Source organism: Shewanella sp. 125m-1, from assembly GCF_052977065.1.
The window spans coordinates 1-51,427 of record NZ_JBRILT010000035.1; the positions used below are offsets into that span (position 1 = coordinate 1).

Below are 51,427 nucleotides of genomic sequence, written 5' to 3' on the forward strand. Positions count from 1 at the left end.
CACCAAATGCCATGAATGTTCCTCATATTTTTGCCTATCTCATTATTTCTGTTTATCTTTTTGTGGGGATTCGTCAGACTCTGACCCCACATATCTGCCACATATCTGCCACATATCTGCCACATATCTATGTGCAAAAATCGATTTAGATCATAGACATGGTGATAATTATAAACTAATTTAATCCGCACGTTAGAAGCGTTTAATCGTGCTTTAACGAAAACTCTGAACATTGGTGGGAATACCGCTTAGGTTCGTCATATTTTGAGGTTGTGACAATGAATAAAATAATTATAAAAAAAGCGTTTAAACCTTCTTTATTAACTTTGGCTTTAGTTTTATCACTTTCTGCTAATGCTGGACTGGTTGAACATGGTGATTCTTGTAAAATCGCTGTTGATGATGTTCGTAGCGTTAAGCCTTCGCTAATGTTTAAGTCAGTGCCAAAAGTTGGTGGCCAGTTCGAGCATTGTTCAAATGATTGGACTTGTTATGTAGGGGCGGGAACCAGTGACGATCCATATCTGGTTACGTTCGGTATGTTTGTGTCTCCTGAGTCTTTATCTGAATTTGGTGCAAGAGAGATTGAGGCGCTAGTGCAGAAAGGCGTTGATGAATTTAATCAATCGGTTGCTAATTTTCCTGAACTTGGGTTGCCGCATGTAAAAGGCGTAATGTCAGGTTTTGTTAATGTCCCTGAATCGGTATTTAAGTTCGGTGTTGGGACAATGGACGATGATTATTATGACTTTTGGAATGATGCCTATTCATATATTGCTTCGCAACGCTTCGATGTAGTTACTCAGTTCCATTCGTATCCTGATGATTCTGGGACTTATGGCGTTGCAGGTGGTCACATTAGTATTAATCTTGCGGGGCATCATCCTTTTCTAAGTGGTACTTTTGTGCATGAAGCGGGGCATGTGTTCGGGGCAGGGCATCATAAAGGCGCGTCTACCAGTGGCGCTATGTTCCCCTATTCTAATGCGGTAGTGTGTGAACTTGAGGACGGTACAAGGGTATCGAGTGTCGTGTCAGCGTGGGAACATTCATCTAGGTTGTTACGTTTCTCTGATCCGTCTATGGCCTGTGGAGTCCATGGCGAAACTGAGAATGCGCGCACTGTTGCAGAGCGCTTACCTGAAATCGCTAAAATGAATGAACTTCGTCAAGTGGCGGGATCGGTTTCTTTTTCGGTTGATACTCAGTCTGTCAATGAAGGTCAGCCTGTAACTGTAACTGTTGTTCGTGATGGTGATACGACTAAAAATGCCTTTGTTGGCTTGTGGTCTGAGGGCTTAACACCACTGCAAATGTCAGGCAGCTTATATCATTATGTGGAGTTTCCAGCGGGTGGAAATAGCGTTGATTTAGTGTTGGCAACTCAGGCCGATGGTATTTATATCGATGGTTCTAGCTTGCTTTCTCTTAGCTTAGATTATCCAATCGCATTGAGTATTGCGGATAGTTCGGCACAAGAAATTGAAGTTATCAATGTCGATGAACCTCAAGCGGGTGAAGTGTCATTTAAGCTTGATAAAATGTCTGTTAGCGAAGGGAACTCTGTTGATATTGAATTGGTTCGTACAGATGGATCAGATGGTGAGCTAAGTATTAATTTAGCTACGGTACTCGGAACAGCGACTGCTGCTAACGTTAATCTTATCAATGAGTCGGTAACGTTTGTTGATGGTGAAGCCAGTAAAACCATTTCGTTAAAAACCATACGTGATAACGTCTATTCAGACGCTAAAACGCTTACTCTTAATTTGTCGGGAGCGGTTGCAGGTAATACGAGTTTAGCTATCTCAATCACTAACCTTGATGCTAAACCGCCAGTTGAAAGTGGTGGTTCTAGTGGCGGCTCAATGGGGTTCAGTGTGCTGTTGTTAGGTTTGGTTGCTGCTGTACGCCGTATGACTAGAAAGTAAGTTGATAGCAAAAATCGCTTACAACTTACTTTAATTTGATGGAGCAGTTTTAGCTCTGAGAAGTGGTCTTTACCTCTCTGAGCTGACTCAGGTAACAAGCTAACCCCTTCTTTACCAAGGAAAGGTTATAGAGAATACAAAATCAGATAGTTCGCATTAGCTAAGGTATTGATAATCCATTATAGAAGCATGACGAACAGAGCTAACACTAACTCACAGGAAACACCAACTCCCTATCGGAGTTGCCGAGGGAATTGAAGAACTCTTGTAGACAGAAAATCGTGAGCGAGTCATGGATGACGAGGTAGCTTTAGTAGAGCCATGGTCTTTCTCGTGCATCCATGCACTTCAAGACATTCAGGCTTCCTGCCTATCAGTGGCGATTCTGAAGCGATAGCGATTTTCGAAAATGGCTGAGGGTTAACAACTTCGTCGGGGCGGCTGGGACTCTTTATAAATGAAATGGTCAAGAGGGTAGCTGTTGACTCTTTTTCCCCTCTTGGCCGTGTGTGAGCTGGAAGCTCACGACTTTAGTTGTTAGACGCAGTCTAACTTTAAGCTCAAGCGCAACTTGGTATCGTTCAGACGAGTTTGAGCATGAAACTCAACCCAAACCAAAAATCAAAAAAGCCGAAACACCTTAATGTTTCGGCTTTTGCATCCAAAAGACCTATCTAACCTTGGTCAATAAGGTCGAAGATTAATTAACAATTTCCATCTCTTCTAACAGGTTATCTGCATTATCTAGATACTTCATCACCCAAAGCATATAACGGCTATCCACCTGGATAGAACGGTTAGTCTGTGGATCGTAACCCCAATCACCGATAATACTCTCGTATACACCGTCAAACAGTAGACCCACTAGCTCAGCACGGCCATTTAAGGTCGGTGAACCTGAGTTACCACCTGTGGTATCAAGCGTCGATAGGAAGTTAACTGGTACTGAGTCTAGTGATTTTACATAGTAATCACCGTACTGCTTGTTAGCGATAAGCTCTAACTGCTTAGCTGGTGCGTTAAATGGCTCTACACCTGTGTCTTTGGCCAAGATACCTTCAAGGCGAGTAAACGGCACCGCTTTAAGCCCATCTTCTGGTGAGTACCCTTTCACATGACCAACAGTAACACGTAGGCTTGAGTTGGCATCGGCGTAAACCGGCAACCCTTGCTCAAGGTTATAGGCGATGATGGCGTCCATATACATAGGGCGCACCTTCATTAGCTCACCTGCTAACTGCTTCTTGTCATTTTCACGCTGCATACGCTCATCGAACGTGGCTACTGCGTACTGAATGAACGGGTCATTTGATTGCTTGAAATCAGCAACTGATTTGTCCATCCACTCTAAACGAGTGTCTTTGTCTGAAAGCTGGGTATCGGCATACATCTTATCCAGCGTCTTATTTAGCTCGGCCGCGTTAAAGTTGTTAGTAATACCAAACGCTTTATCAAATGCTGGTAGGTGCTGATCTTGTGGCAGCGCTGCGTAACGGGTTATGAGATCCGCTAGCATGGCTTTATCAACACTGGCTGCATAGCGGCGCTCAATGCGCTCCATGCCAGAGGTAAAACGGGTCATATCGCGGTCTTGGAAACCTGGCTCACGTTGCATATCTGGCAATGTTTTTTCATTCGCTAGACGATACAAACGGTTAGCTGTACTCAGCATGGTGCTGTAACCCATGTAGCTCAGCAGTAAATCACGTTCTTGGCCTTGTTGGCTCTTAGCGATTAACTTATCAAGCTCAGCCAGTACTTTGCCGTATTGCTGCTCACGCTTCTTGTCCGCTTTAATCCAGTTAGCTAACTCTTGCTCTAAGCCTTTACGGTCGTCAAGCATGGGCGATTTGCCGTAGAACTCGATCATCGAGGTAAAGTTTTTAGCATAATTTGCTAGGCCTGCAATTGAGCTTTCATACTTAATGCGCTCATCACTGCCTTCTGGCGCAGTTTCTTTGATGATTGCAATTAAGCGTTCACGTAAGACTTTACCTTCTGGATATGCCCACTCAAATTGATTTTCAACTTCGTTGGCGGTGCGGTAACGGTTGGTACGCCCTGGGTAGCCCGCGACCATCACAAAATCACCTTCGCTCACGCCTTTAGCCGACACTTTCAAGAAGCTCTTTGGCTCGTATGGCACGTTGTCTTTGCTGAAATCTGCAGGCTTGCCGTCTTTAGAGACATACGCGCGGTAGAATGAGTAATCACCGGTGTGCCGTGGCCACATCCAGTTATCAACGTCGCCGCCGTACTTACCAACGCTAGCGGCCGGGTTATACACTAAACGCACATCGCGAATTTCTAGCTGCTTAACGAGGTAATACTCAAGGCCGCCGTGAAAGCTATAAACTTTACAGCGGTAGCCGTCTTCTTTTTCACACTCGGCGACTAAGCCTTTTTCTTTCTGCTCAATGCCTTTGTAAAATGCATTACCGGTTTCGCCCTCAAGGCCTTTTTTCACCTTGTCGGTCACGTTAGTAACACTTTCAGTCACGAAAATGCGTGAGCCCGGTGTTGCAGCTAGCTCTTCGCCAAACGACTTAGCTAAAAAGCCATCGCGTAGCAGGTTATTTTCGGGCGTTGAATTGTACTGGATTGAGCCGTAAGCACAGTGGTGGTTAGTCACCACTAGGCCTTTTGGTGATACAAATGATGCCGTACAGCCACCTAGGCTGATCACGGCATTCATAGGAAATTCGGTCAATTTTGAAATCGAATTAACGTCGATTTCTAATCCCTTCGCTTTCAGTTCATCTGCCATGGCAGGAAGTTGATGAGGCTGCCACATACCTTCGTCAGCTACGGCACCAAAAGAGGTGGCGATAGCTGCTGTCAAAAGCCATTTTTTCATTTTATAAGTCCATTTTTATATTATTTTTAAAAGCATTTATTATGAGTATTTTTAAGATTTTTTGTTGATTGCTTGTGCTTCGATAGTCAATTTTGTTGGGCCCGAAAAACAAAAAAGCCGAGCCATTATTTTCATAATCGAGCTCGACTTTATCATAAGATGCTATGTTGATAACAGATTCAGAATTAATCTCTTACAAAGCTGTTACCTAATCTAATTGATATACTTATTTGTCTATAAGTAGATTAATCTTGGCAAATTATAGCGCCACCCATAGCTGGGCTAGAATAATGGTTGCCCCTGCAACCCCAGCTAAAGCAAGTGCCGTGTTACCGCCACACACCTGATAACCGCCTAGGTTCTGCTTACGCTGACGTAGTGCCATCGCTATCGGTAGGAAGATAATCATCACCACTAACGGAATCGCAGCGTAACCAAGCACCTTGTAGAAACCATCTGGATAATAAAGTGCACACAATAGCGGTGGCACAAAGGTCAGCAGCCAGGTTTGTGCGCGGCCAGCTAGGCCTTCTTTAGCGCGAGTGAGTTCGGCAATATAGTCAAACAAGCTCATGGTTACGCCAAGGAATGAGGTCACCAATGCCAGGTTAGCGAATAGGTCGATGAACTGCTGCAAAATTGATGATTCCGCCACACCTTGCAGTGCGCTAACCAACATAGGTAGTGAGCCGCTAAATTCATACACGGTTTTGCCACCTAAGGTGCCAAGCGTCACTAGCAACCACAGGATATAACACACCAATGGAATGGTTGAGCCGATAATCAATACCTTACGCAATGACATCGCGTCACCATCTAAGTAGCGCACAATCGTGGCAATACACACATGGAAACCAAATGAGGTGAATACAATTGGAATAGCCGCTAGCCACAGGTTGGTTAAGTCGCCACTACTGACCATACCTTCAGTCGAGTTGCGCATCAGTAGGCTCATATCCACTTCTGGTAGCAAGTAAGCGACCACAATCACAAGTAATGCGATCATTGAGGTAAACAGTACCCGTGAAACTTTATCAATCCAGCGCACACCAACCGCAATCAAACCACCGAAAATAGCGGTAAATATCAATACAGCAAGCTGGTTGTCCATCTTCATACCAACCAAGTCCATCTTAGACTCAAGCAGCGATGAGCCGCCCATCAGATACACCATGGTTAAGGCGAATAATAAACTTAAGAATGACGCTCCCTGAAAAATCTGCCCCACTCGGCCTAATGTTTTGCCGGTAATAGAGTGCATATTAAGACCCACACCCGTGCGCAGGTTAATTTCAAGCATCAATAGAGAGGTATAGATTGATACGCCCCAGATGGCGATGAGTAAAAGCAGTGCGGGAAGTGTACCAAGTGAAGCGGTTGCCAGAGGCAGGGCTAACATGCCGCCACCGATTGCCGTTCCGGCGACAATGGCAACTGAGCCAAGTATTTTTGAGTTCACAAAATTGTCCTGTTAAATTTTATAATTTATTTTTGTAGGTCAGATTTAGAACGACTTTGAGGGAGAGGATTTTGCAAGTTAACAATAACATTAACAGCCCCCAATCGAATCTGGTCATCATCGACCTTGCGATTCCAATTGGCCCCAACGGCTAGTTAAATAATACGTGTATTCACCTTATCAACATAGCCACTGAGGCTGGATAAATCGTGGAAAATACAGTGTGAATTGCTTCATTACGGCTCTACTCTAAAATTGACTGAGTTGACATTACCAGCTGCGTCCCTTGCTAGCAAGCCATCTAAGCCACTAAAAACCAACTTGGCACGAGTTATTAACTTGCACACAAAACTTAAGCAACACTAGGCTGACCCGCTGCTAATTTTCACAAAAATATAGGCTATTTCCACGCCAACGGCGTTGAAAAATACAACGCAATCGCTATAATGCCGCCTCCGCTTCAGGGGAGTAGCTATCAGTAGAATGACTCACAATGATTTAAGTCTTCTACTGAGTATGTATCAACATAATTGGCCAGATGCCATGGTACATACAGCTGCTCAATGTGCACTAGCCGTTGAGTTTGCCCAGCAAGACCTGAGCACCGCACCTCTTAATTTGGGGAAGAGTTGCAGTGCTTAGAATTGCTATCCCCATATAGGAATACCTCTTGGAAGCACTGCTCGCATCAACATTCACTGTTGCTATTGCTGAAATCGGCGATAAGACGCAACTACTCGCGCTAATTTTAGCCGCACGCTTTAAAAACAAAACTGCCATTATTCTGGGTATTTTTCTATCGACGCTGGTCAATCATTTTGCTGCAGCTTGGCTCGGTCAATGGGCCATATCCTGGATAAGCCCTGAAGTAGGACGCTATCTTGTTGCCGCATCCTTTTTTGCTATCGCCCTGTGGGTACTCATTCCCGATAAAGTCGATGCCGAAGAGAGCCGCTTTTATGCGATGGGGCCGTTCCTCGCCACCTTTGTGCTGTTTTTCATTGCCGAAATGGGCGATAAAACCCAAATCGCCACCGTTGTGTTATCGGCTAAGTATGACGCCTTAGCCATGGTTGTGATGGGAACCACTTTGGGCATGCTGATTGCCAATGTGCCCGTTGTCATCGCTGGGCACTTCAGCGCAGAGAAATTACCGTTAAATTGGATCCACCGCGGCTGCGCCGTCTTGTTTGCGTTACTTGGTGTCGTGACCTTAGTATTTTAGGAAGTTAAAGCTAAGACGGTTCTAGGTTCTAGGTCATAGGTCATAGGTCCTATGACCTAGGTTCAAGGTCCTAGGTTCAAGGAAAAGCTATAGCAAATCATCATTTTAGGTCGGCATTTATGCCGTCAAATTTATTGGCTTGATTAAGGCTATATACTGATGGGCTAAAGCCCAACCTACATCAAAGATATTTGATGTTTGATATTTGATGTTTGATGTTTGATGTTTGATGTTTGATGTTAGCAAAACAGAGCTGACTGAGGAAAAACCAATTGTAGGTCAGCATTTATGCCGTCAAATTTATTGGCTTGATTAAGGCTATATAAACTCATGGGCTAAAGCCCAACCTACATCAAAGATGTTTGATGTTTGATGTTTGATGTTTGATGTTAGTAAAACAGAGCTGACTGAGGAAAAACCAATTGTAGGTCGGCATTTATGCCGTCAAATTTATTAGCATGATTAAGGCTATATAAACTGATGGGCTAAAGCCCAACCTACGTTGAGAAACGCAATGCCATCTTTTGATGGTATAGCAGGGCGAAGTCCGCTCTCGCCGCAAAGCGACCTAACAACGAGCTTGCGAGTGCTCTAGGCTTTTTAGCTTCTATCAAAACAAAAAAGGCAAAACAGTATCTGCTGTCTTGCCTTTAACTTTATGCTTGTTCAGTCCTTAGGATCTTTCTTAGCTTTTCCTAGAACCTAGGGCCTGCTTTTTCCTAGAACCTTTTCAGCTTTACCCTACTTTCAACGCCGCTTTGACTCGCTGGCCGTAATCGCTATCGGCAGCGCTAAAGTGCTCAACCATCTTAGCTTGCGTTGCTTCATTCACTACACTCAAGCTGCCGACGATGTTAGCAATCAATCGCGCTTTTTCATCTTCAGGTAGAAGACGGTATAAGTCGCCCGCTTGGCTAAAGTCATCTTGGTCATAACGGCTATAGCGGTCTGCTTCACCGTCTAAACGCAGTGGTGGCTCGGCAAATTGTGCTTGGTCTTGCAGACCGTTATTGCTATTTGGACCATAGTTGCTGCTCGCATCACCACCAGTCTGACCACCAGAGAATGGGCATTGTGTGCCGGCCATTGCGCCAGCGCGTTGGTGATGGTTTGCCGTCGTTGCATGTGGGCAGTTAACCGGTAGCTGGTTATAGTTAGCGCCTATGCGGTAACGCTGGGCATCAGCATAAGCAAACAAACGTGCTTGTAACATCTTATCTGGTGAGGCGCCCACACCTGGGACTAAGTTACTTGGTGCTAGCGCCACTTGCTCAACTTCAGCAAAGTAGTTTTGCGGCATACGGTTAAGCTCAAGCTCACCAATTTCAATCAGTGGATAATCGGTATGCGACCATACTTTAGTCAAATCGAACGGGTTGATCTTATAAGTATTCGCCTCAGCTTCTGGCATGATCTGTACTTTTACCGCCCACTTAGGGAAGTTACCATCATTAATTGCAGCAAGCATATCGCGCTGCGATGAATCAGGATCGATACCTTTAAGAATATCTGCCTGCTCCGCCGTTAAGTTCGCGATGCCCTGCTTAGTCTTAAAGTGGAATTTAACCCAGAAACGCTCACCCGCTGCATTCCAAAAAGAGAATGTATGCGAACCATAGCCGTGCATTTGACGGTAGTTAGCTGGAATTCCACGGTCTGACATTAAGACTGTCACCTGATGCATAGCTTCAGGGTTTAGCGCCCAGAAGTCCCACATCGCATGGGGATCTTTAAGGTTTGTTTGTGGGTTACGCTTTTGAGTATGGATAAAATCTGGGAACTTAATACCATCACGCAAGAAGAACGTTGGCGTGTTATTACCTACGATATCGTGATTACCACGCTCGGTATAAAAACGTAAACCAAAGCCGCGAGGATCACGTTCTGCATCAGCAGAGCCCATCTCACCACCTACCGTTGAAAAACGTACAAAGGTTTCAGTCTGCTTGCCCACACCATTGAAGTGGTCTGCTAGAGTAAATTCACTCATGTCTCGAGTCAGCGTAAATGTACCATAAACCCCAGTCCCTTTTGCATGCACGATACGCTCTGGAATACGCTCACGGTTGAAGTGTGCAAGCTTCTCAATTAGATGCCAATCTTGAAGTAGCAGCGGACCACGCTCTCCTGCTGATAGTGAGTTTTGGTCATCACTAATAGGTGCGCCGTTTTGTGCAGTAAGAACTCGATTTTGCTGACTCATAAAGTATTCCTTAATCTTGGCTGGACTCGAGCCAAGTTTCAATTAAATCAAATAGTGTGGCCATGGTTTATCCCCAATGTGCAATGTGCGATACGCTATGGCGATATGGCGATATGGCATAGATGCCGTATGTCGATGAACAGATAATAGGCTCACAACCAAAAACATTAAAACGATTAAAACAGATAACCTTAAATCAAATAACAGATTAAGAATGGGTAGCTAAAACAATATAAATGGAAAAATTAAGACAGGAGTAAACTGCAACTGAATTAAGGCGTTGCAGAGTAATGTTGAAAATGAATAACAACATTGATACTAATCAATAAATGAAATGTTTGAATTTAATCACTACCGGGTAGCAAAGATGTAAGCGTTAAATGCTACCAATGGCGATTTAAGCTGATGAAAAACAGTAGAAGTGGTTTAAATTAAGCGTTTTAACGTGATTTACATTTGTAAAAATGGAGGAAAACAGCTTATTTCCTCCTCAATGAACTGTGTATTAGTGTATCAAAGCTATTTTAAAGCTCTGTAAATTAGAGTTTGTAGACTATAGCTCAGTAGAGTCTTTTATATGTGAATCAGCTTTGTACAACTTCACCAAATAATAGGCGTCGATAAGCACAATAAAGAAGTTAACCAATGCCACCGGAATCGCATCAATAGCTAAACCATAGGCTACAAATAACGCCGCTCCGATAAGGTTCCACCAACGAAGCTTTTTGATGTTTGACATCATTAGCGATATCGCGACGACAACCGACGCTAGATAGCCGACCCATTCCCATATTGTTGCGTTATCCATGCGCTATCCTCATTGGTTTTTGTCGAACCAAGTTATGCAGCAAACATAACTTGAATGTGCAATAAGTATGCGCAAAAATCAGCCATTAAAACAGCCCCTAGCCGAATAAAAGTTTAGCGATTAACCACAGCTGCAGTCATGCGAGTGATCTTGCAATAAGGCATCACTCACTGGCACGGCGTTGAAACAACACCTTTTATAGCGACGACTAAGCTGTAGTTTAAAGCCTCTGTCCGTTTAGTCTTTAGCGCTTAACCACAGCTGCAGTCATGCGAGTGATCTTGCAATAAAGCATCGCTCACTGGCACGGCGTTGAAACAACACCTTTTATAGCGACGACTAAGCCGTAGTTTAAAGCCTCTGTCCGTTTAGTCTTTAGTCTTTAGTCTTTAGTCTTTAGTCTTTAGTCTTTAGTCTTTAGTCTTTAGTCTTTAGTCTTTAGTCTTTAGCGTTTCACTACAGCTGCAGTCATGCGAGAGATACAGCATAACTCACCGGCACTGTTATGGATTAGCACTTCCCACACTGAGCTACGTTTGCCTAAGTGGATCGCTTTTGCGGTGGCGGTAAGAATGCCATTACGCGAAGCTTTTAAGTGATTGGCGTTAATCTCTTGGCCAACGCAATAATAGTTTTCAAAGTCGACCGCGAAGTTAGCTGCATAACTGGCTACCGTTTCCGCTAGGGCCACGTTCGCCCCACCATGAACTATACCAAGTGGGTTATGTACTGCTGGGGTTGCCGGCATAGTGGCCTTCATATAGTCATCACCGATTTCAGAAATAGTGATCCCCATTGTTTGCATTAGCGTGCCTTTTCCATGCATCCCCGCATCCATTTTCGCGCATACTTCCAAACTGACAGGCTTAAACCAAATCGACATATTGTGCTTCCACTGTTGTTATTAGTTGTTGTTAGCTGTTGTTATTAGCTGTTGTTTATACTTATTACTGGGCACAGTCTACTTTGTCAGGCAGGATCTTTAAACCTGTAAGATGAGTGGTTTAAACAGGCATAGAAAGTATTGTCGAGCAGGATGTGTATTTACGATCGTTTGATATGATGTTGGCTTACAGAGTAAGAGTGAAGAGTTAAAGTTGGCCCGCGAGAATACTTAATATTTTTTGTCGATTACGCTAGAAACGTCCAACTTAGTGTGCATAATCGCGGGCCAGAGGGTAAAGAGATAAGCTGTTCTATGTTTCTTTGCTTGTTAGTGATCGCGCAGCCTATCTTGCTAAACTTAATTCTTTATTAAAGAAGATCTTCCACTGCATCTAACGTGAGCTTGATCATATCGTTTAGTGTTTGCTGGCGCTCTTCTGCCGTTAGGTGCAACCCCTGGCGCAGGTGATCAGTTACCGTCATCATAGCCAATGCGTTAGCACCAAATTCAGTGGCAACACCATAAAGACCAGCGGCTTCCATTTCGACACCTAAAATGCCGTACTTTTCCATCAAGTCGTAACGGTTCTCATCACTGCTGTAGAACAGATCAGAAGAGTACAGGTTACCCACGTGGTAGTTAGCACCTAACTTTTCTGCTGAGTCAGCAGCACGCTTTAGCAAGTTAAAATCGGCAATCATAGCAAAATCGGTGTCTGCAAAACGGGTTCTGTTAACCGCAGAGTCAGTACTCGCGCCCATCGCCATCACTACATCCATCAACTTGATTTTGTTACTTACTGCGCCACATGAACCGATACGGATAATGTTTTGAACGCTATATTCGGTGATCAACTCTTTGGCATAGATTGAAATTGATGGAATACCCATACCAGAACCCATTACAGAGATCTTCTTACCTTTGTATTCACCGGTATAACCCAACATATTACGAACGTCAGTCACGAGCACTGCATTGTCTAAAAAGTTGTCAGCAATGTATTTAGCTCGTAGTGGGTCGCCAGGCATTAATACGGTTTTAGCAAATGCGCCATCAGCGGCATTGATATGTGGAGTCATGATACTTTCCTTACTCAAAATTAAATGCTTGCTTGCGCTATTAAACAAGCATTTCTCATTAAAAAACTAACTAAAAAATAGGTTGTTTACCCAGCGGATCAACTCGCTAAACTATAAAGTAAACCTGCAATAGTACCGCTCATTAGGTTAGCTAAAGCCGCCGCAATAAGCGCCTTCATACCTAATGCACTTAAGTCGTGACGACGTTCAGGGCAAAGTGCAGCTAGGCCGCCAATCACCATGGCTAGAGAGCCTATATTGGCAAAACCACACAATGCGAAACTGATAATGATTTGCGTCTTTTCTGATAGCTGATCAGCCACTTTTAAGAAATCGATGTAAGCGACGAACTCGTTAATCACCATCTTTTGGCCGATAAATGATGCCGCTTGTGTTGCTTCGCTCCAAGGCACGCCCATCACCCATGCTAGTGGGGCAAGTATGTAACCTAAGATAGCTTGCATGGTTAGGTCTTCGATACCGAACCAGCCGCCGATACCGCCTAGCATGCCATTGACCATGGCGATAAGTGCGACAAACGATAATAGCAGTGCAGATACCGACAGTACTTGCTGCATACCCATTGCCGCACCATTAGCTGCGGCATCAAGCACGTTAGCTGGCTTGTCAGTCATATCGTCCATCACTTTCTTGATGTCGTTTAGCGGGGTTTCCGTCTCTGGCCACATCAATTTGGCAAACAGTAGACCAGCAGGCGCCGTCATAAACGCGGCAGTCAGTACGTATTTAACGTCAACACCCATCTGGATATAACCAATCATGGTGCCGCCAGCCACAGACGCTAAGCCCCCCGTCATTACCGCAAACAACTCTGAACGAGTCATATGCTTAACGAAAGGTCGCACCATAGATGGCGCTTCGATTGGGCCTACAAATATATTGGCTGTTGCTGACAATGATTCTGCGCGGCTAGAACCCAGTAGCTTAGATAAACCGCCACCGATAAGGCCAATAACCCATTGCATAATGCCGAGGTAATAAAGTACGGCAATTAACGAGCTAATAAATACCACCACAAATAGCACGTTAATCACGAAGATAAAGCCAACACCAAACTTAGCAAGGTCGCCAAATAAAAAACCTAAGCCTTCATTCGCATAGCCGATAACGTGCATCACACCATTTGATGCACCATCAAGCACCGCCTGCCCCATAGGAACATACATAACGAATGCACCAAAGGCGACTTGAAACGCCAATGCGCCGAGTACAGTTCTAAGATTAATTGCTTTTCTATTTTCAGATAGCGCTACCGCTAATCCTATAAGACAGAACATGCCGAACAAACTGATGAAAACTTCCATACATTTATTACCATTTAAATCTTGATATGACGGCAGTGTATACAGGCAGTATTTTGCTGCAAGGAAATTGGCTGAGATTGACGAAGATAAATTGAGTTTTTATCGGTTAGAGCAGCTAATTGAATCGAAACGGTAGAAAAGCATATAAATAGAAATAACCTTAAAACATAAATAATACGCAAACCCAACAGGAATGGCACACGTGGCCAGTTAAAGCAACAACAAAGCCAAAGGTTTCACTCGCAAGAACAAAGCTTAATTAGTCACAAAATGACTAATTTCAGATCCAAAAAATACAAAACTGAAAGTTTATAACTTTACTAATGACTAAAAATTATCATATTTGATGGCTAACTTAGTGTTTAACGCAAACTCTTACTTACGCACCTATTAAAAATGCTAGATATTAAGCGGAGATTAAATCTTAGCGTGTTTTTAGCAAACGTATTTAAGGTGAATGGATGATGTAATGCTTGTTCGCTTGTAAGGTCACTGAGTGCAGAAGTCGGACGCCAAAACACGCCTAAAAGGTGAGCTTTAGCGCTTCCGATACAGTGTTAACGAGCTTAAATTAAGCCTGACCATGCTCAGAGCTATGTTAAAATTAACTATACCACTACAGTTCAAAGCGATGTTCAGAGTAACGTTAGTCGTGTGAGTTTATGCTCAATACTGATAAATTCATTAGTTCAATGCATATAGATTAAGTTGGCTCTGGAATGATTGTGCCCAGCGCAGCAGTTCTACACGATTTCTCGCTTGAGTTTTTCTAAATATAGAAGAGATATGTGCCTTAACCGTATGCTCGCTAATACTCAGCTTACCTGCGATCTCTTTATTGCGTGCGCCACTCGATACCAATTGAATAATGGTTTTCTCACGATTAGTTAGCACCTCAAGTGATTCCGACTCTTCACTGGTCAAGGCTTCAGGTACATCCATTTTGCTGACTAATTGACGCAATACACTGCTCATCAACGGCCTATCGAACCATAACTCATCGGCTAACATCTTACGTAAGCCAGTTAGCAGCAGGTCCATACGTTCATTCAAAAACAGTAGACCACGGATCCCTTGCAGCAATGCAGCTTCTGCAGCAATACCTTCTCGTTCGACATGATAAAGCGCTACAGGAACATGCTTGACCAATTGAGTCGCCACCAACGGAATCCCATTAATATCGAGCGCTGCACCTTGTTGAGAAACCAGATAAAAGCAGTTATCACTACTATTGGCTTCAAGCTGTTCTACATTAGAGATAACCCGAGTTTTTAATCCGATTGACTCTGCAAGTATTGCCAAATGACAAGGGGACGCCATTTGATGCAGAAAGACGACTTCGTCAATTTTTCTCATCACTTTCCTCCCTGAAAAGTTTTGCCTGTCCGTTAAATAGAACAAACTAAAATCTAGATCCTGAAGTCATTCCCAGAACAGATTAACGCTTGTTAGCTTTAGAACGAAAGCACGATTTTAAATATTGGCCCGAGCCACATCATGTAACTCGTTATAAGCAGCAGAAGTATACAGAGTTTACCTAGTCTATGCCTAGGTAAACTGGTATAGCCAGCAAGCCTACTATGATTTTTACTGACTATGATTTTTACTGACTATGATTTTTACTGACTAAGTTTTGTGCTCAACTGCTTATCATGCAAACGGCTAAGCAACAGAATGGCTGATATTGCCCCCACTAGCGCCATTGCCATATCAGACTGCGTGTCCCATACGTACCCTTGGGTGCCTAAAAACGCTTCGGCATCTTCACCGGTCAGCTCCGCAACCCACCACTCTATAAGTTCATAGAAAGCAGAGAATGCTAAAGCAAAACAGATAGCTAGAAAGTTACACCAAGCACCTAACTTAACAACACTGAGACGTATAAATACCTCGCGGGCCAAAATAGTCGGAATAAAACCTTGAGCAAAATGGCCGACTTTGTCGTAGTTATTACGCTGAGCGCCCGTCCAGTCGCTAATCCAATCAAATAGCGGCACTTCAGCATAGGTATAATGTCCACCCACCATCAAAATGATGCAGTGAATCAAAATCAAGCCATAAGCTAAACTCGTTAAAGCAAAACTATTGCGGGTATAGATCAGAATAGGTAATGCAATTAAGGCCGGTGCAACCTCTAAAAACCAGGTAAATTGATCTTTAGGATTAATACCTGACCAGATTAATACTGCGAAGAATATCACTAGCCACACAGCGCTTTTATTCAAAATATCGCCCTCATATACCATATTGTTCTAAATTAAGAATAAACACTTTAGCCATCTAGCCCTCCACAGTCAGTAAAAAAAGTGATACTTTGTTACCTCTGTTACGCTTTCGAAGTAAATATCAGTTGTGAAGGCTTTGCAGTCCTTAGTACATTGACAGTCTATACCCAAACCACTCCTACAACGTAGAGTTTAGTCGTCTCTGCGGTGGCACTAAGTATACATAATACATATAAACTAAAAGGGTACATAAATCATGGCGAAACATTCGCTGGACAAGGATAAAATTAAGATCCTGCTGTTGGAAGGCGTCCACCAATCTGCGGTAGATGTATTTGAACGTGCGGGTTACACCAACATTGAATATCACAAAGCATCACTCGCTGGAGACGAATTAGCCTCAGCGACTAAAGATGCCCACTTTATTGGTATCCGCTCCCGTACCCAATTGACTGAAGACGTATTATCCCAAGCCGACAAACTCGTTGGCATTGGTTGTTTCTGTATTGGTACTAACCAAGTCAGTCTCGCTGCAGCTGAAAAACTGGGGATCCCTGTATTTAACGCACCATTCTCAAATACGCGTAGCGTAGCTGAACTCGTACTCGGTGAGATCATCATGTTATTTCGTGGGATCCCACAGCGTAATGCGCTAGCTCACCGTGGCGGCTGGCTAAAAAGCGCTTCAGGAAGCTATGAGGCTCGCGGTAAAACCTTAGGGGTTATCGGTTACGGCCATATTGGCACTCAGCTAGGTATTCTTGCTGAAACCTTGGGTATGCGCGTTGTCTTCTTTGATATTGAAGATAAACTGCCGCTGGGTAATGCACAGCAAGTGCACTCACTACAGCAACTGCTATCGATTGCCGATGTGGTGAGCCTACACGTACCTGAAACACCACAGACAAAAGAGATGATTAGCTATGAAGAGCTAGCTTCTATGCGTAAAGGCAGCATTTTAATTAATGCCTCTCGCGGCACAGTGGTTGATATCGATGCGTTAGCGGCATCACTAAAAGAGCAACACCTTGCTGGCGCCGCCATCGACGTGTTTCCTGTTGAGCCTAAATCTAATGACGATGAGTTTGTCAGCCCACTACGCGGCCTAGACAATGTCATACTCACTCCACATGTGGGCGGCAGTACGGCAGAGGCTCAAGAAAACATCGGTATCGAAGTCGCTGGCAAACTAGCTAAATACTCAGATAATGGTTCAACCATGACAGCGGTGAACTTCCCTGAAGTGTCACTGGCTCAACACTCTGGTACTTCGCGCTTACTGCATATTCACCGTAACCGTCCGGGGATCTTGATCCAGATTAACTCCGCGTTTGCAGAAAAAGGCATTAACATTGCTGCTCAGTATCTACAAACCACGGCTGAAATTGGTTACGTGGTGATGGAAGTCGATTCTGATAAGGCTGACGAAGCGCTAATAGAGATGCAAGCTATTGAAGGCACGATTAGAACTCGATTGCTTCACTAATAAAGTTCATTAAAGGTCAAGAACGTCTAATTCACTAACTGAAGTTGAACGTCTAGTCCTTTAGCAAGCTGCACTGAATAAGGCCGTATAATCACATTATACGGCCTTTGTTTTGTCTTGATGATAGCAATGAGTTTGAACTGCTGCGCTTGCGCAGTAAGATTTTAGCGGTACAATCATTGTCCTTATTGGTTTAATTCTTGGATCCTCTTATGACGCTGTCAACTTCTCAGCCAACTTGGCCTCTTAATGGACAACAGCCTGAACTGCTTTTTTCTGAATTAACACACTTAGGCTTAATCTCTGTCACTGGAGAGCAAGGCCGCAGCTTCATTCACGGCCAAGTGACCACCGATATCAGCTCGCTTGAAAGCGACCAATGGCGCTGGGGCGCTCATTGTGATCCTAAAGGTAAGATGCTGGCCAGCTTTAGAACCTTCGCTAAAGGTGACACCCTTTTCTTAATGATGCCAAAAGACACCTTGGCACTGGATCTACCGCAACTGCAAAAATACGCAGTATTTAGTAAGGCTGAGCTAAGCGACGTCACTGATGCATGGTTATTGCTAGGCGTGGCAGGAGAGCAAGCTCAGGCTTGGTTAACTGCGCAATTTGGTGAGCTAAATAATGAGCTAACTCAGATCGATAACGGCATGATTATCCATGACTCAGGTCGCTATATCGTGGCGATTGAGCAAAGCCAAGCGTCGTCATTACTTAATCATATTGAGCAGCCAATTTTCGATGCTAGCGCATGGCAAGCCCTTGAAATCACTGCTGGATACCCTAATTTAGGCGCTAATCATCAAGGTCAATTTGTACCGCAGATGTGTAATTTACAGGCGGTCAATGGCATCAGCTTTAACAAGGGCTGCTACATGGGCCAAGAAACCATTGCTCGAATGAAGTATCGCGGTGGTAACAAACGCGCACTTTATATTGTTAGCGGTACCGTAACAGCGCCATTAACCAATGAAAGCCAACTTGAGATTGCACTAGAAGATGATGAAGGCTTCCGCCGTGCGGGGACTATCATCGAATCTGTACAGCGTGGCGAGCAAGTGTTGTTAACTGCAGTATTAGCCAACGATACCCAGCTCGATGCTAAGTTAAGAGTTGCTGCCGATGCTGGCTCTGAACTGAGCTTAATTGCACTGCCTTACTCGCTAGAAGAGCAAGACTCATAGTAATCACTATCAGTTCTGCAGTCGCTTTTTATCAGTGTAGGCAGTAACAAATAGACCGAAAAAAGGCGCGTTATGCGCCTTTTATATTTAATGCTCAGCAATCTTTACCATAGGCTCAATGCTACTCACTTTCGTTGTGGGCATCACGGATCTTAATTGCCTCATCAATTATCTGTTTAAAGTGTTCCACCAACTCAGGATCAAACTGTTTACCCGCCTCGCTCTCAATGAGTGCAACCGTTTCTTCCACACTCCATGCTTTTTTATAGGGGCGGATAGAAGTTAATGCATCAAACACATCCGCGATTGCTACAATGCGACCTTCTATCGGGATCTCTTCTCCCACTAATCCATTAGGATAACCGCTACCATCCCACTTTTCGTGATGCGTTAATGCTATTCGACGGGCCATTTCTAGCAGGGGGTCATTGTGATCACCAATGATTTCAGCTCCAATTTCGGCGTGGCGCTGCATCTCAATCCATTCATCCTCATCCAGTTTTCCAGGCTTTTTTAGAATAGAATCAGGCGTGCCTATTTTACCGATATCATGCATAGGTGCTGCGTTATAAATAAGTTCGCAATACTTATCGGGCAGGTCAGACTCTATCGCCAACAATCGAGCATAATGACTCATTCTTATAACATGCAGGCCAGTTTCATTATCTTTATATTCTGCAGCCCGGCCAAGGCGACGAATGATTTCAAAACGAGTCTCTTCTAACTCTTTTGTACGCACTTTCACTTCTTGTTCGAGCAGACGTTTTTGATCATACAAGGTTAAATGAGTTTTTACCCTCGCTTTCACAACGGGTGCACTAACAGGTTTAGTGATGTAATCAACTGCGCCTAGCTCAAACCCTTGAGTTTCGTCGGAAACATCGGCGAGAGCGGTCACAAATATCACTGGGATATGGCAGGTTAATGGATCTTGCTTAAGCCGTTTACACACCTCATAGCCATTCATTCCCGGCATCATCACATCAAGAAGAATAAGATCCGGTGTGGTTTTAGCCGCTAAAGCCAACGCTTTAGGGCCATCAATGGCCACCTTCACTTTATAATCTCCGCCTAGGATCCCCACCAAAATATCAATATTCTCAGGGGTATCATCCACTACTAAAATGGTGGCTTTATCCATTAAACCCGTTCTCCTTTTAGTGCTCATTGAAGAGGCGTATTTATCAATCTATTTGCTAAACTGTTACCCCGTCAAAGGGCATTATTGAGTGCTAAACGGTTATCCCGTCAAAGAAGCATTATTCAGTGCTAAACAGTGCTTCAATAAGCTCCGCGGCCTCATCAAATTGGTAACTGTTGACCATGTTTACCGCTGGGCTCATTTTTTGCCACACCGGCTCCGAAACCTGCTCGCGAATATCAGTCATTTTATCCACGGCGTCTGAATCCGCCTCTTCTAGCATAGTTAATAACTCACGCACTGCAGTTGCCAACTCTGCTTCAGACAATAAGGTCTTACTCTTTTCTGGCAGCTTTACATCATCTTGCTCAAGGCGTGATAACCATTTTGCAATGGCGTTACAAATCGAGTCGATAAGTTCGCCAAGTTCTACTAATTCAGCGTTAATATCTGCAGTCGTTGAGTCGAGTAACTTGGATTCTATTTGCTTAGCAAGCTCTACAAGTTGGGGCGAACACAAATTACCAGCAACCCCTTTTAACGTATGCGCATATCGAATCGCATCATTGCTTTTTCCCTGGCTTAAGGCGAGATCTATTTGTTCAGCCGTATGGATTTGACCATGATAAAAGCGCTCAAAAATCCTGCGATATAAGCGCACCGAATTCTGCACCAGCTGGAGGCCTTTATCGATATCTAATGCTTGATGCTGTGGCCAAAACAGCACCGCGTCGCCTACAACTCTTGCTGTAAAATCGGCAGGGGTAAATTCACTGTTACCCTCGCCCAAATATTCAAGCAAAGTGGTGTAAAGCAGCGACACCTCAATCGGTTTGGCAATATGATCATTCATACCGGCGCGCAGGCACATCTCACGATCCCCAGCCATTGCATTTGCGGTCATGGCAATCACAGGTAAGTTGGCAAGTTGTGGGATTTTTCTGAGTTCTTGAGTGGCTTGATAACCATCCATGACTGGCATTTGGCAATCCATCAACACCAAATCAAAGGTATGTAGAGCGAGTTTGTCTAGGGCAACTTGACCATTTTCTGCAATCGATAACACCACTCCGACTTGCTCAAGAAACTCTGTTGCCACCTCCTGATTCATCTCATTATCTTCAACCAATAAGATGCGCTTACCCTGCAATTGTGCCAGCAACTGCTGATTAACATCACAGCCCTTGCGCCTAACTGGCATGGCGCCATTCTTGCCTAGCGATAGCATGATACCGTCGAGCAAACGCGAAGCACTGATAGGCTTAGTGATATAACCTGCAATATCACTTTGCTCTATCTGCTCGATGAACGCCTCATTAGCGTGGGCAGAAACCAGTAACACTTTAGGCGGATTACTGTTTTCAGATATGATTTTAGTCGCCGCCTCTACACCGTTCATCTCTGGCATTAACCAGTCGATTAATGCCACCGGGTAGTCTTGATTCTTGCAGCGCTCTACCGCTTCAAAACCACTTCTAACCGTGTCGACTTCAAAGCCCATGCTCTCTAAGGTTGAGCGTAAAATATCTCGCGCAGTTGCATTATCATCAGCAACTAAGATCCGCATGCCTTCGACTTCTTGACTGACTTTGAGTAGTTTTTTATCCGCAATATTTAAGCGCACTGTAAAGTGGAAAGTACTGCCGTTTCCAAACTGGCTATCGACGCCAATTTCGCCGCCCATCAATTCCACCAGCTGTTTACTAATGGCCAAGCCTAACCCTGTGCCGCCATACTTACGTGTGGTTGACGTGTCGGCCTGACTAAATGATTTAAACAGTTTATTGCGCTGCTCTTCTGTCAGCCCGATGCCACTATCACGCACACTAAACTTGAGTAATATGTCGTCGTCAGCCTGTGCGAGCTGGCTAATAGACAGCAGAATTTCACCCTGCTCAGTGAACTTAATGGCGTTATTCATTAAGTTAATCAGCACCTGGCTTAAACGCAGCGGATCACCTTCTAAATGCCTAGGAATGTTGGGAGCAACCGCAAACAATAACTCTAGCTGCTTGTCTGCCGCTTTCGCTGAGAACATGTCACTGAGATCTTCGAGCATGGTATCGAGCTGAAAGGGTACGGATTCGATATCCAGTTTTCCGGCTTCAATTTTAGAGAAATCCAAAATATCATTGATAATGCCAAGTAAAGATTGAGAGGCTCGATCTATTTTCTCGACATAGTTCAGCTGTTTTTTATCAAGATGGGTTTGTAAGCAAAGCTGGGACATGCCGATAATGGCATTCATCGGAGTGCGAATTTCATGGGACATATTCGCCAAAAAGTCGCTCTTAGCCTTACTGGCTGCATCAGCACTGTCCTTAGCCTGCTGCAGCTCAACCGATAGCTGCTTAAGCGAAGTAATATCAGCCATCGATAGCACGACTGACTTTGACTCGCCCTGTTTATCTTGTAATCGGGTCAAAGTGAGATCCATCCACATTAACTCGCCAGAATCGTTTAGTAACCTCACTTCGGTGGTAATGCTGTCATTACCATTTTCAGTAAGCTCCCGGAACAAGGCCTTGGCATCATCACGATCTTCGCTGTATTGATAGTCAAAGAAAGAACGTCCTTTGAGCTCAGACGTCGCCACTTGCATGTATTGACTAAATTGCTCGTTACAGTCGAGTATGCTCCCGCGTTCATCAACATTGACAATGCCGATCCCAGCATTATCAAATAATGCCCTAAAGTGAGCTTCGCGATCCTCGAGCTCTTTATCGATTTTCTTACGATCGGTAATATCCATTAAATAGCCGTTCCAGGTAATGCAACCATCGGCGAGTACACTGCCGTGAGCACCAGCCTGTAGCCAGCGAATATCACCGATGGGATGACGATACCTAAACTCTTCGGTCCAGCGTAAACCCTTACTACTTTTACCCGCCAATGCCTCAATAATGCGTGAATGATCTTCACTGATGATGCGCTCTGCAACTTGATCAAAGTTATTGAGCACTTCATCGCGATGAAGACCTAAAGTGGCTATGCATGCGTTAGATAGGAAAGTAAATTTACGTTCGGTATTGCTACACCAATGTAACTGGTAAACCGTACTAGGGATAGACTCGGTAATCGTCTCAAGTTGTTGCTGGGATTGGGCAATTTCTTCTTGGGCTAATTTACTGCTGGTAATGTCGTTGATGCTGCCATCGAACCACAGCACATGCCCATCATCGCCATATATCGCGTTACCTTTTTCATGCACCCAATGGATACTGCCATCGCGATGTTTTATGCGATATTGCACTTCAAAACTTTTATGCGCTAATAGCGCATCTTCTATCGTTTGACTGGTGGATGCCAAATCCTGTTCAACAATCAAGCTGACAAAGCTACGAGTCGCATTCTCAATAAAATCCGATGCAGGAAACCCGGTAATATCGATGATGTTTTCGCTGACATACTCCATCACCCATAACTCACCAATACGCGTGCGATAAACAGCGCCAGGAATATTAGTGACTAAACCTCTAAAGCGATTTTCGCTGTCTTTTATACGCTGAGCGACTTCAAGTTCGACCGTCATATCTCTCACTGACGCCGCGATTTGACGCTTGCCATCGGCATCTACGGGGAGTAAACCTAGGCTTATTTCAACCGGAAACTCACTCCCATCTGCTTTCACTGCCATCAAGATAGAGGATGAGTCAAAGCCCATTTTTCGGTCGCGTCCTTCGGCGACAAACTGAGAACGGAAATCGGCATGATTGGCGCGGATTGCCTCTGGCACCAATTCATCTACTGACATCGCCAGCATCTGCTGCTCACTGTAACCAAATAGCAATTGGCAGCGGCTATTGGTAAACACCAGCTTGCCCGACTCATCCACAATAAGCATCGCCTCTGGTGCAGATTCGAGTACCGCATTCGACCATGCCGCGGCAGAAAACTGCTCAGTGACATCGTTAAATAATATCTCAATCGAAAGCAGCACTTTTTGGTCAGATAATAACGGCTGCATAAATACATCTAAATGACGTAATTTACCCGAAGCATCAATCATCTCTATCTGGTGTGGCGGTACATTTTCACCGAGCAATGCTCGGTCCATATACTGCCAATTAACTTCGTTTATGGGATTGTCGGAGAACATACGCTGATATTTACGTTTGAGTAGTTCAGCTGAGACACCTAAGACTTTCTCGACCCCTTCGCTCACCTGATCTATCTGACCACTTGGGTCAACCGAGCAATAAAATGACTTATCACTCATACCATCAATCAACTTAGCAAAACGATTACCGCGAGAATCAAGCAGCGCTTCTTCACGCTCTTCTAACACCTCAGCCATATCATTAAATTTATTGGTTAAGGTCGCGATTTCACTGGCAGCTCCGTGGGGTTTTTTTATCCGTTTGGTTTTTCCCGCACCGAAGGCAACAATCCCCGCTTCTAACTCTTCAATAGGCCGAGTTAAGCGCCGAGAGGTTATATAGCCCGTTAATAACAGCAAAATTGACAGTAACAATAAGTTGAGACTTAAAGAGGAAAAGTCACGAAGAAACTCGTTATGGAGATGACTTTCAGCGGTCATAATCACCACCCGCCAATTCAACGTAGGTACCACCCCAACGCTGGCTAGATATCGTTCTCCTAAGCTGTCTTCTATATAGGAATAACCTGCACTACCTCGGTTAACTAAATCGATAAACCCTTGGTTATCAGCTGTTTTAGCCAGCCATTTATCTGCACCTCTTTGCAGCAACAATCCCTGATTATGATGATAAATAAGTTGACCTTTTTCATCTATAACAACGATACGTTTGGGCGAGATCCCAACCATATTAGGAATTTCATTTAGCGCTAAATCAACCGTCACGACGCCCAAGAAAGGGGGCTGTTCACCAAAGGGTTGAGAAAAGCTCACCATCAACACATTACCCGCCCCTTCATCCACATAAGGTTGCGACCAATAACCATTGATATCATTGATGGCTTTACTCCACCAGTCCCACTCACCGTTGGTATAATCGTAGCTATCGGCGCCAATGTCTAAGGTCAAAACTTTGCCATTTTCTCGATAGGCGTAAGGTGCAAACAGTTCGCGGTTATCAATAGCAAATTTGCTAAACGCGATGGCACTGCCGTAGAAATCGGCATGCCTATCAAGGCGACGGGTTAGCAGCTGTTTAAGCGTCATTTCATCAGCGTATAAGTCATCGTCATCCGCTTCAGACAAAAAATCGGCAATAGAGCGCGTATCGGTTTCTGCGGTTTCTAAGAAATACTCTAAATGCAGGGCAGCGCTCTGCGCTTTTTGGCCAAGCTGCTCATAGATATCTTGCTCTTCATCTTGATAATTCAGCCAAGCATTAATACTAAAGACCACCGTCATAATAGCGATAAGAGGCAGCGCTATTTGCGATAAAATTCTACTACGAAAAGAACGAAGTCTGCTCATATCCATAATCCACAGTGGTTAACGTTTTATTGGCTTACAACAAAGAGCGGCCATACTATCTTGCTAGAAAGGCCTGTCACGCTCTTTAGCAAAAACACTCAAACACAGTGTAGGCAAGGCTGTGACTTTGCACCGAATAAAAGAGACCCATTTACTTCTTATTAGGCACTAACTCTATGATGAACTTGAAATAACGACTTCATTAAATCACCTCAAGCATCAGCATTCAACACAAAGCCAGTTTATTTATTGAGCAATGCAGTGTCGGTTTTTAGTCCATTCTGCAGTCAATATTGCTATCTACGAGCCGAAAAACAAATAAGTCAGTAAGGATACGATCCTATTAAGATACCAATACGTAATAACAAAATGCGTAATCACTAGGGAAGATTAAACATGACACATGAAACATGTTAAATTGATTATGGCTAGAGAAAGTAGTTCTTGTAACAGGGGAAGTCATGAGTACAGAAATTGTCAGCCTGAACCACGTATCTAAGGGCTTTACTGATGGTGATAAATATCATCAGGTATTAGCCGATATTAACTTAACGCTCAATGTCGCCGACACAGTCGCACTGACAGGTCCTAGCGGAAGTGGTAAAAGTACCTTACTCAACATCATTGGCGGTTTTGAATTTATCAAGCAAGGCCAATTGTTTCTCAACTCAAATGACACCACCCTCTGGCAAGATAAACAGTGGAGCCAATTTCGACGCCAACACCTCGGTGTTGTTTTCCAGCAATTTAATCTGCTAACCCCGCTCAATGTTCGTGACAATATCGCTTTTTCACTGCGCTTGAACCAACAGAAATGGAGCCCATGGTGTGATTACTTAATTACCCAGCTTGGGCTTGATGACGTAAAAAACAGACATGTAGAAACCCTCTCAGGCGGCCAGCAACAACGGGTCGCTATTGCGCGCGCACTCGCTCATAAGCCGCAGCTATTATTGGCCGACGAACCGACAGGTAACCTCGATGAGAAAGCCGGTCAGCAAGTTATGGCGCTCCTCACCCAACTCGCCGAGGAGTCACAAACCAGTATTTTAATGGTGACTCACAGCAATGAATGCGCCGCTTTTATGAAAAGGCGCTGGCACCTAGAGCAAGGGCAAATCCATGAGTAGCGGCTCAAATAACGGTTCAGGTTTTGGCCTAACGATACGCTTAAGTCTGGGCGTGTTTGCTCGTCACTACTTAAAATCGCCTCTGCAAGCGGGGGCTATTTTACTCGGTATTATCCTGGCGGTAACCCTGCTTATTGGTGTTAGAGCCACCAATGAAAACGCAGTGCGCAGTTACTCTGAAGCGACGGAGCTACTAAGCCAAAGGGCGCAGTTATTACTCACGCCAATCACAGGCAAAAAATCAATTGATGAGTCAGTTTATTTTACTTTAAAACAAGCAGGTATAAATCAAGCCTTAGCGGTAATAAACGATACCGTCACCGATGAGCAAGGCAGACGTTGGGATATACAAGCGAGTGATTTAGTCGCCGCCTTATCAATTCAGAGTCAGAGTAAAAACAAGAATCACACCTCAAGCACGGCGATAAGCAGCCCAGATAAAAGCCACCGCTCGCTATTATCAGCCAACCTTCCTTTAGCAAAGTTGTTATCTGCTGCGCCGTATATTTTGATGAGTAAAAGCTTTGCCGACAACGTTGCTCCCAAGGGGGAAATACAGCTTAACGGCAAAACGCTTAATGTTATTTCACTCGATGATAGCCTAGGTCTCGGCAACGCCATTTTAATGGATATCTCTCTTGCACAGCAGCTACTCAATCGACCCGGTCAATTAAGCTATATCGCCCTATTTGGTCAAGCCGACACGCTTACCGAGCTGGTCAAGCAAGCCTTTAATGAGCAGACGAGTGAGCATTTTGATTTTGCCGTACAAGATGACGGTGAAGGCCTCACCAGTTTAACCCGTAGTTTTCACTTAAATCTCACCGCCATGAGCTTATTGGCATTTGTCGTCGGACTCTTTATCGCCTATAACGGCGTGCGCTATAGCCTGCTCAAGCGACAAAGGCTGTTAGTGCAATTACAGCAGCAAGGCGTGCCACAACGGGCATTACTGGTTGCATTACTCATCGAGCTGTTCAGTTTAGTGCTGCTCGGTTCGCTTGCTGGATTTATTCTTGGCTTGCAGTTAAGTCACTGGTTACAACCTATGATTGCACTCACACTCGAGCAGCTTTATGGCGCAAGGCTGATGCCTGGGCTTTGGCAGTGGAGCTGGCTATATCAAGCCGTTGGGTTGACTTTCTTTGCCGCCCTGCTTGCTTGTTTCCCACTGTTTACCACCTTAGCGAAACAACCTTTAGCACGTAGTGCGAGCCGCTATGAACAGCAAGGTCATGCTAAGAAGCAGCAAAGAAAGCTATTTTTTATCGCGATCTCTCTACTCTTGATTAGCGCGGTTTTGTTTCCGTTTACCCAAGATTATCAACATAGCCTGATATTATTAGGCGTAGTAACCATTGCCATACCACTGCTATTGCCGCTGGCGCTGCAAATGGGGCTATCGGTGGTGGAGCGTATTACACGTAACGGCCTGTGGCAGTATGCCGTGGCTGAAAGTAAAGAGCTTATTGCGCCACTGTCGCTGGCGATGATGGCCATGCTACTGGCGTTAACCGCCAACATTTCGATGAATACCTTAGTCGGCAGTTTTGAAATCACCTTAAAACACTGGCTCGACGACAGACTGTATGCCGACCTGTATATCCGCCCACCCAGCGATAAAGTGACCCAAACACAAGCGTTATTAGCCGAGCTACCTAAGGTTACCGCAATATATGGCCAATGGATCCATAATAGCCATTATCAAAAGGCCCCTGTCAGCCTAATGACCCGCGATGCGCATTCACTCAGAAACAGCAACCAGATAAAAGCGCAATCGGATCATCATTGGCAGCACTTTTTCAGTGGTAATAACCTCATGATCAGTGAGCCGATGGCAATCAAATACCAACTTAATGTGGGTGATAAAATCAGTCTACCTGAGTTTGACAAGGTATCGCTTGCCCCCTTGTCCATTGGTGCCATCTTCTATGATTACGGTAATCCATTGGGTCAGGTCATTGTAAGTCAACATACTTGGCAGCAGCTCAAGCTCCCCACACAGCCCACCAGCATTGCAGCTAGTTATGCTAACAATATCACTGAACTTGAATTGATACTGCAAACAAAGGTGCCACTGTCACCCGCACAGATGTATAACCAAACTAAAATAAAGCAGCGCGCACTTAAGATCTTTAAACGCACTTTTTCTATCACTTTGGTACTCAATAGCTTGACCTTAGTGGTCGCGGCAATTGGCCTTTTCAGCGCTTGCCTAATGTTAACTCAAGCAAGGCAAGCGCCCTTAGCGCGGCTTTACTCCCTTGGAGTGAGCCGCTATCAGTTACGTACTTTAGTCTGTGGCCAAATGCTGCTTATCGTACTATTTACCTGCTTACTTGCTCTGCCAACTGGCGCATTACTCGGCTATTTACTGATTAACAAAGTCACTTTACAGGCCTTTGGCTGGAGTATTGCCATGGTTTGGGACTGGCAGGCCTACTTTAGAGTGCTTGTTATCGCCATGATTGCCAGTGCGATTGCAGTAATATTGCCGCTATTTTGGCAGACCAGAAAACCACTCATTAGCAGCTTACAACAGGAAGCACTATGAAACTGTTCTGTTATTTACTCCTTCTGTTTTCACTCTGCGGTTGTGACTCAGAGCCAGGCAGTACACCCGGTATGGGACAGCTATTAGATGGTAATACTCAAGGTTATGCGCCAGTGTTGCCCGGCGTAGCACTCACGTTTCCGGCGGACCATCAGGCACATGATGATTTTCGCCAGGAATGGTGGTATTTAACCGCGAATCTAAAAACAGACACAGGTGAAGAACTTGGCCTGCAATGGACACAGTTTCGTATCGCGCTTGCTCCACCCAGTGTTGATGAAAATGAAACCAGCAATAACAAAGCCACTCAATCAGCTTGGCAGACTCAGCAGTTATATATGTCGCACACTGCACTCACCAGTAAGCAACTACATTTAACCGAAGAAAAGTGGTCAAGGGGTAATCAATACTTTGCCGGCACACAAACCTCGCCCTTGATTATTCAACAAGATGGTTGGCAATGGCGCAGCGACAACGAGCAACTGTTTCCTGCAATACTGTCGGTAGTCACTGCTGACTTTAATTATCAATTAACCCTAGATAGTCAGTCGCCTTTTCAACTGCAAGGCGAGCGAGGCTATAGTCGTAAAAATGCCAGCGGCACTGTTGCTAGCTACTACTATAGTCAACCTTTTATCAAGGTCACAGGCACTATCGAGCAAGATGGTAAAACCACTCATGTTTCGGGTGATGCCTGGCTTGATAGAGAATGGAGTTCGCAGTTTTTATCAAAAACTCAGCAGGGCTGGGATTGGTTCGCCTTAAAGCTAGATGATGGCTCTGCATTAATGTTATTTCAGCTAAGGGATAACAGTGGTGACAAACAGCACTTTTATAGTGGCAGACGTATGTACCCTGACGGCAGGGGTCATAACATCAGCACAGATCAAATATCAATGACTGCAACCGCATGGCAGCAAACCCCGTCAGGGCGCTACCCTGTCACTTGGCAGATAGCGATCCCCTCGGAAAACATCAAGCTTAACACTCAAGCTCTCAATAGCGACTCAAGCATGCCACTGTCTATCCCTTACTGGGAAGGCCCGATCAAAATATCGGGTAGCCACAATGGCTTGGGCTATATGGAACTCACTGGATATTAACCACTAATCTTTGCCTTTATTGGGCAAGTACACGGCTTACAAACTGTCATTCCCACCCGCCAAACAAGAATAATTATCATTAACCAAGGTTCTGAATATTTTGAGTTTTTAATGTAGCGCAAGCTAACATTTCGTATGGATGAAATTCAAACAAGCCTATAGTGTTTAATGGTAAATTTGCGAACTAGATCACCATCAAAAAGTTGATCTTTGTCGACAAAAAACCTCAATACCCCTTGTGAGGTATACCCACAAAATATATGAGGTCTAGACTCGATATCAACCTTGGTAGATAGCAACTGCACTACTTAAAGAACAGCGTTATTTACCCCATTATAAAAGGTAACAAGATGAGCCAAGAATTTCATATTACCAGTCTAGTGGTGCATGCCGCGCCCCATGCTGTGACAGAGATTAAGAGCAAAATATCTGCTCTAACAGGCACCGAAATACATGCCGTTACTGACGAAGGCAAGTTTGTGGTCACCGTTGAAGGTGAGACCCAGCGTGCCATCCTCGATAGCGTTGAAGCAATAAACGCCTTAGAAGGCGTTATTAATAGCAGTCTGATTTATCACCAAGTCGATCCAGTTGAAGAGAAGAGTGAGGAACACCATGAGCATTAGCCGTCGCGAGTTTCTAAAAGCCAACGCCGCCGTTGCAGCTGCAACAGCCGTCGGTGCGACTCTGCCAGTTAAGATAGTTGAAGCTGCAGAGCAAAAAGATAGCATCAAGTGGGACAAAGCACCTTGCCGTTTTTGTGGCGTGGGTTGTAGCGTTCTCGTGGGTACAGATAATGGCAAAGTCGTTGCCACTAAAGGTGATCCAGAAAGCCCTGTGAACAAAGGCCTTAACTGTATTAAAGGCTACTTCCTTTCTAAGATCATGTACGGCAAAGATCGCCTTACTACACCGCTTTTGCGCATGACAGATGGTCAATATGATAAAGAAGGCGAATTCACACCAATCAGCTGGGATAGCGCGTTTGATATCATGGCTGAGAAGTGGAAGCACACCCTTAACACCAAAGGGCCTACCGCTATTGGTATGTTTGGTTCTGGCCAATGGACAGTTTGGGAAGGTTATGCTGCCTCTAAACTACACAAAGCGGGTTTCTTAACTAACAACATCGACCCTAATGCCCGTCACTGTATGGCATCTGCGGTTGTTGGCTTTATGCGTACATTTGGTATTGATGAGCCTATGGGTTGTTATGATGACTTAGAAGCTGCTGATCAGTTTGTGCTTTGGGGCGCCAACATGGCTGAAATGCACCCAATCTTGTGGGCTCGCCTATCAGATCGTCGTCTGAGCAGCCCAACAAGTCGCGTACACGTATTATCAACTTACGAAAATCGTAGCTTCGATTTAGCCGATAACGCCATGGTTTTCCGTCCACAGTCTGACCTAGTTATTCTTAACTATATTGCTAACTACATCATTCAAAACGATGCGGTAAACAAAGACTTCGTTAATAAGCACACTAAGTTTGCTCTAGGTACAACGGATATCGGTTACGGTCTTCGTCCAGAGCATCCATTAGAGCAAAAAGCGAAAAACCCAGGTAATGGTAAGTTTGCGCCAATCAGCTTTGATGAGTACGCCAAGTTTGTGAGCACCTACACGCTTGAATACGCAGCCCAAATGAGTGGTGTAGAGCCAGAAAAGCTAGAGCTTATGGCTAAAGCGTACGCCGATCCAAACGTGAAAATGATGAGTTTGTGGACCATGGGGATCAACCAGCACACACGTGGTGTTTGGGCGAACAACATGCTGTACAACATTCACTTGCTAACCGGAAAAATTTCAACGCCGGGTAACAGCCCGTTCTCACTAACAGGCCAACCGTCTGCTTGTGGTACTGCGCGTGAAGTGGGTACGTTTGCACACCGTTTACCTGCCGATATGGTGGTAGCAAACCCTAAACACCGTGAAATAGCTGAAAAACTGTGGCAATTACCAGAGGGCACTATTCCGCCAAAGCCTGGTTTCCACGCTGTATTGCAAAGCCGTATGCTTAAAGATGGCAAGCTGAACTGTTACTGGACTATGTGTACCAATAACATGCAAGCCGGTCCAAACATTAACGATGAAATGTATCCTGGTTTCCGTAATCCTGAAAACTTCATTGTCGTGTCTGACCCCTATCCGACGGTTACAGCTATGGCGGCGGACTTGATTCTACCAACGGCAATGTGGGTAGAAAAAGAAGGCGCTTATGGTAATGCTGAACGTCGTACTCACATGTGGCACCAGCAAGTTAAAGCACCTGAAGGCGCAAAATCTGACTTGTGGCAGCTAATGGAGTTTTCAAAGCGCTTTAAGGTATCTGAAGTATGGCCCGCTGAGCTGATTGCTAAGAAGCCTGAGTACGCTGACAAGACACTTTACGACGTACTTTATGCTAACGGCGTTGTGGACAAGTTCCCTGCTTCTGAATGTAAATCTGAGCTAAATGATGAGTCTGATGCATTTGGTTTCTACGTACAAAAAGGACTATTTGAAGAATATGCCCAGTTTGGTCGCGGCCATGCACACGACTTAGCGGACTTTGATACTTATCATGAAAACCGTGGTGCACGTTGGCCTGTGGTGAATGGCAAAGAAACCCTACGCCGTTTCGTTGAAGGTAGCGATCCTTATGTTAAGGCTGGCGAAGGCTTTAACTTCTACGGTAAGCCAGACGGTAAAGCGGTTATTTTCGCCCTCCCCTTTGAGCCTGCAGCAGAGGAACCAAACGAAGAATATGATATCTGGTTATCAACCGGCCGTGTACTTGAGCATTGGCATACAGGTTCGATGACAGCTCGCGTGCCAGAGCTTTATCGCGCCTACCCAGATGCACAAATCTTTATGCATCCTGAGGATGCTAAAGCACGTGGTCTAAAGCGTGGTGATGAAGTGATTGTGGCTTCACCTCGTGGTGAAGTGAAAACCCGTGTTGAAACTAAAGGCCGCAACAAACCACCAAGAGGCGTGGCATTTATGCCATTCTTCGATGCGCGCCAGCTGGTCAACAAGTTAATACTTGATGCGACGGATCCGCTGTCAAAAGAGACAGACTTCAAGAAGTGTCCAGTTAAAGTGATGAAAGCGTAAGTCTTTCACAAACAAATTTAACTTAATCGCTTGAGCAAAGCGGAGAAAAGGCAGCAAATGAGTACGGTCAATCAAAGTAAGTTCAAAGCAAAAGGCGTTAATCGCCGTCAGTTTTTAGCCACCACGGCAAAAGCAGGCTGTGCGATGAGCTTACTAGGAATGGGATTAACGGCAGTTGCAAAACAATCAACTCAATTAGACCCCTTCGCGATTAGACCGCCAGGAGCATTAAGTGAAGATGATTTTCTCTCGGCCTGTGTGCGTTGTGGTTTATGTGTAGAAGCTTGCCCTTACGACACCCTCAAACTCGCTCGCTGGTTTGAGGGTGCGCCAACGGGCACGCCTTACTTTACTGCGCGCAAAATACCCTGTGAGATGTGTGAAGATATCCCCTGTGTTAAGGCCTGCCCTTCGGGTTCGCTTGATCACAATTTAACGGATATTGAAGACGCTAAAATGGGAATTGCGGTACTTATCGATGAGAAAAATTGCCTGAACTTTAAAGGGCTACGTTGCGATGTTTGTTACCGGGTTTGCCCGCTAATTGATGACGCTATCACCCTTAATATGCAACACAATGCCCGTAGTGGTCATCACGCCATGTTTTTACCTACAGTCAACAGCGATAGCTGTACAGGCTGCGGTAAATGCGAACATGCTTGCGTGCTAGAGCAAGCTGCGATCAAAGTGTTACCGACTCATGTTGCTTTAGGTAAAACGGCAGCACACGATACATATATCAATACCGAATCCACCACACTTGAGATGTTAAACAAGGGGCTTGCATTATGAGCCAACCACTAAAGCAAAAACCGACAACACATGGTTTTGCGAAGGCGGCAATTAAAGAGCTAGGATGGTGGCGTGCCCACAAATTCCTATTTCTTCGCCGCCTAAGCCAAGTCAGTGTCTTTGCACTGTTTGCCATTAGTCCTTTGTTAGCACCTTTATTAGGATTGTGGTTGCTTAAAGGCAACCTCTCTACCAGTGAAGCCTTAGGTGTGGTGCCTTTATCTGATCCACTTACCACCTTGCAGGTGTTGCTGACAGGGCATCTACCCGAGCTTAGCCTCATACTCGGTGCCGCCATTATTGCTTTGTTTTATGCAGTGCTAGGCGGGCGAGTATTTTGCAGCTGGGTCTGTCCCGTGAACATAGTGACAGATCTTGCAAGCTGGTTACGACGCAAACTGAACTTGCCGCGTACAACGCAGATGCCTAGAAACTTACGTTACTATCTGCTAGCACTTGTGCTCGTTCTGCCAGTCCTGACAGGCCTTACAGTATGGGAATGGGTTAACCCTGTACCTATTTTGTATCGCGCCACATTGTTTAGCGCTGGCAGCGGTTTATGGATCTTAGCAGCTATCTTCTTACTGGATCTATTTATCAGTGAAAGAGCATGGTGCGGACACTTGTGCCCAACAGGTGCACTCTTTGGCCTACTCGGCAAAGTCAGTCCGGTAAAGGTATCTGCCGTCAATGCAAAAGCGTGTGACAACTGTATGGATTGCTTTGTTGTATGCCCTGAAAGACAGGTCTTAAAACCTGCACTTAAAGGAAAACAACCTATGATAATCAGCAGTGATTGCACTCAATGTGGCCGATGTATCGATGTTTGTGCTCAACGCGTTTTCCAGTTTAAAAATCGAAAATATCAAAATCGAATTGCCCTAAAGGCGGAGAACACCCAATGAAAAAACTACTCACCTTAGCTGCGCTAGTGATGGCGCTTAGTGCTTGCACTGGTCAGCAAGCGAACACTCAAGCAGAGCCGGTAAACATCAGCTCACTTGGTAAGTCTGAGATCACAGATATTCGAGCCGCCGACCCAGCGCCGCTTTATCCAAAGCGTGGAAAATCTATCGAGCGTACTTTTGTACACCAGCCGCCGATGATCCCACACAAGGCAGATTATCCAATCACGCTAAAGAGAAATGGATGTATCAGTTGTCACAGCCCTGCTAAAGCTAAACGTATGAAAGCGACTGCAGTGGACCCATCGCATATGTTAGCTGATGGCAAACTAAACAACGAATATTACAACTGTACTCAGTGTCATACGCCACAAGCAGAAAACAAGCAGCATTTAGTTGAAAACGAGTTTTCAACTAAATAAGTACTGAGCTGTTTTCACGGCTAATACTCATTGGTATATCGCATTTAAAAACCACCTTAACCTAGGTGGTTTTTTTATGTGAGCTTTACGTTAGAGGTTGCAAAACACCTTCACGCGCAGGCACGATAAGTACATTACTGCGAATACGGTTGAGTATTGATTCTGCCATATTTCCCACCACATAAGCATAAACGCCCTGACGCTGAACCGCGCCAAGCACTAAATAACGCACCTTATGCTTACAGGCTAATTGATAAATACACAGATCCGGTTCACCCACAGTAATATGGATACATTTAGGGTCAATATTGAGCTCATCAAACAATTCTTGATGTGTTTCCCGAGCTTTTCTTATCATTCCATGGATGTCGACAATTTCCATATCGTGGATCACCTGCGGCAATCGAATAACAAATGCAAGATGTAGCTCGCAGCTTGTGGCCTCAGCCAAAGCAACAGCCTGGCGAATAACGGCATGATTTAATTGTTTCTTTATCGTTTTGCTACTACCAAGATCTAACGCCATCATCACAGTATTATTGTTCTGTAGCGGATTATCCGTTAACAGCATTAATGGTATTCGGGTATGACGAATAAGACTCCAGTCCAATGGAAGATAATGATCAACGTGATGCACTCCTTTAACCATTAAATCGAAACCATGTCGCTTAGAGTGATGACATGCATGTTCTGACAGATCTTTACTCCACACACTATGGGCTGGCGTGTCTGCGGCATCGATACACTCTAACTCTTGCTCAACTTTCGCCATGCGCTGCTTCATCACATGTTTTTGCGCCACGGCAACAAACTTGGGATTGTAATACTCAGCATTACCAAAGTATTCAAAACTATAGGCAAATACCTCAGCACGCTTTCCTAGCACTCTAGCAAGTTCTATCCCCGCCGATATTGCGTTGACATGGGCCTCTTCTCTTTGGGAAATAATAAATACTTTGTCCATCGCTATCTCCGGTTACAACAACCTAGTATTAGCTTAGACAAATTTGATTGTTAATGCCGTGAAAACTGAATGATTGATGACCTAGGTCAAATGGTAAAAGGCGATGATAAATAAAAATAAAACATCAAAGTTAGTCGCGTTTTACCTATAAGAATCTGAAAGATAACTATTGCCTTCGGCCTTATTTCAGGTAACGTTATAGCTACATCAATTGAAAAAAGAGCATTACTATGAAGTCAGGTAAGCACGATGCACAGCTACTCAAACTCGCGTTAGAAATTGGTGTTGGCTATGCCAAGAAAAGAGGCTTTGCCGATTTTGGTCAAGGGATCTCTCCCAAAGACAAAGTTGAATGTATCTATCGATTACTGGTGCAAGATAATCTGATCCAAGCATTATCAAAAGATAAAGAAGATGGCCCCAATATGAAGCACAAATTAGTATTATGGATCAGTCGTCAATTGCCAGCCAATCATGAGTTACTCAATTAACATCATCATTCATATATTCAGTTCTGTGCAGCTTATTGCAGCGCAGAACGCTTATTACAATCCCTCAACTCCTTTAGTATTATTTATGCATAGAGAGTGATCTTTATCCTACACTGCCAACGTAATTAATCGGTATGAATAGATTAAACCCAAAAAAGCTGCTTCATAGTAAATGGACAGCCATTAAACCTAAAGAAAAGCAGAAGCATTTTATGGTCACTAAGGTGGAGTTTGATGAAGAGGGGGAAGTCAGCTTGTGCATTATTGAAGCAGTGCTGACTCGCACCGAATATCAAATTAATTGGTGCGAGCTAATGCAGCAAAGAAATTGGAACTTTGGTTGGAAGTAAAACGGTTCTAGCAGTGATACTTTGCCTAGGATTAGCGCACCTTACTCTTGGTTTTTTGCGCAGAACATTGACGCTGACCAGAGTTGGCATTGAGTTTTTGTTTCTGTTCTTTATCTAATGGCTTGGCAGCTAAATAGAGTGCTTGAGCGAATAAACCTTGATATGCCTTCATTTTATTTCCTATTAATTGCAACAAAAATAGACACAACAGTGTGCTTGCGGTCAAAGTAATCCTTATCCTATTATTAGTAAAATGAATAATAACTATCAACTGGATTCCATAAAAGCATGAACGTACCAATTAAGAGCTTACACTGCTTTATTACGTTACTTGAGGTGGGAAATTACACCCGAGCTGCTGAAAAGTTACACCTCACTCAGCCGACACTGAGCAAGATGATCCAGCGTTTGGAGGAACACCTAGAACAACCTCTACTTATCCGAAATAACCAAAAAGTCATTGCTACAGAAGCAGGCAGAATGCTTGAAAGTACCGCGAAGCAGATAGTGGGACAATGGCATAGGTTACAAGAAGATTTAAACAACTTAAATGGATTACAAACAGGGCAGCTTCGCTTAGGGGTATGTCCTATGATGGGAGAGATGATCATCAATCTCTTATCAGAATATCGAAAACGCTTTCCAAAAATAGAGATTAGTATTGTCGAGCTCGGCGGATATGGTGCGGAGCAAGCTCTGCTTAATGACACGCTAGATCTAACCTTTACCGCATTACCTACAACTCATTCACACGAGTTTGATAGCCATAACCTCAAAGGCTATCCCCTACTTGCTTGTATTCCGAAAGAGCATTTGCTGGCAAAGTCCAGAGCCATTACCTGGTCAGCTATTGAGCCTCATCCTTTTATTCTCTATAACGATGATTTTTCTCTGTCAAAGCTTATCCATAGGCTAAGCCGTAAGGCCAATGTAGAGCTTAATATTGCCGCTCAGAGTGGCCAATGGGATTTTATCGCCGCGATGGTAGAGGCTAAGATGGGCATAGCCATATTACCTAAGCCAATTTGCGATAAAATCGCCTCAAAAGAACTGTTATACCGACCACTATCACCAGCGCTAACATGGGATTTAGCACTGATTTGGCGTAAGAACTTACCACTTACCCCCGCAGCTGAGAGTTTCATCAATTTAAGTCGGGAGCTCAGCCCTAATAATCAGCTCGGTATAACGCCTGTGTAGCGTCAAGCAAAACGGTAGCCGTTTTTTCCTTGGCGCTTTACCTCATACATTGCACGATCGGCTTGTTCATAGGCAAAGCTAAAAGATTGATCTGAAAATAAACTGATCCCGATACTCATCCCAATTGTCACATGCCTATTTTCGACCTCGATAGACCCCATAAAAGCACTCAAGATCCTGTCTGCTATACAAGCAAGTAATGCTTTATCACTAAACTCAAACAGCACAACAAACTCATCACCTCCAAGCCTTGCGATTACTTGGGACTCTTGCACCTGCAGCTGCAGCATTTCTGCGATTTTAATTAGTAAGCTATCGCCAAACTTATGTCCATAGCGGTCGTTGTTAGCCTTAAAGTCATCTAAATCGATAAACATTAAGGCACCCTTTATTGAAGATTGACGCGAGCTATTAAACACCTCAATGATAGCTTGTCGATTGAACAGCTCAGTTAAAGGATCGCGATGAGCAAGCTTAGCTAACTCCTGCTCGTAGCGTTTCTCTTTCGTTATATCAACATGCGTCCCCATGATCCGTAATGGTTCCCCTCTCAAGCCAAATTCAATCACCCGCCCACGATCTGATACCCAAGTTACCGAGCCATCTTTATGCAACATTCTATGGGTCACATCGTAGGAGTCAGTTCTCCCCTTGATATGATCATCAAAGTTAGCGATCACCCAATCACGATCTTCTGGATGAAGATTACCTTTCCAGCTATCGATATGGGCTGCCAGATCATCTATGGTGTAACCGAGCAGTGACCCCCACTCCATATTAAACATGGTTAAATTACCGCTGGGAATATGCTGCTCCCACAAACACAAGCCGGTTCCATCTAACGCAGCATTGAGCTTTTGCTGTAAGACTTTATTTTGTTCGCGTAACGAGGCATTTTCTTGTTCTATTAACGCGTTTTCAGCTGTTAACTTTGCCAGTATTTTGTCTTTATCTATCGAGGTCGTAATAATCCTCTCCTAGGTGTCCACTGATTAGCTTTAGCGGTTTTAAACCTACACCAACCCACGACAATAACAAGTCTGCAACATAAAAACATAACACCCCATCCCCGTATACATCCAACGCCACTTTTTATTTTCGAAGCGATAAATCTTACTCACATCAGGTTTGAGTCATGTAAACTTACCCCAAGTTAACTGATAGCTAATGCTGAATATATGATACTTAAGATCGGAATCGCTGGAGCGGGGTTCTCTGGTGCTGTTATTGCCAATGAGCTCGCCAAAGCTGGCCACCAAATAACAGTATTTGAACCTCGCAAACACATTGCTGGTAACTGCTACTCTTCAAGAGATCCTCATAGCAATGTAATGCTGCACCACTTTGGCCCTCATATTTTCCACACAGATAAAGCGCACATTTGGAACTATGTCACCCAACTTGGGCAAATGATGCCATTTACCAATAGAGTGAAGGCGATGAGCCAAGGGCAGGTTTACTCATTGCCAATTAATCTGCATACAATAAATCAGTTTTTTAATGCGCGGATGTCACCCGCTGAAGCTGAGCAATTTATTGCTAAACAAGCAGATAGCAGCATTATCGAACCACAGAATTTTGAACAACAAGCGCAAAAAATGATTGGTGAATCGCTGTACCAAGCTTTTTTTAAATACTACACCATTAAGCAGTGGGGACGTTCACCAGATACGCTACCTGCGAGTATTTTAAAACGGCTGCCTGTTAGATTTAATTACGATGATAATTATTTTAACCACCCATTTCAGGGAATGCCGATTGAGGGCTATACCCCCTTAATAGAAAAGTTACTCGATCACCCTAACATTGCACTGCAACTCGATTCGGCCTTTTGCGCCACAATGAAATCCGAGTACGATCATGTTTTTTTCTCAGGGCCGTTAGATGCGTATTTTGATTTTAAGCTCGGTAGACTCCCCTATCGAACCTTAGACTTTGATAAAGAAACCCATGAAGGGGACTATCAAGGCAATGCTGTTATTAACTATTGCGATAATAGCCAAGCCTATACACGGATCAGTGAGCATAAGCACTTTACCCCTTGGGAGACACACTCAAGAACAGTGATTTTTAAAGAGTACAGCCGCGAAGCAACCGCAGATGACACTCCCTATTATCCAGTGAGGCTTAGTGAAGATAACACCTTACTTGAGCGCTATATCCAACTGGCTAAACAAGAAAAAAATATCACCTTTGTCGGTCGATTAGGCACTTATCGCTACTTAGATATGGACGTGACAATTGATGAAGCATTGACGGCCAGCCAAGTGTTCCTAAATACACTCGCAACCAAACAAACCATGCCAGCTTTTACTGCGCAATAGCGACATTTATAGAGCCATTTGATATGAAAAAATACTTAGTCATTGCCCGTGTAGGCGATAACTCCCTGCATCCGCATTGGTTAGAAAATGCAGTCCCTAATTTTGACTTATTCTTAAGTTACTTTGGCGATAAGCCTAATCATTACCAAGCTGAAGCGACTTATTATGAGCAAGTAAAAGGTGGCAAGTGGCCAATAATCCATAAGCTCGTTGAAGCCAACTGGGCGATCATATCGCAATATGATGCAGTCTGGTTACCCGATGATGACATCATGACTGACGCTAATACTATCAATAAGATGTTCAGTCTTTTTGATGGTTTTGGCTTAGCGCTGGCACAACCAGCACTGACCATGGATTCTTACTTCTCGCACTCAAGCTTATTGCGTCAACCACACTCAGTTTTGCGCTACAGTAATTTTGTAGAGGTGATGGTGCCCGTTTTTTCGGCCAGTGCGTTGATCACCCTAAAAGAGAGTTTGGGCCAAAGTCCATCTGGGTGGGGACTCGATGCCCTGTGGCCTCACCTTATTGCTAATACTGACTTCAAACGTATCGCCGTTATTGATGCAACGCCCGTTATTCACACTCGTCCAGTCGGTGGTGAGCTGTATAAACTTAACCCTGAGTTATCACCAGAGAAAGACGCGCTGCAGCTACAAAGCTTATACCCGCAGTTCAATATCTGTCGTCGTCATGGGCCAAATAAATTTAAAGTTTATAGTCAGATCTCGCAATCCAGCCAGTGTTCCTCAATCTTGGCGAGCATAAGAGGAAAATATCAAAGAGTCATTGCCAAACACAGAGCTAAAAAGCACGCCAAATTTAACCATAGTTAAAGTGGAAGCCCCGACAACCGTGTACCTTTGATACTGGTCAATTAAACGCCTGAAAACATATCTTGCCCTATAATTATTGACTATAGATAAAGGGACGAAGCAAAGCTGTACTGCTGGAGGCTATGTGGCAATTCAGGGGCTGACAACCGAGCAGGCACGGGAGCGGTTAAAGCAAAATGGGGCAAACTGCTTGCCTAAGCCGCTTAGGAATAGTTTTTTTAAACTGTTTCTTATCCAATTTCGTAGCGCATTTATCTATGTGCTATTGGTTGCAGTGATTGTTTGCTTACTCCTCGGGCAACTTATCAATGCTTTTTTTATCTCCATTGTTTTACTTATTAACGCGCTTATTGGCACGATTCAAGAATTTTCAGCTCAAAAAGCCGCCGACTCATTAGCGCATATGGTGCCGCAGCAGAGCCGCGTTATCCGTGATGGCCACCCAATGCTTGTTGATAGCAAAGATCTAGTGGCAGGTGACTGGGTCATACTCAACAGCGGCGATCGTATCGGTGCAGATATCAGCTTAAAACAAGCAAATTTATTTCAAGTTGATGAGTCAGCTCTCACAGGAGAGTCCGCCTCTGTTAGCAATAAAAAACAGGCTTTTGCTGGAACCTTAGTCACCCATGGGCGAGCCGAAGGCGAGGTCATTGCGACCGGAGCCAATACTCAAATAGGGCAGATAGCCCATTTAGTCCACCAGGGCGGTAGCACCAAGCCACCGCTGATGCAAAGAATCGATCTATTCACTCTACGTATCGCGATAGCCATAATCATCATCATCGCGCTCATATTTGGCCTGACTCTACTTCGAGGCGCACCGCTCTCTGACGTGTTCTTACTCGGCGTTGCATTAGCTGTATCTGCGATCCCTGAGGGGCTTCCGGCTGCCATTACCGTGGCTCTTGCTATCGGTATGAAACGAATGGCTAAAGCTAACGTGATTGTGCGCAAACTCGTTGCAGTGGAAGCACTCGGCTCTTGTACGTTTATCGCCTCCGATAAAACTGGCACATTAACGGTCAACGAGATGACCATTGGTCAAATTTGGCTTACTAATGAGCAGGTTTACCTTGTCTCCGGCGAAGGACTCAGCCCCATAGGTGGTGTGTATCCCTCTGGAGAACAGACTCAGGTTGACTTAATTCAACCTAATTCAGAGAGCAATCACTTAGTGGCAGGCAGCTTAACAAGTGAATCCACACTTAAGCAGTTAGTCACGGCGGGGACACTCGCTAATGAAGCGCACTTAGTTTTTGAGGAGCATCACGTGCACGCCGATGGTGATGGCGTCGATCTTGCGTTTCTTGTCTTAGGCCACAAGTTCAAACTCCCTTTCGATCCAGTACAGCAACGGCTGAACTTATTCCCCTATGAGTCAGAAAAAGGCTTTAGTGCCAGCATAGATAATAGCTCGTTAGGCCCTATGATCTCAGTAAAAGGAGCGGTAGAGAAACTTATCCCCATGTGCTCGATTAACAAAATGTTACGACAAAAGGTGCTTAATCAAGCCCACATAATGGCGCAGCAAGGATATCGTGTACTAGCTGTCGCTCACGGCTTAGGTACTCCTATAGATGATCATTTTAGTGGGCTGAAACTTCTCGGTTTAGTCGCCATGAGCGATCCCCTTAGACCCGACGCTATCGAGGCCGTTGCAGCATGCCGAAAAGCGCACATTAAAGTCGCGATGATAACTGGCGATCACCCTGCCACCGCCCTCACCTTATCCAAACAACTTAAGATTGCAGATGAAACTGATAGTGCGATTACGGGGCCAGCACTTGAACAAGCAAGATTGCAGGATATCAATACATTTGACCGGCTTGTCGCCAATCATAGAGTGTTTGCTAGGGTCAAACCGCAACAGAAGATGGAGATCACTCAGTCGCTTATCAGGCAGGGAGAGTTTGTCGCCATGACAGGCGATGGCGTTAATGATGCCCCCGCCTTAAAACACGCCCATGTGGGAATAGCCATGGGACTTAGAGGTACTGATGTCGCAAGAGAGAGCGCCTCATTGGTGCTAACCGATGATAAATTTAGCTCCATTGTAAAGGGGATTGTTGAAGGTCGCGTCGTATATAACAATATTCGCAAGGTGATCTACTTACTGATCAGCACAGGTGCTGCAGAGATCTTGCTGTTTATCCTCAGCGTATTGTTTGCATTGCCAATCCCACTTTTCCCGCTGCAGATCCTCTGGCTAAATATTGTCACCAATGGGGTACAGGATGTTGCACTCGCCTTCGAACCTGCCGAAGGCAAAGAACTACTTCAAGCACCGCGGTCGCCTAAGGAGCCTATTTTCGATCGATTGATGCTCGAAAGGGTCTGTTCGAGCGCACTCACCATGGGGCTGATCGCATTTGGTTTATTTACCATATTACTGCAAACAGGCTCCAGTGAAGCAGAAGCCCGTAACCTCACGTTAATGTTGATGGTGCTGTTTGAAAATGTACATGCCCTCAATAGCCGCTCAGAACACAGGTCGATATTACAGATCCCTTGGTTTAGTAACCCAATATTACTTATCGGTATTGTCGTTGCACAGGGGATCCATATTGGTGCCATGTATACACCAGGACTCAGTGATGCGCTGCAAATCAGTCCAATTAGCCTCGGTCACTGGTTGATTTTGCTCGCTACCGCCTCAGTACTCTTTGTTGTAGATGAACTACATAAAAGGTATTGGCGTACCAAGCATCATCCGAAGGTCGCTGCGGCCATAGCGAGTCAACGACAAGAGTAGTCAGCTAGCAGCAGTCATCATTAGCTCTTAACTCATTTTGCAGCTTAGCTTTAGAACTAGCACTTTAGCTAAATCGGACTCACGGTAAGTACAAAATACAGGCCTTGGGCATCACCAAGGCTCGATTAGATATTAGACTTTATACAACCAGACAACTATTCTCATACTAGTCGAGCTGGGGGTAAAATACAGATGCGTTTTCTCTATTTAGTTCTTGTATTGCTGGCTGTTACCCGGATTTTTGCGGTTATAGCCAAACGCTTAAATTTACCGCCGATTGTAGGCGAGTTAGTGTCTGGGATCGCACTGGGGTTATTCCTGTATCGTTTTCAAGACACATTTCCATTGCTGTGGGAAGTGACTCAAGGGGAAGCGTTTGAAGCGCTGGCCGATCTAGGGATGTTTTTCCTGATGCTATTGGCTGGCGTACGCATGAGCCCACTCGACTTTAAGAAGACCTCAAGCTCAGCCCCTGCTGTAGCGGTCGGCGGCATGTTAGTGCCTATTATCTCTGGTACCTTAATAGGGCTTATGCTGTTTCCAGAATCCCCCTTTAAAACAGTTCAAAGTTGGTTCTTGGGAACGGCTCTTGCCGTTACGGCGGTGCCTGTCACCATTCGCATGCTGATGGAGTTTAACCGCTTAGATACCGAAGAGGGTAAAACCATTGTCGCCGCCGCGCTGTGGGACGATCTACTCAGCTTATTTATTCTCTCCTTATTGTTAGCCACGATTGGTAATGGGGGCACCCTATCTTTTACTCTAGATTTATGGGGCCCACTTTTAGCTAAAGTACTGCTCTTTTTCGTTATCACAATACCTGTCGGCTACTATCTATTTCCTTTTGTTGGTCGCTATCTCAAGTACACCAATATCCCTGATATTGATTTTAGTATGCTATTAATCGCCTCTCTAGGATACGCTGTACTCGCCGAAATACTGGGTTTACATTTTATTATCGGTGCCTTTGTCGCAGGTATGTTTTTCCATCCTGCGGTTGTGGAGCAAAAAGTATATGACCGCGTTGAGAGACAAACGTCGGGTATCACCTCAGGTTTTCTCGCGCCAATTTTTTTCGTGTCGATAGGGTTTCATTTAGACTTGACGTCACTGGCATCAATCCCTGGGTTTGTCGCTCTACTGATTACTGTAGCCTTGCTCAGTAAGCTCATTGGCGCTGGGCTATGTGCACGGGCTACGGGTCATAGTAGCCAAGAGTCACTGCGAATAGGCGTTGCAATGAGTGGCCGCGGAGCAGTTGAAATCGTTTTAGCGGGAGTCGCGTTACAAGCCGGGCTATTTAATCATCCAGACCCTACACCGCCCATCATATCTGGGCTATTTTCCGCCATAGTCATCATGGCGATAGCAACCAGCATTATCACCCCATTGTTGTTAGCGTTTTTAATTCGCTATCAGGGGGTCGATAAGTCCTGAAAGCAACTATATCCGATCGGTATAAAGTTAATCGATATAGCGCTAGTCAGTATCAAGCCAAATCAGTATCAAGATATGAATGCCTAGCGAATTTTAGACAAAAAAATACCCACATAATGTGGGTATTTTTTAGGTCTAATTCGCTACGCTTTCACTCATCTTAACTGACCTTAAGTTAGGCTGCGAAGAAGTACACCTAGTTGCTAGGCAACCGGAGACACAACAAACAGTAACTCACCTTGAGAGACTTGCTGACCGTTACTGTTAAGAATACGCTCAATACGATACTGTTGATCTTCAGGGTAAAGTATCGCGTTCTTACGGTTAAAGCCTGCTAAGGTTACCTGCGAGAACATCTTCATTGCTTCTGTAAGCGCTAAAGTCTGATCGACAGTAACTATGTCGCCTTCTTTAACAAAGTCAGCTTCACCCGGTGCTGGAGAGGTATAGAAGATACCTGCGCCTTGAGCCATCACTTTAAGCTCATTACTTTCACCAACGCGAAGTGATGCAGTATCAACACCTACCGTTTCTGCCGCCGCTTCCATTTCAGCAATCATCTCTGGCACGTCTAGCTCTGCCATAAAGCGTGGTAGATAATTAGTATCGTATACGCCTTCGTTGAAGGTGCCATCTTTAAGGATGCGCGTGAGCAACGGAATGTTAGTTGCGATACCTTTTATCACCACTTGGTTTGCTAGGTAGTCGTGTAGCTTAACAATCACATCTTCACGGCTCTCACCACGACAGATAATCTGCGCAATCAAGCTATCGTAATAAGGAGAAACCTCTTTACCTTCGCCTGCAATTGAGATGATTTCGATGTCATCACGCTCTGGCATCTGGTACTCAGTGATTAGACCTGGGTACGGTAATAACTGTAATACGCCATTACTATCAAGAGCCGCTTTTTCAGCCGTTACACGCACTTCCATCGCATAGCCAATATCTTGTGGCTCAAGCTCGGCAATCGAGCGACCTGCTGCGATATCAAAACCAGCGCTAACGATATCAATGCCTGATGTTGCTTCAGTAACTGGATGCTCAACCTGTAAACGAGTGTTCATTTCCATAAAGTAGACTTCGTTCGCGTCTAAGTTATAGATAAATTCAACCGTACCAGCACCCATGTAATCGGTTGCGTCACCAAGTAGACGGGTGTATTCCATCACCTTTTGCTTAAGCTCATCTGGCAACATAGTTGAACCAGACTCTTCAACCACTTTCTGGTTATTACGCTGTACAGAACAGTCACGTAGGCCGAGTACTTTAGTATTACCAAACTGATCACGTAGTAACTGGACTTCAATGTGACGTAGCGAGGTTACATACTTCTCTAGGTACAAGTCACCGTTACCAAATGCGGCAGCTGCTTCAGTAGAGGTCTTTTGGAACAAGGAGATCATGTCACCTGGACGTTCAACAACCTGAATACCTTTACCGCCACCACCTTGTACCGCCTTAAGCAGTACTGGGTAACCGATTTCGCTAGCAACGTTTACCGCTTGCTCTGCGTTAGTCAAAATACCGTGACTACCCGGTACAACAGGCACGTTTTGCGCTTGTGATGTCTTAATCGCGTTCGACTTGTTACCCATAGTCGTCATGCTATGCACGCTTGGACCAACGAAATTAATACCGTTGTTGACACAAAGTGCAGCAAATTGCGGGCTTTCAGACAAGAAACCAATACCTGGGTGCAATGCATCCACATTTTCGTATTCAGCCACTTTAAGTACAGAATACGCGTTTAGGTAACTCTCATCAGAAGTGTTACCACCAATACAAACTAACTTGTCGTTGCCTTTTAGCATATCAGCTGGAACTGACGTCATATCAGGATCTGATGCAACCAATACCACATTGATATTATTGTCATGAGCCTTGCGGATAAGCTTAACCGCAGTACAACCACGAGCATGAACCAATACCTTGTCAATCGGCTTCATTAGTTGACGCGGATCATCCTGAACAATCACTTCTTCAGCAATCAGTCTTTCAGGAACCAACGTCGATACTGCACTACCAATCACATCAATAATCTTAGCCGTCGGCTTAGGCATTAACGGATCGATGCTTTGTAATTGTTCGTCAATCGTGTCACTAAATGGGTTCGTCACCAATGCATCCATCGCGCCAGGTACTTTAGACAAGTAGTTAGACAGCGTGGACGTAGACGGTAAGTAAGCTGGAACAACCATTTGGCCCGCAAACGGCATGTTAGTGCCAGACAAGTAATAAGTTTGTACCAGTGGATGTGTCACAAAACTTGCCTGTGCACCACCGGTACAATCACCATAACCAAACATCAATACTGGCAATTCGTTATCACGAATAAAGCGAGTAATACGATCGTTCACCACTGCCATAGAGAAAAGCGCGGCTGCACCTTCTTTAGTCTGCATACCACCTGAGCTGATGAAACAGATAACCGGTAGTCTGCGCTTAGCACACTCAATCAATAACGCGCTGAACTTCTCAGCTGCCGCCATATCGAATGCACCCGCCTGGAACGCCGTATTTGATACTGCAACACCCACGCGCATTGGCTGACCTTTATGATCAAAATCAGCAAGACCTGTGATTAAACCACATGGGCGAATGCCCTTGTCTAATGCATCTTCGATTGAAAGACGGAAACCGGGGAAGTTAAGCAAGTTAGCTGAAATCTTATCGCCGTTAATCTCTTCAAACTCAGAGAAAAACTTAGCGACAATTGATTCCCAACCCATTTTTCCTGCGCGTTTTTCGTCGCGAAGTACTTTCTGGATTAACAAATCTTGATAACCCATAGTCAAACGGTTCCAGAAGTCTTTACGACGACCGATACGAACAGGGTTAATTGCGCCAGTGTATTCACCGCTTTCTTCTTCGCTGTCAAAATACTCAGGCAGTAAACGCTCGAAAAAGTAAGTCAGAATAACAAATAGACTGTCGTTCAGTTGTGGGAAACCAACACTCTTCCACTGCTCAGTACGAGTCAGTAGTTCTGCGCGGTTTGACTGTGACATAAAGTACTTCAGCCACTTGTAGAACTTGTTCTTATCGTTAGCAACGTTTTGCGTCGATAGTGCACGGTCAATAGAGTCATGCAGCAAGTTATCAACCGAGTTACGTGACAAACTCTTAGACATCATGGCTTCTTTTGCGATAGACGCAAGATTACCCACAACGTTGTCGTAAAGCGCATCAAACACTAAAATGTTATGACATTGCCAAATAAAGTCTTCACGCAGCTCATCATGAACAATCACATCTAACACGGTTAGCTTGTTCAGTTCAGGCCAATCGGCTTGCGTCACTTCAGATGGAAGCGTCTCAAGATAATTAATCAGCCCTTTGAAGTTGTTCTCTGCGTTGCCTTTCCAGCGGTGGTATAGCGACCAGCTGATGTTAAAGATAAGCGCCTTACGGGCTTTCTTATAGTTCTCTTTTGGCTCACCCAAAATCAAACGCGTTAGCATATTACGCTCGGTAGACACATCATCACGCTTAGCGATGAAGTTACCCCATAGCTTGTTCAGCTCTTCGTCATAAACCAGTTTATCAGGGCTTGATAACCAAGACTGGAATACACGGTCTTGCTCTTGCTGAATACGCGCTAACAAATCACCTTCAGGCACGCTGACCTTAGATAGCCGACCGTACTGCTCTTGCGAGATAGAATGGATACGGCTACGCAGCGTTAGATAACGCAAGTAACGGTATGTACTACCAAACAGGTTCAAGTGCATTGTTGGGTTGTTAGCTACCGCAAGCTCAGCATTGAGCTCTAACGCTTCAAGATTCTTAGACGGGCTTAGGAAACGCGCTAAACTGCGGTCATAATGCTCACGCAGATCTTCTGACTCACGCACAAAGTTAACCGCTGCTTTTTCTACCGCTTCGATACTGCTAATAATTGCACGGCGTAAATTGTGCTGACGCTCATCTCGGTCTGATGGCGAGAAATCGATAATGCCATCGATACAACCAGAGGTATAAAGCTCTTCAGGCGATACACCAACTGACTTAGCACATTCCTGCCAAGACAAGTTGTATTTACGGGCAATGCTTTGCAAACCTTGTGGCTGGATGGTGTTAAAAATACCATCACGTAGCGATAACAAGATGTTTGCAGCGGCAAGTGGAATCGCGCCACCAGAGTAACCCGCACCGATAACTATACCCACAGTAGGTACGTCAACGTTCGCGCTCTCGGCAATCGCTTTAGAAATAGAGTGTGCTTGGTTCTGGCTGTTAGCTATTTCACCTGCATCGGCACCAGGCGTGTCGATAAGGTAAACAATCGGCATAGACAGCTCAGCAAAGTGGCGAATCGCTTTACAGCAAGCAATATGATGCTCAGGCATCCATGCTCCGTTTGCGGTTGTGCGTTCTTGCGCGACAAAACCGATACGGCGAGTACGAGATCCAAAATTCAGTTCAATCTCTGCACTATAAAAAGGGCCGATATGGGTTTCGGTAATGAGCTTACCTTTAAGATCCGCAATGATGCGTTTAGCACCCGGGCGATTTTTATCTTGAGTTGGTTGAATCACCTTAGTGACATAACCATCAACGTCTAACTGAGCCAAGTCTTTAAGATTAGCTTGAATCGCGTCATCGTCTAAAAGACCTTTAATCTCCTCTGAAAGCGTTTGCTTACTGTGCTCAGGAAACAGTGAAAAGTCTTTTGCTAACTGCTCTGCTTTTAGAAAAAGCGGGTCGGCAGTTTGCACTTGAGTCATGTTAGCGGGCTGATTTTTGCTGGTCATCGAAAGATCCTCTGCTTTAGCCTCTGAAATTTTTAGCCCGTAAATATAACTTTGTTATCCCGTCAATTGCTATTAAACTGCACTAGACGCTTTGTTCCATATTTGAGACAGTGGAGATAACATGCCTGATTTAAACGGTATGATGCTCTTTGCAGCGGTAGTTAGAGCCAAAGGTTTCTCTCAAGCTGCCCGTGAAATAGGCATGCCAAAATCAACCATTAGTCGTAAAGTTGCTCAACTAGAAGAGCAGCTTGGCGTGCGACTTTTACAACGAGATACCCGTAATTTAAGCCTGACTCAGGTCGGCGCGCTGTTTTTTCAGCATTGCTCCAGTATAAGCGATGAAATAGAGGCTGCCAAAGCCACAGTAGAAAATACCCATAACGACGTTTCTGGCTTATTGCGTATTGCTATTCCCGTCTCTTTTAGCCAAGAGTTAATTGCCACATTATGCAGTGGCTTTCTACGTCTATACCCCAATGTTGAGCTCGACGTGCAATTTACCGATAGTGATATTGGACTCGTAGGAGAAGGTTACGATATCGCCATCAAATATGGCCCATTACAGTCATCTGATTTAGTCGCAAGACTGTTATTTGAGCGCCAACCTATCTTGGTCGCAAGCCCTAGTTACTTAAAAATTCATGGCACGCCAGCAACACCACAAGATTTGGCTGAACATAGTGGTATTTTATTAGGAACCTCACGCTCTGCCCCTATCTGGCCGCTGGGTAAAGGCACCAGAAAAACCATGGTTAACTTTCAGCGAAAAGTGCGCGTTAACAGCGCGGTGATGGTCAAGCAACTCGCTATGGACGACTTTGGCATTGCCATGCTGTCAAACTCAGTGTGTAAGAACGAACTCGCAAGTGGCTCTCTAGTCCCCTTATTACAAGAATGGCCAATGGAGGCCTTTAAAGTATACGGTGTGTATTCGAGCAGGCGTCAGCTGGCCACTAACATCAGTGTGTTTTTAGACTTCTTCCATAAGCGCTTTACTAGCCAAGAGTCACTACAATCTATGATGATGTAATTGAGCTAGCGACAATGGGCCACTAACATCAGTGTGTTTTTAGACCTCTTTTA

At 44.6% G+C, this 51,427-nt stretch carries 36 protein-coding genes; 21 read left to right on the forward strand and 15 right to left on the reverse strand.

Annotation, left to right across the window (positions count from 1 at the left end; all coding sequences use genetic code 11):
- The first annotated feature begins 278 nt into the window (after positions 1-278).
- Positions 279-1,931, forward strand: a complete 1,653-nt coding sequence (locus ACVBIK_RS14685; RefSeq protein ID WP_447169983.1) for a Calx-beta domain-containing protein — start codon at positions 279-281, stop codon at positions 1,929-1,931.
- 700 nt (positions 1,932-2,631) lie between these two features.
- Here the strand turns inward: ACVBIK_RS14685 and ACVBIK_RS14690 are convergent.
- Positions 2,632-4,788 (reverse strand): S46 family peptidase, encoded by a 2,157-nt coding sequence (locus ACVBIK_RS14690; protein ID WP_447169984.1) that lies wholly within the window; start codon positions 4,786-4,788, stop codon positions 2,632-2,634.
- Between the two features lie 259 nt (positions 4,789-5,047).
- Entirely contained in the window at positions 5,048-6,247 is a 1,200-nt protein-coding gene (locus ACVBIK_RS14695; RefSeq protein WP_447160917.1) for an amino acid permease, read from the reverse strand.
- Positions 6,248-6,730: 483 nt separating this feature from the next.
- Between ACVBIK_RS14695 and ACVBIK_RS14700 the strand changes: the two genes are divergently transcribed.
- Both ACVBIK_RS14700 and ACVBIK_RS14705 read left to right on the forward strand, forming a co-directional pair.
- Positions 6,731-6,889 (forward strand): hypothetical protein, encoded by a 159-nt coding sequence (locus ACVBIK_RS14700; RefSeq protein WP_447169985.1) that lies wholly within the window; start codon positions 6,731-6,733, stop codon positions 6,887-6,889.
- A 28-nt stretch (positions 6,890-6,917) separates the two neighbouring features.
- Positions 6,918-7,472, forward strand: a complete 555-nt coding sequence (locus tag ACVBIK_RS14705) for a TMEM165/GDT1 family protein (protein ID WP_447160916.1) — start codon at positions 6,918-6,920, stop codon at positions 7,470-7,472.
- A 736-nt stretch (positions 7,473-8,208) separates the two neighbouring features.
- On the opposite strand, the gene katB is transcribed toward ACVBIK_RS14705, so the two are convergent.
- From katB to ACVBIK_RS14740, 7 genes are all read right to left on the reverse strand, one after another.
- On the reverse strand, positions 8,209-9,675 hold the full coding sequence (katB, locus tag ACVBIK_RS14710) for a catalase KatB (protein WP_447169986.1): 1,467 nt from the start codon (positions 9,673-9,675) through the stop codon (positions 8,209-8,211).
- Between the two features lie 553 nt (positions 9,676-10,228).
- A complete protein-coding gene (locus ACVBIK_RS14715; protein ID WP_447160914.1) occupies positions 10,229-10,483 on the reverse strand; it encodes a YgjV family protein in 255 nt (84 codons plus the stop codon).
- Between the two features lie 445 nt (positions 10,484-10,928).
- Positions 10,929-11,366, reverse strand: coding sequence for a PaaI family thioesterase (locus ACVBIK_RS14720; RefSeq protein WP_447169987.1), 438 nt, complete (start codon positions 11,364-11,366; stop codon positions 10,929-10,931).
- Between the two features lie 371 nt (positions 11,367-11,737).
- Entirely contained in the window at positions 11,738-12,448 is a 711-nt protein-coding gene (deoD, locus tag ACVBIK_RS14725; protein WP_447160912.1) for a purine-nucleoside phosphorylase, read from the reverse strand.
- 98 nt (positions 12,449-12,546) lie between these two features.
- Entirely contained in the window at positions 12,547-13,773 is a 1,227-nt protein-coding gene (locus ACVBIK_RS14730; protein ID WP_447160911.1) for a NupC/NupG family nucleoside CNT transporter, read from the reverse strand.
- A gap of 684 nt (positions 13,774-14,457) precedes the next feature.
- Positions 14,458-15,129, reverse strand: a complete 672-nt coding sequence (locus tag ACVBIK_RS14735; protein ID WP_447160910.1) for a response regulator transcription factor — start codon at positions 15,127-15,129, stop codon at positions 14,458-14,460.
- Between the two features lie 263 nt (positions 15,130-15,392).
- Positions 15,393-15,998 (reverse strand): DUF2238 domain-containing protein, encoded by a 606-nt coding sequence (locus tag ACVBIK_RS14740; RefSeq protein WP_447160909.1) that lies wholly within the window; start codon positions 15,996-15,998, stop codon positions 15,393-15,395.
- 256 nt (positions 15,999-16,254) lie between these two features.
- On the opposite strand from ACVBIK_RS14740, the gene serA reads away from it, so the two are divergent.
- Both serA and ygfZ read left to right on the forward strand, forming a co-directional pair.
- On the forward strand, positions 16,255-17,484 hold the full coding sequence (gene serA / locus ACVBIK_RS14745; RefSeq protein WP_447160908.1) for a phosphoglycerate dehydrogenase: 1,230 nt from the start codon (positions 16,255-16,257) through the stop codon (positions 17,482-17,484).
- A 212-nt stretch (positions 17,485-17,696) separates the two neighbouring features.
- Positions 17,697-18,671 carry a tRNA-modifying protein YgfZ gene (ygfZ, locus tag ACVBIK_RS14750; RefSeq protein ID WP_447169988.1) on the forward strand — a complete coding sequence of 325 codons (975 nt, stop codon included), beginning with the start codon at positions 17,697-17,699 and terminating at the stop codon, positions 18,669-18,671.
- A gap of 121 nt (positions 18,672-18,792) precedes the next feature.
- Here ygfZ and ACVBIK_RS14755 read toward each other — a convergent pair whose 3' ends face one another.
- Both ACVBIK_RS14755 and ACVBIK_RS14760 read right to left on the reverse strand, forming a co-directional pair.
- Positions 18,793-19,812 carry an HD domain-containing phosphohydrolase gene (locus ACVBIK_RS14755; RefSeq protein ID WP_447169989.1) on the reverse strand — a complete coding sequence of 340 codons (1,020 nt, stop codon included), beginning with the start codon at positions 19,810-19,812 and terminating at the stop codon, positions 18,793-18,795.
- A gap of 118 nt (positions 19,813-19,930) precedes the next feature.
- Positions 19,931-25,225 (reverse strand): PAS domain S-box protein, encoded by a 5,295-nt coding sequence (locus ACVBIK_RS14760; protein ID WP_447169990.1) that lies wholly within the window; start codon positions 25,223-25,225, stop codon positions 19,931-19,933.
- Between the two features lie 455 nt (positions 25,226-25,680).
- Between ACVBIK_RS14760 and ACVBIK_RS14765 the strand changes: the two genes are divergently transcribed.
- The 8 genes from ACVBIK_RS14765 (at position 25,681) to ACVBIK_RS14800 (ending at position 35,224) form a co-directional block, all read left to right on the forward strand.
- Positions 25,681-26,349: an ABC transporter ATP-binding protein gene (locus ACVBIK_RS14765; RefSeq protein WP_447164518.1), complete on the forward strand. Its 669-nt coding sequence runs from the start codon at positions 25,681-25,683 to the stop codon at positions 26,347-26,349.
- On the forward strand, positions 26,342-28,903 hold the full coding sequence (locus ACVBIK_RS14770) for an FtsX-like permease family protein (RefSeq protein WP_447169991.1): 2,562 nt from the start codon (positions 26,342-26,344) through the stop codon (positions 28,901-28,903). Before ACVBIK_RS14765 ends, ACVBIK_RS14770 begins: the two co-directional genes overlap by 8 nt.
- Positions 28,900-30,006 (forward strand): lipocalin-like domain-containing protein, encoded by a 1,107-nt coding sequence (locus ACVBIK_RS14775; RefSeq protein WP_447169992.1) that lies wholly within the window; start codon positions 28,900-28,902, stop codon positions 30,004-30,006. The genes ACVBIK_RS14770 and ACVBIK_RS14775 overlap by 4 nt, the downstream gene beginning before the upstream one ends.
- A 350-nt stretch (positions 30,007-30,356) precedes the next feature.
- Positions 30,357-30,632, forward strand: a complete 276-nt coding sequence (locus ACVBIK_RS14780; protein ID WP_447160901.1) for a chaperone NapD — start codon at positions 30,357-30,359, stop codon at positions 30,630-30,632.
- A complete protein-coding gene (gene napA / locus ACVBIK_RS14785; protein WP_447160900.1) occupies positions 30,622-33,105 on the forward strand; it encodes a nitrate reductase catalytic subunit NapA in 2,484 nt (827 codons plus the stop codon). The genes ACVBIK_RS14780 and napA overlap by 11 nt, the downstream gene beginning before the upstream one ends.
- A 57-nt stretch (positions 33,106-33,162) precedes the next feature.
- On the forward strand, positions 33,163-33,897 hold the full coding sequence (gene napG, locus ACVBIK_RS14790; RefSeq protein ID WP_447169993.1) for a ferredoxin-type protein NapG: 735 nt from the start codon (positions 33,163-33,165) through the stop codon (positions 33,895-33,897).
- The gene (gene napH, locus ACVBIK_RS14795; protein ID WP_447169994.1) at positions 33,894-34,802 is read left to right on the forward strand and encodes a quinol dehydrogenase ferredoxin subunit NapH; all 909 of its coding nucleotides are present in this window, start codon (positions 33,894-33,896) and stop codon (positions 34,800-34,802) included. The genes napG and napH overlap by 4 nt, the downstream gene beginning before the upstream one ends.
- On the forward strand, positions 34,799-35,224 hold the full coding sequence (locus ACVBIK_RS14800) for a nitrate reductase cytochrome c-type subunit (RefSeq protein ID WP_447169995.1): 426 nt from the start codon (positions 34,799-34,801) through the stop codon (positions 35,222-35,224). The genes napH and ACVBIK_RS14800 overlap by 4 nt, the downstream gene beginning before the upstream one ends.
- A gap of 85 nt (positions 35,225-35,309) precedes the next feature.
- Here ACVBIK_RS14800 and ACVBIK_RS14805 read toward each other — a convergent pair whose 3' ends face one another.
- Positions 35,310-36,188: a universal stress protein gene (locus ACVBIK_RS14805; RefSeq protein ID WP_447160896.1), complete on the reverse strand. Its 879-nt coding sequence runs from the start codon at positions 36,186-36,188 to the stop codon at positions 35,310-35,312.
- Between the two features lie 230 nt (positions 36,189-36,418).
- On the opposite strand from ACVBIK_RS14805, the gene ACVBIK_RS14810 reads away from it, so the two are divergent.
- Positions 36,419-36,679: a DUF5062 family protein gene (locus ACVBIK_RS14810; RefSeq protein ID WP_447160895.1), complete on the forward strand. Its 261-nt coding sequence runs from the start codon at positions 36,419-36,421 to the stop codon at positions 36,677-36,679.
- A 134-nt stretch (positions 36,680-36,813) separates the two neighbouring features.
- Positions 36,814-37,029 (forward strand): TIGR02450 family Trp-rich protein, encoded by a 216-nt coding sequence (locus ACVBIK_RS14815; RefSeq protein ID WP_447169996.1) that lies wholly within the window; start codon positions 36,814-36,816, stop codon positions 37,027-37,029.
- 31 nt (positions 37,030-37,060) lie between these two features.
- On the opposite strand, the gene ACVBIK_RS14820 is transcribed toward ACVBIK_RS14815, so the two are convergent.
- Positions 37,061-37,201, reverse strand: a complete 141-nt coding sequence (locus ACVBIK_RS14820) for a hypothetical protein (RefSeq protein WP_447160893.1) — start codon at positions 37,199-37,201, stop codon at positions 37,061-37,063.
- Between the two features lie 116 nt (positions 37,202-37,317).
- On the opposite strand from ACVBIK_RS14820, the gene ACVBIK_RS14825 reads away from it, so the two are divergent.
- Positions 37,318-38,229, forward strand: a complete 912-nt coding sequence (locus ACVBIK_RS14825; RefSeq protein ID WP_447169997.1) for a LysR family transcriptional regulator — start codon at positions 37,318-37,320, stop codon at positions 38,227-38,229.
- A 2-nt stretch (positions 38,230-38,231) separates the two neighbouring features.
- Here ACVBIK_RS14825 and ACVBIK_RS14830 read toward each other — a convergent pair whose 3' ends face one another.
- Positions 38,232-39,185, reverse strand: coding sequence for a diguanylate cyclase domain-containing protein (locus ACVBIK_RS14830; RefSeq protein ID WP_447170001.1), 954 nt, complete (start codon positions 39,183-39,185; stop codon positions 38,232-38,234).
- 222 nt (positions 39,186-39,407) lie between these two features.
- Between ACVBIK_RS14830 and glf the strand changes: the two genes are divergently transcribed.
- From glf to ACVBIK_RS14850, 4 genes are all read left to right on the forward strand, one after another.
- Positions 39,408-40,553 (forward strand): UDP-galactopyranose mutase, encoded by a 1,146-nt coding sequence (gene glf / locus ACVBIK_RS14835; RefSeq protein WP_447160891.1) that lies wholly within the window; start codon positions 39,408-39,410, stop codon positions 40,551-40,553.
- 23 nt (positions 40,554-40,576) lie between these two features.
- Positions 40,577-41,392 (forward strand): hypothetical protein, encoded by an 816-nt coding sequence (locus ACVBIK_RS14840; RefSeq protein ID WP_447164508.1) that lies wholly within the window; start codon positions 40,577-40,579, stop codon positions 41,390-41,392.
- 124 nt (positions 41,393-41,516) lie between these two features.
- Complete coding sequence (locus tag ACVBIK_RS14845) at positions 41,517-44,147, forward strand: cation-translocating P-type ATPase (RefSeq protein WP_447169998.1); 2,631 nt, start codon at positions 41,517-41,519, stop codon at positions 44,145-44,147.
- A 192-nt stretch (positions 44,148-44,339) separates the two neighbouring features.
- Complete coding sequence (locus ACVBIK_RS14850) at positions 44,340-45,584, forward strand: cation:proton antiporter (protein ID WP_447169999.1); 1,245 nt, start codon at positions 44,340-44,342, stop codon at positions 45,582-45,584.
- A gap of 203 nt (positions 45,585-45,787) precedes the next feature.
- Here the strand turns inward: ACVBIK_RS14850 and ACVBIK_RS14855 are convergent, their stop codons facing one another.
- Positions 45,788-50,341 (reverse strand): ATP-binding protein, encoded by a 4,554-nt coding sequence (locus ACVBIK_RS14855; RefSeq protein WP_447170000.1) that lies wholly within the window; start codon positions 50,339-50,341, stop codon positions 45,788-45,790.
- Positions 50,342-50,462: 121 nt separating this feature from the next.
- Between ACVBIK_RS14855 and ACVBIK_RS14860 the strand changes: the two genes are divergently transcribed.
- A complete protein-coding gene (locus ACVBIK_RS14860) occupies positions 50,463-51,374 on the forward strand; it encodes a LysR family transcriptional regulator (RefSeq protein WP_447160886.1) in 912 nt (303 codons plus the stop codon).
- Positions 51,375-51,427: the final 53 nt, after the last annotated feature.

What these genes read in the sequence shown, in the direction of transcription:
- ACVBIK_RS14855 (WP_447170000.1), bottom strand. Translation starts at nt 50,341, where the DNA reads ATGACCAGCAAAAATCAGCCCGCTAACATGACTCAAGTGCAAACTGCC.
- ACVBIK_RS14735 (WP_447160910.1), bottom strand. Translation starts at nt 15,129, where the DNA reads ATGAGAAAAATTGACGAAGTCGTCTTTCTGCATCAAATGGCGTCCCCT.
- glf (WP_447160891.1), top strand. Translation starts at nt 39,408, where the DNA reads ATGATACTTAAGATCGGAATCGCTGGAGCGGGGTTCTCTGGTGCTGTT.
- ACVBIK_RS14805 (WP_447160896.1), bottom strand. Translation starts at nt 36,188, where the DNA reads ATGGACAAAGTATTTATTATTTCCCAAAGAGAAGAGGCCCATGTCAAC.
- ACVBIK_RS14775 (WP_447169992.1), top strand. Translation starts at nt 28,900, where the DNA reads ATGAAACTGTTCTGTTATTTACTCCTTCTGTTTTCACTCTGCGGTTGT.
- serA (WP_447160908.1), top strand. Translation starts at nt 16,255, where the DNA reads ATGGCGAAACATTCGCTGGACAAGGATAAAATTAAGATCCTGCTGTTG.
- ACVBIK_RS14815 (WP_447169996.1), top strand. Translation starts at nt 36,814, where the DNA reads ATGAATAGATTAAACCCAAAAAAGCTGCTTCATAGTAAATGGACAGCC.
- katB (WP_447169986.1), bottom strand. Translation starts at nt 9,675, where the DNA reads ATGAGTCAGCAAAATCGAGTTCTTACTGCACAAAACGGCGCACCTATT.
- ACVBIK_RS14755 (WP_447169989.1), bottom strand. Translation starts at nt 19,812, where the DNA reads ATGGATAAAGCCACCATTTTAGTAGTGGATGATACCCCTGAGAATATT.
- ACVBIK_RS14700 (WP_447169985.1), top strand. Translation starts at nt 6,731, where the DNA reads ATGACTCACAATGATTTAAGTCTTCTACTGAGTATGTATCAACATAAT.
- ACVBIK_RS14720 (WP_447169987.1), bottom strand. Translation starts at nt 11,366, where the DNA reads ATGTCGATTTGGTTTAAGCCTGTCAGTTTGGAAGTATGCGCGAAAATG.
- napG (WP_447169993.1), top strand. Translation starts at nt 33,163, where the DNA reads ATGAGTACGGTCAATCAAAGTAAGTTCAAAGCAAAAGGCGTTAATCGC.
- ACVBIK_RS14715 (WP_447160914.1), bottom strand. Translation starts at nt 10,483, where the DNA reads ATGGATAACGCAACAATATGGGAATGGGTCGGCTATCTAGCGTCGGTT.
- ACVBIK_RS14780 (WP_447160901.1), top strand. Translation starts at nt 30,357, where the DNA reads ATGAGCCAAGAATTTCATATTACCAGTCTAGTGGTGCATGCCGCGCCC.
- ACVBIK_RS14860 (WP_447160886.1), top strand. Translation starts at nt 50,463, where the DNA reads ATGCCTGATTTAAACGGTATGATGCTCTTTGCAGCGGTAGTTAGAGCC.
- ACVBIK_RS14765 (WP_447164518.1), top strand. Translation starts at nt 25,681, where the DNA reads ATGAGTACAGAAATTGTCAGCCTGAACCACGTATCTAAGGGCTTTACT.
- ACVBIK_RS14820 (WP_447160893.1), bottom strand. Translation starts at nt 37,201, where the DNA reads ATGAAGGCATATCAAGGTTTATTCGCTCAAGCACTCTATTTAGCTGCC.
- ACVBIK_RS14685 (WP_447169983.1), top strand. Translation starts at nt 279, where the DNA reads ATGAATAAAATAATTATAAAAAAAGCGTTTAAACCTTCTTTATTAACT.
- ygfZ (WP_447169988.1), top strand. Translation starts at nt 17,697, where the DNA reads ATGACGCTGTCAACTTCTCAGCCAACTTGGCCTCTTAATGGACAACAG.
- ACVBIK_RS14690 (WP_447169984.1), bottom strand. Translation starts at nt 4,788, where the DNA reads ATGAAAAAATGGCTTTTGACAGCAGCTATCGCCACCTCTTTTGGTGCC.
- ACVBIK_RS14730 (WP_447160911.1), bottom strand. Translation starts at nt 13,773, where the DNA reads ATGGAAGTTTTCATCAGTTTGTTCGGCATGTTCTGTCTTATAGGATTA.
- ACVBIK_RS14840 (WP_447164508.1), top strand. Translation starts at nt 40,577, where the DNA reads ATGAAAAAATACTTAGTCATTGCCCGTGTAGGCGATAACTCCCTGCAT.
- ACVBIK_RS14810 (WP_447160895.1), top strand. Translation starts at nt 36,419, where the DNA reads ATGAAGTCAGGTAAGCACGATGCACAGCTACTCAAACTCGCGTTAGAA.
- ACVBIK_RS14850 (WP_447169999.1), top strand. Translation starts at nt 44,340, where the DNA reads ATGCGTTTTCTCTATTTAGTTCTTGTATTGCTGGCTGTTACCCGGATT.
- ACVBIK_RS14825 (WP_447169997.1), top strand. Translation starts at nt 37,318, where the DNA reads ATGAACGTACCAATTAAGAGCTTACACTGCTTTATTACGTTACTTGAG.
- napA (WP_447160900.1), top strand. Translation starts at nt 30,622, where the DNA reads ATGAGCATTAGCCGTCGCGAGTTTCTAAAAGCCAACGCCGCCGTTGCA.
- napH (WP_447169994.1), top strand. Translation starts at nt 33,894, where the DNA reads ATGAGCCAACCACTAAAGCAAAAACCGACAACACATGGTTTTGCGAAG.
- ACVBIK_RS14800 (WP_447169995.1), top strand. Translation starts at nt 34,799, where the DNA reads ATGAAAAAACTACTCACCTTAGCTGCGCTAGTGATGGCGCTTAGTGCT.
- deoD (WP_447160912.1), bottom strand. Translation starts at nt 12,448, where the DNA reads ATGACTCCACATATCAATGCCGCTGATGGCGCATTTGCTAAAACCGTA.
- ACVBIK_RS14770 (WP_447169991.1), top strand. Translation starts at nt 26,342, where the DNA reads ATGAGTAGCGGCTCAAATAACGGTTCAGGTTTTGGCCTAACGATACGC.
- ACVBIK_RS14760 (WP_447169990.1), bottom strand. Translation starts at nt 25,225, where the DNA reads ATGGATATGAGCAGACTTCGTTCTTTTCGTAGTAGAATTTTATCGCAA.